Here is a 57,671-nt window from a genome sequence, read left to right on the forward strand (position 1 = left end):
TTTGGTGCTGGTCAGGGCGTTGTCGTAGATCTGCTTTATAGTTGCAGAATCGGAAGGTGCAACGGGGTTGTTTGCCATGGCGGGCACAGCTGCTATAGTTGCAGCAGCCAACAGCCAGTGACGTAGTCTGTTCTTAAATAACATTATGTAGGTGAGTTGTTTAGTTAGGTTGTTTTGTTTGTGCCTATAAGTTAGAAAAATGTTTTCGGAGTTATAACATATAGATAAGGCTATACTTTTACTTTCCTGCAGATTTTATAGTTTGTCGGGGTTAGGTGTAGTTTTATGCAACTGCTGTTTCGGACATCCTTGTCCGAAACCCATCTGCTCCAGACGTCCACGTTATTCGTAAAGCGGGGACAAGGATGTCCCCAGCAGGTTTATTTCCGGACAAGGATGTCCGGAAGAGCAGCGATAGTATTCTAAATTAAAGGTCTATGTATGCTGTTATTCTTAAGTATACTTTTGATCTAAATATTAATGGAAATCAATAAAGAAGGGCTTTCACCAACATCAATTTTGCGATAATTGATAAATGCCGCTCGTTCAAGTAATGCTTCAAGTATTTCAGGAGCTATTTCTTTTAGAAGTTTACCATTTTCAATATGAATTAGAATTTGCTCCTCAGCAGATAATTCATCCAAACAGTCTATCCATGCATTCATATTTTCTCCATAATATTCTGGAAATCCCAAAACTCTTTTAAATTCTTTATGGAATGAAAGCCAGTCTGTTAGGTTCTCAGCTTTAAGAATAAACTTCTTCATAATCAAAAATTCAGCGTAAGGAACACTCTCCTACTTCACTTCCATAATCTTTTTCAAATCCTGCGGCTTTAAGGTGAGTAAGCCAACTTCCGGTAAGCGGGTGGTGAGTTCTTTCCAGTTATCGTCTTTCTTGTAAACTTCGCGGAGCAGTTTGGCTGCACCGTTAATATCTCCGTTGTTGGCTAAGGTAATGGCGTGCCAGTATTTCATCTCGAGGTTGTTCGGGAACATGGTTTCGGCTTTACCATACTCTTCCATGGCTTTGTCCATCTGACCTTTTTCTACGGCAAGGTCGCCGTTGTTCATGTGTTCGTAAGCACGGTATACTTTCAGAAGTCTTGCTAATTCATCCAGCGGCTTTTCATGATCGTCTACGCGCAGATCTATCGTTACATCATCCCAGGGCTGGTCTGTTTTTTTACCTTTTACCACCATTAGAACTGCTGATTGCTTGCCCCGGATATCACCTCCTTCGCGTTCGGCTGCCTGCATGCCCAGCAACACACGCTCAGCCAGTGGCTTGCCCGTACTTTGCTCGAATGCTTTTGCCATGGCCGGCCACACTTTGTCGGTCAGCATCATGTTGGCCTGCACCGAGAAGTTTTTGCCCGTAATATGCCCGGCATAGCGGATGCAGTTTTTACCGGTATGCGTCGCCACGCGGCCCTGCGCATCCAAAATGGAAACCTGGCGCACTTCACGCCCCTCATCATCTTTTAAAAGGATAGCCAGGGCTTCTTCCGGGGTTTTGCCTTGTTTTAAAAGCTCCAGTCCGCGCAAACCAAACGACTTGTTTGTGAAAGATTGTGTAGCCACCACACCAACCCCGGCCTCTACCCAAGGCACAGCCGTACCCACCGAAAACCAATGACTCTGTACGCCCACAGCCATCTCGCCGGTCTCAGGGTCGCGGGCAACTATAGAATAGGTGTGGGCCAGTGGCTCTTCGGCTTTAAACACCTGTGCACGCGCAGCAGGCATTGCCAGGCAGCAAACCGATGCCACCGTATAAAGCGTCTTTTTCATGAAGTTCAGGTTCATAAGAGAAGTATAAATGCTTTAACTATACCTTAACTAAGGCAAGGATGTTGAGCAAACAAACTATAACTTCCTGAGCAGCAGCACCCGGAATTTTACAGCCACAACTTCGCTCCAACGTATAAGTATACTATAAAAATCAAACAGCTACAATACAGGCCGCAAACAGCCGCCAACTAATACCCTATACATGAGAAACCCTTATCCTGAAAAAAAGAAACACCGCCTGGCTATACTGATAGATGGCGATAATGCACAACCCAGCCTTATAGTTAAGTTAATGGCCGAAGCCGGAAAATACGGCCAGATAACCATCCGTAGAATATACGGCGACTGGACCACCCCACAAATGAACGGCTGGAAAGAATGCCTGAACAATCACGCCATACAACCCATCCAGCAGTTCCGCTACACCATCGGAAAAAACGCCACCGACTCAGCTCTAATTATTGATGCCATGGACCTGCTGCACAGCGGGCTGGTAGACGGTTTCTGTATCGTTTCGTCGGACTCTGACTATACCCGACTGGCAACCAGAATAAGAGAAGCCGGCATTTTTGTAATGGGCATCGGGCAGCGCAAAACACCGAAGCCGTTCGTGAATGCCTGCAATATTTTCATCTTCACCGAAAACCTGGTGGATAATATTGAAGAAAAACAGATCGCGGAAGCTGAGAAATCACCGGAAAATGGTAACGGACACGCAAGGCCAAACCCGATACCGTTGCTAAAAGAAGCCTTTAGTATGGCTGCCGACGAAGATGGCTGGGCACACCTGGGAGCCATAGGTGTAAACCTGCGCCAGCTCGACCCCAGCTTCGACCCGCGCACCTTTGGCTATGGACAATTGCTTCAACTTATAAAAGCCCATAAAGACCTGTTCACGATCCGGAAAGAAGACGACAAAGGGCCTTCGGCGGTGTATGTAAAGCGGGCCAGCAGAAAACGTAACAGCCGGAAACAGGAGGTTGAGTAATCTGTAATGAGTAGCGGGTAATGAATTATGAGTAATCACTAAACTATAAACCTATGGAAAAGCTATTCTTCGTTTTTGTTATTTTACTGCTGAGCATGCCTGTGGCTTTTGCCCAGCAAAAAATGAGCTGCTGCGCAAAACCAGCCTCCGATGCTACCACACAGTTTGCCATGCTGGGCAGCGATAAAAACTTTCAGGCGAAGCACGACAACCCGCTACCCTTTACCCTGCAGAACCAGAAAGGCAAAATGGTGACCTTTAAAACACCTGATGGCAAAACCGGCAGTGCCTACGAAATAAAAGCACCTAAAAAGACCGATGATTACCTGCTTGTTTTCCATGAGTGGTGGGGCCTGAACGATTATATAAAACAGGAAGCCGAGCGACTGGCAAAAGAACTCGGTAACGTAAACGTGCTGGCCCTGGACCTGTATGATGGCCGTGTGGCTGCAGAACGCGAGAAAGCCGTGGAATACATGCAGTCGGTTACGCCGGAGCGCGGCAAAGCCATTATAAACGGAGCGATTGCCTACGCCGGTAAAGACCCGGACATAGCAACTATAGGCTGGTGCTTTGGTGGTAGCTGGTCGTTGCAGGCAGCCATAGAGGCCGGCGATAAAGCCGAGGCTGCTGTTATTTACTATGGCATGCCGGAGCGCGACGTGGAACGACTCAAAAAACTGGACGCCCCTGTACTGGGCATCTTCGCAAAACAGGATGGCTCCATTACCCCGGAAGTTGTGGCTGATTTTGAGCAGAAAATGAAGCAGGCGGATAAAAAGGTAACTATAAAAATGTATGATGCCGTACACGCCTTCGCCAACCCCAGCAACCCGAAGTATGACAAACAGGCCGCAGAAGATGCACATAAATTAGCTATCGAGTTTCTGAAGAAACATCTGGATTAGCTAAAACCCTAACAAACTATAGTTAACTATACGAAAGTGGCAGCCAGTATATGGCTGCCACTTTTATTTTAAACCCCTCAGCATCCTCGCTAACTATCCGGCAACTATAGCCTTTACTCCTTTCAGTTATTGCATTTCAACTCCGTAAAACCTATCTCTTTAATTTAAAAATGCTAATTAATAATATAACTATTTTTGTTTAACATAAAAACTATAGTTTGCCTCTATTGCTGCTTCAGTTCATATTTGGCAATTGCCCCATCCTGTAATATTTACATCCCTACAACCTTCCTAAAAATCTAATTAACAGCATTTTAATTACCATTCAGCATTTTTTATCTCTTATTTCTCAACGATGTTTAAACAAGCATAGTACAAGTCTACTTTAAGCGCAACCTTAAACAATACAACACTAATAAACCCTAATTTTATAATTATTTCAATATTATGTAACACTTTTAACTCACCTTACCTATGACTAAAATTTTAAGTCTTATTATGTTATGCTTCTTTCTGACGGGTAACATAAGCGCACAAAATAAACTGGATAGCGAGCTGAAGAGCTTGCTGCAAACCACTACCGGCTCTGTCGGGGTTATCGTGACCTTCCACGGTAATACTGCTCCTACTCCTACTCACCTGCAACTGCTTAACACACTTGGCATTACCAAAGGCGTAACATTCAAGTCGTTACCTATTGCAGGCGTACTGGCCACTGCTTCGCAAATTGCAGCCCTGGAGCAAAACCCTGCAGTACGCTCCGTCTACCTCAACAAAAAACTTACTTACTTCAACTATAACGGCACACACTTAACCGGCGTGCGGAAAATACGCACCGATAAGGAAATGACTGCACGCAATAATGGCATGCCCGTTTCAGGTAAAGGTGTAGGCGTGATGATCAACGACAGTGGTGTGGATGGTACACACGACGACCTTAAATTCGGGACGCACCTGGTGCAGAACGTGTTAGGTGCCACTAACCTTAACTCACTGGACGCTATGCTACCGGTAACATGGCTGGAAAACGTACCAAACACTGACAATAACTCTGGTCACGGCACACATTGCGCCGGCTCTGTTGGCGGCACAGGTGCAAAATCCGGTGGTTTATATGAGGGCGCTGCTCCCGGTGCACACCTGATCGGCTATGGTTCAGGCGCTGCCTTGTTTGTACTGGATGCGATTGGAGGTTTCGATTATGCCCTTACGCACCAGTACCAGTACGGCATCCGCGTTATCTCTAACTCATGGGGTACAAGCGGCGATTTTGACCCGAACAACCCGGTAAACGTGGCTTCTAAAATTGCTTACGACCGTGGCATTGTGTCGCTTTTTGCAGCCGGTAACGATGGTCCGAGCTCTGATACGCACAACCCGTATGCTATTGCGCCCTGGGTAATTTCGGTTGGCGCCGGTGATAAAGACGGTCGTCTGGCTGATTTCTCATCGAGAGGTGTGAAAGGCGAAGGCGGCACATTTACTATAGATGGCGAAACCTGGACTTTTGAAAACAGACCAACTATAGTTGCACCTGGTGTAGACATTGTTTCTACGAGAGTTATCGGCCCAGTTGCCTCCCTGGAAGTGCAGCAGGATGTAGAGAAATTAGACCCGGCGCACGTACCATTCTACACCCACATGAGCGGTACCTCCATGGCTACCCCACATGCCGCCGGTATAGTTGCCCTGATGCTGGAGGCCAATCCATCGTTATCGCCAGCGCAGGTGAAAGAGATATTGCAGAAAACAGCTACCAATATGCCAGGCCATGAGTCGTGGGAAGTGGGTGCAGGTTATGTAAATGCCTATGCCGCCGTAGATCATATTTTCCGCAACAGTACTTATGGAACTTACGCCAACTATACCCGCAACTTCAGCAGCAAGGTAAACACCAGCTCCGAAACCACACCGTTTACAATAGATTATAACCCGCTGCTTACGGCTACAAACCAGATCACTTTTACTGTTGCAGAAGGCACCAACAGCATAGAAGCCAAGATTGATGCCGGCGGTTTATTAGGCCAGACCGGTAACCCGGTTAACCTTATCCTGTTGGGCCCCGACGGCAGTGAATACCGCGCAGGCATACCTGTTGCCTTTGCCTTGTATTATGACAGAGGCGTTGCTGTAGCCGCTCCGGCACCCGGCACCTGGACCCTGAAAGTAGAAGGACTGAATGGCATAGCCTTACCTGAAACTATAAACGGCACCCTGAATGTGCAGCGCGTAACCGGTACCAGCGGCCTGAACGATATTGCCGGCCACCCGGCAGAAGCATCTATTAAAATGGCTGTGGGCGCACGCCTAGTAGATGGCCTTAACGGAAGCTATAAACCAGACGAGTATTTAAAACGCATCCAGTTAGCCGATTACCTGCTGATGGGCCAGGGCATCCGCCAGTTCCTGCCAACCAACGGCGCTGTTACCTTCTCCGACCTGAAAGGTAGTGAAGTACTGTTAGGCGAATCGGTGGCGGCCAAAGGCGCTGCACTGAGAGACCGACTTTATGCTTACAACGGCGTAATGCTGCCAACCAGCACAGGTAAGTTCTCGCCGACAGGCAACGTGAACAGGGTCAGTCTGGCTTACTCGCTGGTGCAGGCATTGGGCTTGCAGGAGTTTGCCCTCGAACGCAACGGAAAAACCGTAACGGTTACCGTAGATGGTAAACAGATCCCGATCGAGGATGCCAAACAGATACCAGCTGGTTTGGAAGGATATGTAAGCGTAGCCCTGGAGTTAGGCTTGATAAATGCTTACTATAGTGTAACGCAGGGCCCGCTGGATCTTTTCCCGAAACTGCATGCCACCTTTAAGCCACTTCAGAATGTTACCCGCGCCGAATTTGCCGTTATAGTTACCCGAACCCACGCCAGCTGGAACAACGTTACGCAGCCACTGGCCACTACCTCTTCATCAGCACTGCAGACGGCAGGCATGCAATGGGAAGAGAGCTATGCTTACCCGAACCCAAGTACCGGCCTGAGTACTATTACTTATTCTGTTACTGCAGAAGGCCCGGTATCGGTAGAGGTGTTTGATGTGATGGGCCGCAAAATACAGACATTACTTACCGAAAAGCATCCTGCCGGCCGTCACGCGCTGCAGTTTGATGGCAGCCGCCTGCCAAGCGGCACCTACCTGTACCGCATCACCGAGAATGGTAGAACTACAGCCAACAGAATGATGATTACGCGTTAAAGCTTACAAAATGGTTTTATGGTTTAGGAAGAGCTCCCCTGCTGGGGGAGCTTTTTTTTATATCTATAGTTTCCGCACAAACTATAGCACAGGTCCGGCCTTTTCATCTGCCGCTAAAACTTAGTACATTTAAAGCAGCCAACTATAAACCCGATGCCTTTGCTGCCACAGGAAAACCGCACCCGCACTTCCATCATTTTCTTACTGATCTGTTCAAGTGTGTACACACTGCTGCCTTTCCTGTTGCTGTCCATGTACACGCACCCTGCCGCCGACGATTTCAGTTTTGCCGTGCGCGACAAGCGCCTGGATTACCTCACCGTGCTGGAGCAGTTTTACATGACCTGGACGGGGCGGTACTTCAGCACCATCACCCTGTTTCGCATCAACCCGATGATCTATGACTCGGTGGTAGCTTATAAAGGATATGTTCTGGTGCTATTGCTCCTGTTCAGTGCTGCTGTTTACTATATAGTTCGGGTAGTAAGTAGGCAGGTTTTCAGTATAAACTATAGCCTGGCGCTGGCCGCTATGCTGGTGGTGCTGTACTTGCTGCAGTTGCCCAGCCCCTCCGAAGGCTTTTACTTTTTCTCGACGTACGCTACCTACCAGTTGCCCAACATCTTGCTTATAGGCATGCTAGGGCTGCTTCTTAAATTCTTCCGCACACAGCAAGTGGCGGCCAGGAAACTTTACACAGGCCTAATAGCTATCCTTATAGTTGCCATAGTGGGCTCTAATGAAATGGCATTGGTCATAACATGCACAACCATAGGCTTTGTAACTATAATTAACCTTAAAAACACGGAGTTGCGGCCCTATTTGTTGGTGCTGTTTATAGTTTGCGTTAGCAGCTGTTTGGTAGCAGTGCTGGCGCCGGGCAACTTTAACCGCATGCACGAACACCCGAACGGCGGCAAATTGATCTGGTCTGTAGTATATGGCGGGTTTATGACAGTGCTAACTTTTTACCGCTGGCTGCTGCCGGTGCTGGCTGCTTCAATTATTTACCTGCTATACTTTGGGTTGCCGCTGGCCCACAACTATAAACACAGCCGTGTATTCGCAGCAAACCTGTGGCTGACAATCGTATTCTACCTGGCTACTATTTTCCTGATGAACTTTGCTTTTGCCTGGTCTACGGGCGAGCGGCCTACCCCGCGCCTGGAGAATGTGATCTATTTTTTCTTCCTGTTCGGGTGGTTTTATGTGCTGCAGACCGGCATTCAAAAGTATAGTTCCCGGCTCACTTCCCTGCGCCACACTTCTCCCGTAATTCCAACTATAGCTTTACTCATGTTCCTGTTAAGTGTGGTGAGCATCGATAGCAACATCAGCACAGCGTATGTAGACCTGCTTTCGGGCAAAGCAAAGGCTTACGACAAAGCACTTACCCAACGCTATAGTTTGTTACAGGATGCTGACTGCCGGGTGTGTGACGTACCGCCACTGCCAGCCATTCCCAAAACCATTTTCTTTCACGACATCATCGCCCGCTCCGACAGGCAAAACCCCGGCATCGACATGGAGTGGATCAACCGTGGCCTGGCAGCTTATTTTCAGAAAGATTCCGTATTTCTATCTGTGCCAAACCCGCCTGTGCAGGATAATCTGAGCACTTTACGCACTGCCGGCAAAAGCTCGCTGCACCTCAGCCCGGCTAACTAATATTTTTTTTCAGGGGCTTGCAACCCTTTTGCACCTATAGGTACTCTTGTAAATGAAAGCATCCTTCAGCCTGCTTCCGGTGCAGGTTTTAAGGGCACCAATGCTTTCACACGAATGTGTTTTAGGTGTTAAAGTGAACATTAGCTCTTGTTACTTGTCGTAACGGAGCTTTTGTTTTTTATACCCTCCCCAATTCCATCTGGCCAACTATAGCACTATAGCAGGTAAATATGTCGCAGGCAGGTTTGTCAGCCACAACTATAGTCAGCCAATTCTGTGGCTATCGTTATGCTTCGTGACAGAATGACATAAAAAACCTCCGTTTCCGGGCTTGGCATATTGGTTGATAGAATGCTATCAACTGAATAGAATTTTTTAAGTTTAGAAACTATAAATAAAACTATAGAATGGGAAAAATAATAGGTATTGACTTGGGTACAACCAACTCCTGCGTTGCCGTAATGGAAGGTAACGAGCCGGTGGTTATACCTAACAGCGAAGGCCGCAGAACAACTCCGTCTATCGTTGCATTCTTGGATAACGGTAACGGCGAGCGCAAAGTAGGTGATCCTGCCAAGCGCCAGGCAATCACAAACCCGCAGAACACGATCGCTTCGATCAAGCGTTTTATGGGCCACAGCTACAACGAGGTTAGCGAAGAAGCAAAACAGGTATCTTACAAGGTAGTACAGGGTGCCAACAACACCATCCGCGTGGAGATCGGCGACCGCCAGTACACACCACAGGAGATCTCGGCAATGGTACTTCAGAAAATGAAGGCTACAGCTGAAGATTACTTAGGCACAACTATAACCGAAGCGGTTATTACAGTACCAGCTTACTTTAACGATGCACAGCGCCAGGCAACCAAAGAAGCCGGCCAGATTGCAGGTCTTGAAGTAAAGCGTATCATTAACGAGCCTACTGCTGCTGCCCTTGCTTACGGCCTGGACAAGAAGCACAAAGATCAGAAGATCGCGGTATTCGACTTAGGTGGCGGTACGTTTGATATTTCGATCCTGGAGCTGGGTGATGGCGTGTTTGAAGTACTTTCTACCAACGGTGATACACACCTGGGTGGCGACGACTTTGACCAGGTGATCATTAACTGGCTGGCCGACGAATTCAAGAACGACGAAGGCATTGACCTGCGCAAGGACCCAATGGCCCTGCAGCGTCTGAAAGAAGCAGCTGAAAAAGCAAAGATCGAGCTTTCTTCTTCTAACGAAACTGAGATCAACCTGCCATACATTATGCCGGTTGACGGTGTGCCAAAGCACCTTGTTCGTAAGTTAACAAGAGCTAAATTCGAGCAGCTGGCTGATGATCTGATCCGCCGTTCGATGGAGCCTTGCAAGCGTGCATTACAGGATGCAGGCCTTTCTACTTCCGACATTGATGAAGTGATCCTGGTAGGTGGTTCTACCCGTATCCCGAAAGTACAGGAAGAGGTTGAGAAGTTCTTCGGTAAGAAGCCATCGAAAGGTGTGAACCCGGATGAGGTAGTTGCCATTGGTGCTGCCATTCAGGGTGGTGTACTGACAGGTGAAGTAAAAGATGTACTGCTGCTGGACGTAACGCCGCTTTCACTGGGTATCGAGACGATGGGTGGTGTAATGACCAAACTGATCGAGTCAAACACAACTATACCAACCAAGAAATCGGAGACATTCTCTACGGCATCTGATAACCAGCCGTCAGTAGAGATCCACGTACTGCAGGGTGAGCGCCCGATGGCCCGCGACAACCGCACCATTGGTAGATTCCACCTGGATGGTATTCCACCAGCACCACGTGGTGTTCCGCAGATCGAGGTAACATTTGATATTGATGCCAACGGTATCCTGCACGTAACGGCTAAAGATAAAGCTACTGGCAAAGAACAGAAGATCCGCATCGAGGCTTCTTCTGGTCTGAGCGAAGAAGAGATCGAGCGTATGCGTAAGGAAGCCGAAGCCAACGCCGAAGCTGATAAAAAAGCGAAGGAAGAGATCGAGAAGCTGAACGCAGCCGACTCTATGATCTTCCAGACCGAAAAACAGCTGAAAGAGTATGGTGATAAGCTGTCGGCCGGCAACAAATCAGCCATTGAAGATGCACTGGGCAAACTGAGAACAGCCCACGGCGCGAAGGATGTAGCTGGTATTGATGCTGCCATGGAAGCCCTGAATAACGCCTGGAGCGCTGCATCGCAGGAGATGTACGCAGCCGGAGCCGGACAGGAAGGCGCTGCCGGTGCACAGGCTGGTGGCAATGGCCAGGCTGGCGGTCCGCAAGGCGCAGCCAACGATGGCGGCGTAACCGATGTGGATTACGAAGAAGTAGACGGCAACAAGTAAGAAAACCGAATACGCAACTATAGATTTAAACGCCCCGCTGACTTCAGCGGGGCGTTTTTGTTTTAGGACATAAGTTTTTGCTTATTGTACCATATTCAGATATCTTCACTGCAAAAACACATTCATTACTTCCAATTTATAACCAACCACTTCCTCCTTTTTATGAAACAACTCTACATTACCCTCCTACTGGCATTGGTAGGCACAGCTGGCTTTGCCCAGAAAGACTTCAGGCCGGGCTACCTGGTGCAGAACGGCGATACTCTGACCGGCCTGGTAGATTACCGGGGAGCGAAGCAAAGCTCCAATGTGGTGATCTTTAAAGCTAACCAGAATGCCTCAGAACAGGCTTTCGGGCCGGAACACGTACAAGGATTTGGATTTGATAAGGAGCAGAAACTGTTTCAGTCGAAGCTGATACCTGCTTTTGACAGCCTGAACACACCGCAGACCCTTTTTGCCGAAGTACTGGTAAAAGGGCAGGCCAACCTTTATTTCCTGCGCGACCCCATGCAGCAGGACCGCTTTTACATTTCTAAAGGCTCTGCAGCGCTGCAGGAACTGCGTGTAGAAGACTTTAAACAGAAAAACATGAAACAGGGCCATAAGTACGGAAATACCATGCTCATGCGCCGCGAACTATACAAACCTGTGCTGTTCCATAATTTTATGGATTGCAACACCATAAAGGAAGCAGATATCGACAAAGTAGTACTTGGCTATAACTCGCTGACAGCTATAGTTAAAAAATACAACCAATGCGTTGGCCAGGAAGAATACAGCAAGCCGCAACAGAAGATAAAGGTAGGCATTGGTGCTGTAGCCGGTGTTAGCAGCTCGTCTCTTTCCTTTACAGTAGATGGCGAAGAACATCTGTTCAAAGACAATTCTGTCAAGCCGATAGCAGGTTTCTTCTTCCACTTCTCCAAGCCTACGTTCAGCGAAAAAATATCGCTGCAGGCGGAAATGTTGTTTACATCTCTCTATTATGAGGGCAACACCGGTGATAACCCGACCATACCAGGCACCACCACCACAGAGAACTGGCTGGACGTTAAACACCTGAAAATACCGGTGATGCTACGCTATTCTTACCCGCGCGGCACCCTGCGTCCGTACCTGCACTTCGGTCCGGTAGTAAACGTGATCATAGCGAAAGATTCGGAGACCAAAACAACTACTTCCCTGGGTGGAACAAGCCGCACCAGCTCTAAAAAACTGCTGGAAGATGATGATTACCGTAATTTTGCGCTGGGCCTGATTGGCGGTGCCGGTCTGTCCTACCCGGTTTTTGGCAAGCCACTCTCCCTGGAAGCACGCTACGAAAGAAACAACGGTATATCGCACTTCAACATGCACTCTACCCGTATTACGAGCTACTCGCTGCTGCTGTCTTACAAACTATAGCCGGTTAATAGCCTGCAACACAGAGCGCCCTGCTGCAACCAGCGGGGCGCTTTTTTCTTTTCAGCAGTATTGCACCAAACCTGTTGTATCCGTACATTTAGCTATGCTTGCAAACTTTTATACCAGCCATTACCACACGCCCCTCGGGTACCTTAACCTGACGGCTACCGACACGCACCTGGTATCGTGCCTGTTCTCGGATATCGCTTATCCGGCCACACCCGAACAGCCAGCGGTACTGGAGCAAACTATAGCGCAGCTGCGCGAGTATTTTGCAGGCACCCGCAGGCACTTTGAACTACCGCTACAGCCCAAAGGCACCGAATTTCAGCAGAAAGTATGGATGCAGCTACGTGCTATTCCCTTCGGGAAAACCTGCTCTTATATGGATGTGGCAAGAATTGTATCCGGGGAGAAGGCCATACGTGCGGTGGGCGCGGCCAATGGTAAAAACCCGCTGTGCCTGATCGTGCCCTGCCACCGCGTTATCGGCAGCGATGGCAGCCTGACAGGCTACGCCGGCGGTTTGTGGCGCAAAGAGTGGCTGCTGCAACACGAGGGCATCCGGCAACCGGCCCGTCAGCTTACATTTTTTTAAGCGTAACTACCTACATTACAACCTGTTTGCGTATTTATAGTATAAGCAACCTTAAACCGGTAACCAACTATAAACTTATGCAGGCACTACATCTACAACCGGGCACACGTGTAAAATCATCGTCGCTGGTGCTTCGCGCCATTGCATTGTTTATTGACGTGATGCTGCTGCTGGCCATTGCCGCCATAGCCGATTATTATACCATCAGCAGCAACGAAGCCACCTTTTTATGGAAACCCGAAAGCCTGTTATACATTTTACTGGGCTGGCTATACTTTGCCGGTGCCGAATCGAGCCTGGTGCAGTCCACGCTGGGCAAATACCTGCTGCACATAAAAGTGATCGACAACCATAACCAGCGCCTAAGCTTTAAGGCGGCCAGCATCCGGTATTTTGCCAAGCCGGTTTCTGTTCTGATCCTGTTGCTACGTTTTGTCCGCGGACTGCCTGTTGCCCGCCACCGCTACTTTCATAACCGAATTACCAATGCGTATGTCGTAAAACAACAGCCACAGGCCTATTCTCCTGAACAGTAAAATCTATTTTTATCGCAAACAAAAAAGCCCGCCTGTTTAAACCGGCGGGCTTCTCTTATTTTGTTCAGCTATAGTTTAGTTGGTGGCTGCACCATACGTATCGGCTTCTATGGTTGCAGTGCCATCGGCTTGTATGGTTACTTTAAAGATGTGGTCGTATTTACTGTCCGGCACTTCGGCAACAGGCTTTTTGGCTCCAAAGGCCTCCACTATAGGCAGAATTGTATTTGAGTGACCTACCACCACTATAGTTTTGCCAGCATTATGGGTTAGTATCTGTTTTTTGAGCCCTTCAAAATCGTGCGCTTCGTAGGTATTTACAGGCAAATTTCGGGCATCAGCCAATGGTTTTATAGTTAGTGTGTTGCGCTTGTATTTGGTACTGTACAAGGCATCAACCGGCTTTCCATCTAAATAAGTTAACAGGGCTTTTGCACGGGCTTCTCCTTCCGGAGTAAGCACGGGGTCTTCGGCTTTAGGGTCTGTGGCAACTTTTTCGGCATGGCGCACTACGTAAACAGTGGTCACGGCTTTGTCTTTGTCGCCGTTGGCAGCTGCTACAGAGTCTGTTGACTGGTTGCACGACCAGGCCAGGCCGATCAGCAAGGCAAGTACAAACCTGAAGTAGTAAGGTATTTTTTTCATAAAGTATAAGTAGGTTATAGTTTGATTAGATTTCTGAAATGCGTGTTTCGGCCATTACTTTGTCGGCCTGTTTGTTTTTACCCCGTTCTCTTAAAAGTTTTGCCAACAGCACGCGGGCCTCAAGCTGGTAAGGATTGTCTGCCAATGCAGCTTTGTACGATTTCTCTGCTTTACCTGCCTGGTCTAATGCCTCCCATAGTATCCCTACGGCTGTTAAACGCTCGGCCATTTCAGCCGCCGATTCGGGGCGTGGCTGCTGGCGCAGTAACATGGTAGCTTCTTCTACGTCGCCGAGTTGTGCCATTAACGCCACCAGTTTATAGTTATCGCTGCGCAGTTTAACCTTACCGGATAGCAATGGCTCTGCGGTAACTATAGCCGAATCTTTCTGGCCCGACATAAGCTGATAAGCCGCCATCCGCACGGTATAGGACGGGCGGGGCGTATTGCTGGCAGTTAAAATACGCTGAGCTTCTTCTAACGTAGCATACGCTTTTTTATAGTTTCCCTGGGCGGCCAGTACATCGGCATACTGCTGGCGCAGCTCATAGTTCTGCGGTTTTAACGACACCAGTCTTGCCAGTTCCGTTTCGCTTTCAGGAGCTTTGCCGGTAGTGCCTTTCAGCCAGTGGGCGTAAGCAAGTGCTTCGTCGCGGCGGTCGCGCAGGTATGTTGATACGGTCGGGGCTGTTTTTACATAACTTTCTGCCAAGATCATTGCTTCCGGAACCCTGCTGTAAGAGGCGTATAGTCTGGCGAAGGCCATCGTGTTGGCAGCTCTTGTCATCAGGTCGTCTTCCAGTTCCAGGGCTTTGCGGTATAGTTCGGCTTGTTGTTTCAGGGCATCGGTGTCTTCCAGTTTGCCATCGCGGCGCATGGCTTCAAGCAATTCGGCACGGGCCACGTACACAGGCGCATAGTTCGGGTTTATCTTTTCAGCTTTTTCCAGCCACTTTTCAGCCTGGTTATATTTGTTCTGCTCGCGCTCCACACTGGCATACGCTATCAGGGCAGGCTGGTAACTGGCATCCCAGGTAAGGGCGGTATCCAGCAGGGCTTCGGCCTGGCTATAGTTGCGCCGTGCCAGTTCCCGCTCCGACAGGTTCAAATACACTTCAGCCCAGTTGCTGGCCATCGCCTGTTTATCGCCGGCCAGATAAGCGCGCTGCCTTTTTACCAATCCATCCAGGAAACTATAGAGCTCCGGGTCTTTGGCTTTCAGGTCGGCGGTGGTGTTGATGGATTTATGGTTGAGCGGATGCACTTTTACAGGCTCGAAGTAGGCTGGATAGGTTTGGGCCAGGTACTCGTGTTCGTTGTTGGCAGAATAATAATCGAGTGTGCGGTTTTCCTTCATGGCATTCTGGTACAGGCGGCGCACTTCACGGTTCTCGGCATCGGTAAACACCCGGCCATGAAACTGGTGCACATACTCGTGCAATACCACATTGCGCTCCAGGTACGAGCCGCGCACCACATACTCAATAGCCGCAGCGCCGCTTCCCACACCGCGTATATCCATCCACTGGCGGTTATCAAAGGTAGTGGCCTGCCGGAAGAAGGGAGAGTTCATAGCGATAGCTAAATCAATGTGCAGCGGCGGAATCACAAACTTTTCGTTTTGCCTGCTCAGGAACGGGAAATACACAATGCTCTCGTATAGTTGCGACCATACCATTTTCTGCACTTCGTTGCCGGGGTAATAGGTCACATCCGGGAACACGCGGGCAAAGTTTACCGGGTCTTTTATAGTTGTGCTTTGGATGACCTGCTGCAGCGAATCGTAGTTGTGCAAATAAGGTAACTGCTTTTGTTTGATGACCGCCGCCAGGGCATTGTGTGCCGGGCCATAGTGCTTTTTGCGTTTCAGGATGTTTTGGAAAATAGCCTGGGCAGAATCCAGCCGTTGGGAGCGATCCAAATCGAAAGCCATATAATACACCGAGCCGCGCAGCATAGCCGGCAACACTGATTGCGGGTAATCTTTCTGCACGTTTGCGGCTATAGTTAAGGCTTCCTGTAGTTTGTTTTGAGCGATCAGCTTTTCGGCCTGCTGTAGTTCCTGGCGTACTTTCTCATCTTCAGGTTGGGCGTAATCTGCGTAGGTCAGGTTGGTGTGGCCGTTGCCCCAGTGCCAGTGCGTTACATAGTGCAGCGGGTTCAGTTCCAGCGCCAGTTCCCATTGTGCCGCCATGTCGTTCAGCTGGGTGGCATCCACGCGTCGCCAGATAGCATAGCCATAGTTGAAGCGGGCATCAGCGTTAAACGGGTTTAGTGTCAGGCTGGTGATGAGTGGTTTTTCGGCCAACTCCGGCTTCTGGTTCCAGAAATGCACATCCGACTCCAGCAAATACGCATCGGCATTCTTAGGATTGAGCTGCTGTACCTGCTTCGCCTTCTGCAGTGCCTGGTCATACTTTTTCTGCAGCATCAGAATACGGCCGATCTGTATAGTTGCTGCTTCGTTGTTCGGGGCTTTGGCTAAGATCTGGTTGGCTGTGGCTTTTGCTTTTTCCAGTTCCCAGGCCTGCACCTGTAGTTTGCTTTTCAGCAGTAGTGCGTCTGCAGATTCGGGTTGTAACTTCAGGGCCTGTGTTACCAGCTTTTCGGCCTGTTCAAACTCGTTGTTCAGGATAGCCAGTTTTGCTTTGGCAACTATAGTTTGTGCCGTTGGTTTTGCCTTGGCTATAGTTTGTTCCGCTTCCTGCCACAACCCTAATTCCAGTAGCTTTTCTGCTTTTTCGGCGGGTGCTATAGTTGCTGTTCTCGCCTGTTGCCGCTCCTGCTGCAGCTTCTCCCTGATGGCTTTTATATTGTCAGGGTGTTGGGCCAGGGCGGGGAGTGCAAAGGTGAGTGTAGTAATTAATAGTACTAAAGAAGTATAGATTTTATGCATTGATCCTATTTTAAACTTAGTATCTTCTTTTGATTTACTTTAACAGTATCTTCTAAGTCAATCATACCAACCTTTACTTTAATAAGCCAGGTAAGCGGATTAATTCTTGTCCCTTGTATTTCACCCTCACTAATTTTCAAGGGTTTGTTCGAGTGTGCTTCCGCACAAAAACAACTTTCTTCATAAAGTACATTGTAATTATTAAGAGCCTTTCCTTTAGCTTCAAAAGCTGTTGTAAAACTATCTACTTCAAAAACTAAAATATCACTCACTCCACTATCAGTAGAAACACTGTCGCCCCTTGAGTAAGTTAGGGTAAATACGGTATTATTACCATCTTCAATTTTATAGTCAAAGTATCTCAAGATGCTATCTGCAGAAACTTGCGGATCTAACTTTAATTGAGAAGCTGGCTCCAATTGTATAGAATAAAATTGATAGGTATGATCTGTATTCCTTTCGACGCCATCACAAGACAGTAACAACAAGAACATAAATACAAGCAAGCACCTTTTAGCCAGTAATATCATGTAGAATATTTATTAGACTATACATTAAATCTACACACTTCTCCCGGCTAATAAAACTTTATATCGAGTTTATAACATATAAGTTTACGCCTGCTTCCGCTCCACCTTCCTGAGATAAATCACTTCCAGTTTTCGCATGAAGTAGATAGAAATAAGCAGCCAGAGAATTCCGGCGGAGAAACCGGCCAGCACGTCGGTGGCGTAATGCACGTTCAGGTACACGCGGCTATAGCCAATGAGCAAAAGCAGCAGGGTTAAAACTATAGTTAGCAGCCAGCGCAAAATAGGGTTTGGCACCGTACGCCATACAATATAGATCAGCAGACCATAAAAAGAGCCACCGATCATGGCGTGGCCGCTTGGAAAGCTGAGACCGGATTGCTCTAACATGGCGGTTTCTGGGCGGGGGCGCTCGAACACGCGTTTCAGAACCTGGTTAAGGATGGAACTGGTAAGGGAAATGACCAGCACTTTCAGGGCAAACCACTGCAGGTGCCGGAACCAGGCAAATACCAGCACCACCAGGGGCGGCACTACTATTAAATAATCGGCAGAAGCAAAAAAGGAAATGAAGCGCATGAAACGCGTGGTTTCGGGAGAAGTGTGGGCCGCCGCGAACCGGAACATGGCCTGATCCAGCCCGGTGCTTTGCTGTACAAAAACAAGCTGGGCCATGTATACAAACAGCAGCATGCAGGCAAAAAAGGCCAGCCATACCAACACCGCCTCTACCGAGAGCAGCGCCAGCGCACTCATAAACCGTTTAAACCGGGCTTTCATGCCTTAGCTTACGAGCCTGGGGCGCAAGGCGGTGCAGCTATAGTTAGCAAATACAACTATAGTTAGCAAACTACAGGGCATAAAAAAAGCGAAAGCCGGTCCTGTAAAAAGAACCGGCTTTCGCCTGATTTAAAGTAGTGTGCGCAAGAAAGGACTCGAACCTTCACACCTTACGGAACTGCCGCCTGAAGACAGCGCGTCTACCAATTTCGCCACTTGCGCAAATTCACTAAATCAAATAAACATCCCCAAAACCCTTTAACCCTCGTTCATTGGGATTACAAAGGTACGAACAAATTTGATTAGCGCAATATCTGCATTAAAAAATATTTAACTTTTTTCTACCGGGTCGTCCAGCAGCACCGGGGTTATCTCTTTACGCGAGTAGCGTTCCAGGCGGTTCAGGATCCAGATGCCGATCACAACCCACATAAAACCAGCAGCAAAGCCTGCCAGCACATCGGTAGCATAATGCACCCGCAGATATATACGACTAAACCCGATGAAGATCACAAAAACCGACAGAAAAATTATGAGCACATTGCGCAGCCACACCTGTTTTACGTTGTGCCATACCAGGTAGATCAGCAACCCATAAAACGACGCCGCCACCATGGTATGCCCGCTCGGGAAGCTAAGCCCGTGTGCTTCCACCATCGGTACCAGCGGACGGGGCCTGTCGAAAAAGTATTTCAGCACCACGTTCAGGGTAATGCTGCCCAGCGCCACAACCGGCACTTTTAAGGAATACCAGCGGTGCTTGCGCACAAACACAAAGTAGGCCACCAACAGCAGTGCCGCCGGCGTCAGGAATTGCCGCGATGCAAAAAACGTGATGCCCTCTATAAAATTGCTGAAGCCGGGGCTGGCAATGCTGGCTGCAAAATTGAAGGCGGCCTGGTCTACGCCCAGTTCGTCGCCCTGCACAATCTGGCTGCTGATGTAAAAGAACACTACCACGCAGGCAATGAACAGGAGCCACACAAACACCAGCTCCACCGTAAAAAGGGCTATACTTGCCGCCAGCTTTTTATAAAAATTCCGGATCATAGCTTATAGTTTCACAAAAAGCGCAGGCGCTGGTTTTGCGGCCTGCGTATAGTTGTTAACGTAATTACAGCATTTAATGCTACCTTATACTTATGCAGAACACGATCAGGTTATTTATTGCGGCTGCTTTACCCGATGCGCTGGTACCGTACCTGCAGCAAAAACTGCTTCCTTTTTCAGATGATACCGTACGATTTATTCCGCTGCAAAACCTGCACCTCACGCTGTTCTTCATCGGCAATGTGCCTGCTGCGCAGCTCGACACTATACGGCAGCAGGTAAAACAGATAGCCAGCCAATGTGCCCCTTTTACATTGTACCTCGAAGCCATAGAGCAGGGACCGAAACCAAGATCGCCGCGGCTGGTGTGGGCCCGTTTTAAAGATGACCCCGCATTTACCAGGCTCAGCCGGATGCTTTCTGAAACCTTAGCGCCCGACGAACCCAACAAACTGAAACCAACGCCTCACATTACACTGGCCCGCTATAAAAAGAATATTGCCCGCCCAACCACAAAACCACCTGTGCTCCCCGAGGAAACTATAGTTTTACCGGTAAATGCCATTGGCCTCTGGCAATCCGAACTGGCCTCGCCGCACCCGGTATACAGCATTCTGGAGAGCTACCACCTGGGGCAAAACCAAAGCGCCACCTAAGCAGTAAGTATAGCTCTGAAACTATAGGATATGACGCAAACCGAATTGACCGAACTTGTAACCACACTGCGCGATAAGAAACTGACCCTTGCCTTTGCCGAGAGCTGCACCGCCGGACTGGTGGCCTCAGAACTGGTAAAAGCAAAAGGCAGCAGCGACGTACTGAAGGGCAGCGTGGTAGTGTACCAGCCCGAGGTGAAAATAAAACTGCTGAACGTGCGCAAACAAACCCTGGACCTGTATACCGCCGAAAGTCAGCAGGTAACCAACGAAATGGTAATGGGCCTGAAAAAGCTGCTGGATGCCGATATTAATGTAGCCGTAACTGGCCTGGCCGGTGGTGGCGGCTCCGAAACCGAAGAAAAACCGGTGGGCACTGTGTTTGTGTCGATGCTGTATGATGGCAAAGCCGAAGAATTCCGGGAAGTGTTTGACGGCAACACGCAGGCTATTCGCAAAAAAACGGTAGATTACATTTTCGAGAAACTGAAAGGCGTGCTGGAGCAGCACTACGACCGTTAACCTATCGCGTTTACACCTTGCCCCCAACCCCGGATAGCGGCTTCGACCGCGTAGCCTCTTTTTACGACCCGCTGGCCCGGCTGGTATATGGGTCTGCCCTGCAGGATGCCCAGCAATGGCTTCTCCCCCACATTCCGGCTGGCGCTTCTGTGCTGCTGATCGGTGGTGGCAGCGGCTGGCTGCTGCAACAGGTGCTGCAAAAAACTTCTCCTAAGCACATTCTGTACCTGGAGGCCTCCGAAAAAATGCTTCAAAAGGCAAAACAACTGAACCCTGGCACCCCTGTAGTTTCGTTCCGGCACGGCACCGAGGCTGATTTATTACCTCATGAGCAGTTTGATGTGATCATCACCCCTTTCCTGCTGGACCTGTTCCCTGATGCCCGCCTGGCAGAACTTATGCAGCGATTATGCTATAGTTTGGCACCCAATGGGCGCTGGCTCTTCGCAGATTTCTGGCCTGTGCAGCACAACCCACCCTTCTGGCAAAAACTATTAGCTAAAAGCATGTACCTGTTCTTCGGTTTTTTGAGCAATGTGCGGGGCCGCCTGCTACCCGATTACAGCAGGCATTTCACCAGCTTAGGCCTGCAGGAACAGCACAGCGCCGCTTTTTACAAAGGTTTTGTACAGGCAAAGATTTTTGAGAAGGGGTAGGGTTGGTTTTGAGCTATAGTTTGTCTGAATCTTTAAATAGGGCCCCTACCCCAAGGATTTACAGGATTAAAGGATTTTCAGGATTTAGGCTGCGGCTTTAGTTGGGCTATAGTTCTATAGCTGCAGTGGTTTAAACCACCCCTGCCCCTCCTTATCTAAGGAGGGGAACTCTGTCTCTGCCATTTTACAAACTATAGCTCTATAGTTACAGACTACGAACAGGGCAGGTTTACCTGTCCCTACGGAATTACAACCACGAGAAAGTAGCCGATCTGCTTCAACCAAGAATGAAAAAAGAAACTATAGCTATAGTTTAGCTATCGAATGTGTTATCAGTCTTTGGGTTGAGCGCCTTGTAGATTTCCGGTGCTGAAAGCATTGCGAGGAACGAGCAAAGGAAATGTACACCGCGCGATGCCCGAAGGCGGGGCCTCCCGGCCTCAGAGGGAGCCAAACTAACTATAAAACGATAGGCTCTTTGAGCTCCCAGGAATAGAGGTAACTATAGAACAACAGCTTGGTTCCAGTAGTAGGCAAAGTGAACTATAGCACCAGACGCTAGCAGGAGCTACGCACGCTGCTAGGTCTTAACCAACTATAGGCTGAGATAGATTTCTCGCTCCACTCGAAAGGACAAGGAATGGACACATAAGATGTCTCGGCTGCGCTCGGCATGACAAATAGAGAAACTATAGTTTATCAAACCATAGAACTACAACCCTGATTTGTGTCCCTACATCCTTCTTGCTATATTTCAAAACCAAAATAAAACCACCAACATGCTACCAAAGATCTGCACCTTACTCACCACCTTACTATGCTTAACCTCACCGCTGCTGGCACAACAGAAAGTGACTTACCAGTTGTCTTTCCCGAATGCGGTGCACCACGAAGCGGAAATAAAAGTTACTTTTTCGGGCATAAATTCCGATACGCTGGAAGTACTGATGAGCCGGAGCTCGCCGGGGCGCTATGCCGTGCACGAGTTTGCCAAGAACGTGTACAATGTAAAAGCCACTGATGCGCAGGGCAGACAACTGAAGATCTGGAAAGCGACTCCACACCAATGGAACGTAACCGGTCACAACGGCACAGCAACTATAACTTACACCTTATTTGGCGACCATGCCGATGGCACGTACGCAGGTATCGACGAAACACATGCCCACCTGAACATGCCGGCTACCTTAATGCATGCCACAACGTTCGACAAAGCCCCGGCACAGGTTACCTTCATCACACCCGAAAACAGCAACTGGAAAATAGCTACACAACTAAAGCACGAACAGGGCAACACCTACGCAGCGCCAAATTTCCAGTACCTGATGGACAGCCCGACAGAGCTGAGCAATTTTGACTTTGAGGAATGGACAGTAGATGGTAAAAAGATGCAGGTAGCCCTGCACCACACCGGCACCAAAGAGCAGTTCAACGAGTATGTGCAGAAAACAAAACAGATCGTGGCAGCACAGCGCACGGTTTTTGGCGAGTTGCCGGATTTTGATTTCGGGCGGTACACGTTTATTGGCTGCTACATGCCACAGGCAAACGGCGATGGAATGGAGCACCGTAATTCAACCATACTGACCAGCTCTCAGCCACTTGCCAGAGCCATGACAGGCCTGCTGAATACGGTATCGCATGAGTTTTTCCATGCCTGGAACGTGGAACGCCTGCGTCCGAAGAGCCTGGAGCCGTTTAACTTTCAGGAAGCCAATATGAGTGAAGCGCTGTGGCTGGCCGAAGGGTTTACCAGCTACTACGGCGACCTGACCATGCCGCGCAGTGGCCTCTACAACGCCAAAACCTATGCCGATAACCTGACCGGAGACCTGAATTACGTTCTGCTTTCGCCGGGCCGCCGGTACCATAGTTTGGTGGAGATGAGCCAGCAGGCACCTTTTGTAGATGCCGCCCGCTCCGTTGACGCCGTAAACCGCCAGAATACCTTTATCTCGTACTACACCTATGGCAGTATGCTGGGCATGGCCCTGGACCTGAGGCTACGCCAGAACTATAACAAGACCCTGGACGATTACATGCAGGCGCTGTGGCGCAAGTATGGGAAACCCGAAAAACCGTACACCCTAACCGACCTGCAGGCAACTTTGGCAGAAGTGAGCGGCGACAAAGCCTGGGCCGAAAAAGTGTTCCGGGAGTATGTGAACGGCAGCGAACTGCCAGCTTTTGAGCCGCTACTGGCGCAGGCGGGCTTCGAGATGCGCAAAGCAAAACCGGGCGTGGCAACTATAGGTGTGGGTGGCCTGGATTTCACGAAGAACGGAGCAGTACTAAACTATGGCACCATAGTCACTTCGCCAGCCTACAAAGCCGGCCTCGACCGTGCCGATATTATCCTGACACTGGATGGCCGAAAGATCCGCAGCGAAAAAGACCTGAAAAAAGTACTGAGCAGCCACAAGCCCGGCGATACTGTGCCAATCACTTTTAGCAGCCGCGGGAAAGAGCAGACCACAACGATAACCCTGGCCGAAGACCCGACACTGGAAGTAGTGCTGTATGAGAACATCGGCAAAGAACTGACGCCAACCATGCAGCAGTTCAGAGCGCGCTGGATAGGCAGCCAAAACTAAGTTATGTTGTCTGAACCGGGGAAGAGATACAGAAGATCGGTAGGAACTATAGTTTTTCAGCAGGATAACTACCGCGGGTTTCACGAGAGAAATCCGTAACATATTCCGCTTTCTCTGTATTAATCCCGGTTCGGATGTACTTGTATTTAACGCACTTTCGTTCTATCTTAGTAGAATTAATTCTGAAGATCGATCTTACGTGAAAATAATAACCAATTTACTACTGGTTTGCCTGCTGTGCTTTGCCGGAAACGCCATGGCCCAGACAGTAATGAAACCAACTATAGTTCCGGCGCCGCGCGTGGACTATAACCTGGAACTGGGAGCCAGCTACAACAGCTACTTCGGGGCCAGCACCTATGTTAAGCCAACGGCACGCTACCAGATAACCGACCGTTTCAGGGGATATGCCAGCTTTACATATGTGCATAACATGCCGCAAAACTATGTGGCAGGGACATCCGAAGGCGGAACCATTATGCGCCGTACCAACGGGCAGCAGCAGTACATTGTAAGCGTAGGCGGCGATTACCTGGTAAACGACAGGCTGATCCTGACCGGAAACGTTTGGAAAGATTTCTCGGCGATGCCAAAAGACCTGGGAGCCTACAACAACTATAACTACCTGGGTCGCCAGGGTGCCGATTTCAGTGCTACCTACAAGATAACCGACAACTTTTCGGTGACCGGTGCGGTGCGTTATTCAGAAGGCGGTTCGCCTTACTATAGCCCGTACTACAACACTGGTTTTGGCCGCGGTCCGTTCGGGTACTAACAAAAAAACGATAGTTACAAAAGCGCTTTCCCGGCAACAGGAGAGCGTTTTTTATTGTCCCTGCTTAACCCTTCTGCCCCGTTTATAGTTTATATATCACCACCAACGTTTTACATTTTGCAGCAGCGTACCCCTAAAATCCGGCACATCAACAATCCAAAGCTCGAAACTATAAAGCCCGGCTACAAAGGCAACAAACTGATAGGCGACCGCTTTGCTAACGGCGACGAACCATACGAACCCGATTTCAGCAATGTGTTGCGCTGGAAACTCTCCGGAAACCCGCAGAAGGCGGAGAAAAAAGCAGACCAGTACGTGCCGCACGTTATCCATAATACCGATTTTCTGCATACTACCGATGATGTGATCGTGTGGCTGGGACATGCCTCGTTTTTTGTGCGACTGCAGGGCGTTACATTTCTTATCGACCCCGTGCTGTATGACCTGCCGATGCTCCCGCGTAAGGTGGGTTTACCCTGCGCACCCGAAGATCTGAAGAACATTGATTTCCTGCTGCTCTCCCACGCCCACCGCGACCACCTGGACCTCAAATCCATCAGAGCCATCTGCAAGAACAACCCGGAGCTGAAGGCGCTGGTACCGTTGCGGGCTGGCAGTTTAATACGCAATGCCAGCAAACACCTGCCTTACCAGGAAGCCGGCTGGTACCAGCGCTACGACCTGGTGCCCGGCCACCTGGAACTATATTTTGCGCCGGCATCGCACTGGTACCGCCGCGGCCTTTTTGATATGAACAAAGTATTGTGGGGCAGCTTTGTGATCAGAACAAAAGAGCAGACCATTTACTTTGCCGGCGATACGGGCCTGAACGGCCATTTTGAGGACATTGCCGAAGTGTTTGGCCCGATGGATGTGTGCATGATGCCGGTTGGGGCCTACAAGCCATCCTTTATGATGCAGAAAAGCCACCTGAACCCGCACGAGGCGGTGAAAGCCTATAACCAGTTGCGCGGCGGCACTTTTATACCGATGCACTATGGCACATTCGACCTGTCGGATGAGCCGGCAAGTGAGCCGGTGCGCCTGCTGGAACAGATTGCTGCGGCTGGTTTAATGAACGGTTTAAAGTTACCGGCCATTGGCGAACAACTGCTGCTCCGCGACCTGCTATAGTTAACCGTGCCACAGCACCATACTTTTGCTATATTTGTAGCCGTATTTAACCAACAGACAGCCCTATGTCTTCAACCCTGATCATCAGCCTGATTATCGGCTACTTCTGCATACTTATTCTGATCTCCTGGTTCACCAGCAAAAACACCGATTCCGAAACTTTCTTCCTGGCTAACAGGCAGTCGCCGTGGTACGTGGTGGCTTTTGGTATGATCGGGACATCGCTTTCGGGCGTAACATTTGTGTCGATACCGGGCATGGTGGAAAAGGCGCAGTTCTCGTACCTGCAGCTGGTGCTGGGTTATTTGCTGGGCTATTTTGTGATTGCCACCGTACTGATGCCGCTGTACTACAGACTGAATTTAGTATCCATCTATACTTACCTGGAGCAGCGTTTCGGCTACTGGTCTTATAAAACCGGGGCTGCTTTTTTCCTGCTTTCGCGCACGTTGGGGGCTTCCATCCGTCTGTTTTTAGTGGCTGGCGTGCTGCAACTGGCCGTGTTCAACGACCTGGGCATTCCGTTTGCCGTTTCAGTGATCATTACTATTCTGCTGATCTGGGTCTATACGTTCCGGGGCGGCATGAAAACCATTATCTGGACCGATACTTTCCAGACCACGGCTATGCTGATAGCGGTAGTTACCACCATCTGGCTGATCTCGGACGAACTGAACATGAGCTTCCAGGGCATGATCGACCGCGTGCAGGCCAGTGAGTACTCGCAGGTATTTTTCTGGGATGTGAAAGACAGCAAATACTTTCTGAAGCAGTTCTTCTCCGGTGCCTTTATAGCTATAGTTATGACGGGCCTGGATCAGGACATGATGCAGAAAAACCTGAGCTGCAAGAACATCGGCGAAGCCCAGAAGAATATGTTCTGGTTCAGCATTATCCTTGTGTTTGTAAACATGCTGTTCCTGACACTGGGAGCCCTGCTTTACATTTACGCCAACACCAAAGGGATTGACCTGCCTGCCAAAGGCGACGATGTGTTCCCGTTCCTGGCGCTGAACCACTTCACGCCGTTCCTGGGCATCGTGTTTATCCTTGGTATCATCGCCATTACCTATGCTTCCGCCGACTCAGCCCTGACAGCCCTCACTACTTCGTTCTGCGTCGATTTCCTGAATTTCAGCGAGCGTCCCGAGCAGGAGCGCGTGCGCCTGCGCTACATTGTGCACTTTGGCGTTTCGTTAGTGATGGTACTCGTTATCATTGCGTTCGATATCCTGAATTCTGAAAGTGTGATTACGGCTGTATTTAAAGTAGCTGGTTACACCTACGGGCCATTACTGGGCCTTTACACCTTCGGCCTTTACACCAAACGCACCGTCCGCGACAAGTACGTACCGGCTATCTGCGTCATTGCTCCAATTTTAACTTACATTATCAGTGCTAACTCTGTAGAGTGGCTCTACGGGTACGAGTTCGGTTTTGAAGTTCTGATCCTGAACGGATTACTTACACTGATCGGCCTGTTTGCCATCTCTTCTGGCAAAATAGATGACCTGGAACTGGCGCAGGATAACAGGTAAGAAGTTTAGGAGTTATTGAGTTAGTGAGTTTAGGAGTTAAAGAAGTGGTTGGCGCGGGCAGCTTCGCTTGTGATGAACTATAGGCCGGCTACGATCTATGCCGCAAGTTTAGCGTTAGCGTAACTTGTGGCTCTGCATGGTGCCAGTTTGTAACTGGCGTTCTGCGCAAGCAGAAAACTATAGTTTGCAGTAGTCTAAAGTAGAGCTATAGTTGGAATAATGACTATGGCGCGAGCGTCCTCGCTCGTGTCGAACTATAGTTGGGCGTCCCGCCCAGTCGGATCACAGATCCAACTTTATAGGCAAGTCACGGATCACAGAACCGCGCCAGCGGAGTCGAGTGAGAAACAAACTATAGTTCGGAATAAGCCTGCCTGACTGCCACATCAAACTTTCTAACTTTTTAACTTCCCAACTTTCTAACTTTCCAACTCCTTTTAACTCTCAACTCTTAACTCAATATTGCTTACCTTTGCAGGATTGTAAACGGGAAACTTTATACTTGTACTATAGTATCGGGTTAAACCTTTCCGGCTACCTAACAAAAGGAGCTGTTCTAAATTAAGTAACGCACTGTACATTAATGGCAAAACGCGGATTCGGGCAAACAGGGGCACAGGACGGCGAAGAACGAAAGAAAATTACCAAAGAAAGCTTTCGACGCGGGCTCCGCATTTTCAGCTACGTATTACCCTACAAGTATAAATTTATAGTTGGCCTGGCATTTCTGGTATTTTCCAGCATCACGTTCATGGCTTTTCCTTACCTGGTAGGCCAGCTCTTCGACTCTACCTCAGCCGACAACGCCGGCGCTCTCTCCGACATCAACGTGATCGCAATGGGCTTGTTTGGTGTGATTCTGCTGCAGGGTGTTTTCTCTTTTTTCCGGGTATACTTTTTTGCGCAGGTAAGCGAGAATGCCGTGGCTGATATCCGCCGCGACCTGTACAGCAAGTTCATGCAGCTGCCGATCTCTTTTTATGAAAAACGCCGCGTGGGCGAAATTACCAGCCGCATTACTACCGATGTAGCACAGGTGCAGGATGCCATGTCTATCACGCTGGCCGAGCTTTTCCGCCAATCCACCACGCTTATAGTTGGGGTCATCATCATCATGTGGACCTCTATCAAGCTGTCGTTGTTTATGCTGGCTACGTTTCCGGTGCTGGTAGCGCTGGCGCTGGTCTTTGGCCGCAGAATTAAAACACTGGCCAAGAAAACCCAGGACGAGCTTGCCAATACCAACGTGATTGTAGAAGAAACGCTGCAGGCCATAAATACGGTAAAAGCCTTCACTAACGAGATGTTTGAGGTGGCCCGTTACCGCACCACCCTGAGTAAAGCCGTACGCACCGCCATCACCACAGCCAATTACCGCGGGGCATTCATCTCCTTCATTATAGTTGGCCTTTTCGGTGGTATTATTCTGGTTATCTGGTACGGAGCCACACTGGTTGCCAACGGCGATATTCAGCAAGGCGACCTGGTTTCGTTTGTGCTGTACACGGCCTTTATTGGTGCTTCGGTTGGTGGTTTGGGCGAACTATACGGCAAGGTGCAATCTGCCCTAGGAGCCACCGAACGCATTTTAGAGATACTGCAGGAACAGGAAGAACCAACTGATAAAAGCCTGCGTGCCCTGAGCCAGGTACCACGTGTACAAGGCAACATCAACTATAGAAATGTAGCCTTCTCCTACCCTACCCGTCCGGATATACAGGTACTGAAGAACATTAGCTTTGATGCACAGGCCGGCGAGAAAGTAGCTATAGTTGGACCGAGCGGCGCCGGTAAATCTACCATCATCCAACTGCTGATGCGCTTTTATGACGTGCATGGCGGCAGCATAAGCGTAGATGGCAAAGACCTGCGCGACATGGACCTGAGTACCCTGCGTGGCAACATTGGTATAGTGCCGCAGGAAGTGCTGCTGTTTGGCGGAACGATACGCGAGAACATTGCCTATGGCCGGCCGGAAGCCACAGAAGCCGAAATTATTGAAGCTGCTAAAAAAGCCAACGCCTATAACTTTATCGAATCTTTCCCGGAAGGGCTGGAGACACTGGTGGGCGAACGCGGCATAAAACTATCGGGTGGGCAGCGCCAGCGCATTGCCATTGCCCGTGCCATCCTTAAAAACCCTGCTATCCTTATCCTCGATGAAGCCACCAGCTCACTGGATTCAGAGTCGGAACAGCTGGTGCAACAGGCCATGGATGTGCTGATGAAAGACAGAACGACCATTATTATTGCGCACCGACTGGCAACTATCAGAAAAGCAGACAAGATATTGGTGATAGATGGTGGCGAGATCGTAGAAGAAGGCTCGCATGAGCAGCTTTCTGCAAACGAAGACGGCATTTACGCCAACCTGCTCAGGCTACAGTTTGAGCTCAGCTAAAAGTATACTTATTGATTTTCCTGAAAACCTGCCGGAGCTTCCCCGGCAGGTTTTTTATTGCCCGCAATTCATACTTAATCTTATATTTTTCGTAAGTTCGGTGCAAATTTCAACTTCGCCAGCTGCATGCGCCTTAACTTTTTCTGCACCCTTATCTTCTTACTTGTCTTGCTTTTACCTGCCACGGTGCTGGCCCAGGAATTTACCCAAAACATTCGGTCGCTAACTACAGTTTACGTCGAAGTGGGCGGTAACTCCGATGCTTACGCCCTGAACCTGGACCGCATTATGTACCAACGCGACCAATGGAAAGGCGGCATACGGGCCGGTGTGGGCACCAACCTGTTCTTTATGAAAGAAGAGCCGGGCGTGTACCCGGTAGTGCCCGTAGAAGTGTACGCCATGGTAGGCAAATCGCGGAATAACCTGGAAATGGGCCTGGGCTACACACGGCGGTTTACGGATGCACCGGAACTGTTGCAGAACATGTACTTTGCCCGTTTGGGGGTGCGTTACCAGGTACCAAAGGGCGGTTTGCTGGTACGTTTCGGGTTAACGCCGTTTATCTCGCCGGAAGGCAAGGATAAGAAGACTGGCGAGACCGGTATTGTGCCGCGGTTTGGATTGAGCGTTGGCTATAGTTTATAGTTTAACGGCCTGTTAGCAGGCTGCCATACACGATCATTGACTTAAATTTCGTAATATTACATACCTAAGTATACACCCAACTTATACCAGAACGAATGAAAAAACAACTTCTTGGCCTTGCTATAGTTGCTGCCACCCTGCTTGGCACAGGCACCGCTAATGCCCAGATAGCTATTCCGGCTGCCAGCCCTGCCGCTACGGTTACCCAGAAAGTAGGCTTAACCGATGTATCTGTTTCCTATTCGCGACCGTCGTTGCGTGGCCGTACCATTGGCAAAGATGTGGTGCCTTACGGCGAAATGTGGCGCACCGGTGCCAACAGCCCAACCCTGATCAAATTTGCAGATGAAGTAACGATACAGGGTAACAAAGTACCAGCCGGTGAATACGTGCTGATGTCTATTCCGGCGCAAAACGAGTGGACCATCATCCTGCACAAGAACAAGGACCTGTGGGGCAATAACGATGCAAAGTACGACGCAGCAAACGACCAGCTTCGCTTTAAAGTAAAGCCACAGACCAACCCAAGAACAATAGAAAGCTTCACCATCAACTTCGCAAACCTGAAAAACAACAGCGCCGATGTAGAGCTACTATGGGGCAAAGAGATCGCCAGCTTTACCATTACTGTGGATGTGGACAGCAAAGTAATGGCCCAGATACAGGAGAAAGTGATAAACGGTACTAACGTGTCGCCGGGCATGTATGCAGCGGCGGCCTCTTACTACCTGAGCGCGAACAAGGACATGAAACAGGCGCTGGAGTGGATGAAAAAAGCCAACGCCAACGATCCTAAATTCTGGAACCTGCATGCCCAGGCCAAGATACAGGCACAGCTGAAAGACTACAAAGGCGCTATAAAAACCGCAGAACAGTCTATAGAGCTGGCTAAAAAGGAAAACAACCCCGAGTATGTACGTATGAATGAGCAGGCCATTGCAGAGTGGAAAAAAGCAAAGTAATACCTGTTTAGTTTATCCCAAACTATACTGTAAGCCTCTGCTCTGGCAGGGGCTTATTTTTTATATTTTAACCTGATTTATAGTTGAGCGAACAAACCGAAAAACTACATTCCGAAGAGCACTTGGGCCCGGCCCGCGAATACTGGTGGAACGAAGATTACCTGGAGCTACTGGCTAAACGCCTGTACGTAGATTATTGTCAGACCCTGGTAGACATTGGCTGCGGCAAAGGCATGATGGGCTTTAAATTCTCGAAATACATGCCCGACGGCAGCCAGGTATTTGGCGTAGACTACGAGCCTGGCTACATTGCCGAAGCAAAGCAGCGCGCCCATACCCAGTTTGGCCACAACCAGATCGATTATACCTTTAAAGTTGGCAACGCCACTGATATTCCGCTACCCGACAACATTGCCGACATCACCCTCTGCCAGACCCTGCTGATTCATGTAAAGAACCCGCAGCGCGTAATTCAGGAAATGATACGCGTAACCAAACCCGGTGCGTGGGTAGTTGCCCTGGAACCCAACAACCTGGTTCCTAACCTGATGTTCGACCGCTACGGCGAGACCGATTTTAACGTGGAGAGCATGCTGGATGTACTGGAAATAAAACTACGGATAGAGAAGGGCAAAAAGAACCTGGGCGAAGGCTTTAACTCCCTTGGCGACGTTGTACCCGATCTGTTTCTGAAAGCCGGACTGGAGAATATTAAAGTCTGGATCTCGGATAAAGCACTTTCCATCATTCCGCCTTACGACACCCAGGAAAAAATACTGCGCGTGGAGCAGATGCTGCAATGGATAGAGACCGAGGCCATGGGCTACGACTACCAGGACAACCTGAACTACTACATGGCCGGCGGCGGCCAAAAAGACAAATTCGACGCTTACTGGGAGCAACTGCTTTATAACAAGATCATGCTGAAACAAAAACTGCTGAAGGAAGAGTACGTATCGGCGGGGGGCAGCCTGGTGTATATAGTGGCAGCACAAAAACCAAGGTGAGGTTAAGTTAGGGTAACTATAGTTAAACCAAAATATTTACAGGAACTATAAAAAATCGTAACCCTTTACCCGGCGCTCCGTAAGGACATATTCCCGTTTTAGCCAAAATCAATCAAACCTATGTTGCTTCACCCGATCTTTTACCATCATCACACACTTTCTGCACACCGTTTTTCAGGTATTTTTCCTGTAAATAGTTAAGCTATAGTTTTATATTTGTTCAGTAGGGCTTTGCTGTACCTGTAACCAAAGCACCCTGCTACGCCTTTTGCAGAAAGAAAATCCCTTTGCATGAAATTATCAGTAAAGCTGTTTGTCGGATTTCTACTGATATCCGCCTTGTTTACAGCCGTAGCTATAGTTAACTTCCAGCTCTCCGAGGATGTGATCGAGAACACCGTGTGGGTGGAGCGTTCGCAGTCGGTGGTACGTTCGTCGGCGGCCCTGCAGCGTAACATCATCGACCTGGAGACCGGTATCCGTGGTTTTTTGCTGAATGGCAACGAAACCTTCCTGCTACCCTATGTGCAGGCCAAAGAGCCGCTGCCCCGGTTGTTTGCCGAGATAAAAGAGGTTACCAAATACTCGCCGGAGCAGGTCAGGAGGCTTGAAATTATAAAAGCGATGCAGGAAAGGTGGCAGCGCCAGTATGCAGAACCGCTTATCAACATTACGCGTGCCGATATGGCCAACAGCACCAACCTGCTTTCGACCCAGATCGACAGCCTGGTATTAGGCGAGAAAGTGCTGATGGACTCGATCCGGGTTGCCTTCCGGGACTTTAATGCCTACGAATACCAGATCCGAAAGGAACGCACCGACCGCCTGAGCCAGAGTATTGAGACCACCCGGCAGGTATCTACCATTCTAACCATCTTATCCGTTATACTTGGGTTGGGCTGGGCCTACTATATTACCCGCCTGATTACGGGGCGTATCATAAAAATGGTGAACCTGGCCGACCGTATCTCGAAGGGAGAATATAAGACACAGATTGTAGACACGGCAAATGATGAGCTGAGCATGCTTTCGAGCTCACTGAACATGATGGCCACTACCATTGATGAGACCTTTACTGAGCTGGACCGCAAGAACAAAGAGCTCGACCAGTTTGCCTACGTAGTATCGCATGACCTGAAAGCGCCGCTGCGGGGCATAGAAGTAGCCTCGAGGTGGGTGGAAGAAGACATGGGACGCGAGCTGCCGGATAACGTGAGACAGTACCTGAGCATGATGCGCACCCGCGTGCACCGCATGGAGAACCTGATAAACGGGATACTGGCCCTGGCCCGTATTGGCCGTACCACCCCTATCGAGGAACGGGTGGATATACGGGCGCTGCTGATGGAAATTACAGAGCTGCTGGACATCCCCGAGAAGTTTAAGATCGTGCTGCCACCTGACCTGCCGGTGCTTTACACAGCCAAGGTTCAGCTGCAGCAGGTATTCTCCAACCTCATCAGCAATGCTGTTAAGTACCACGATAAAGTGGCCGGCCGCATCACCATCGGGTACCAGGAATATGAGAACCATTACGCTTTTTCAATTTCTGACGACGGCCCAGGCATCGACGAAGAATATCATGACCGTATTTTCGTTATCTTCCAGACATTGCAGGAACGCGACGCCTTTGAGAGTACCGGAGTAGGCCTGGCCATCGTTAAGAAAATAGTGGAGTGGCAGGGCGGTACCATACAGGTTACTTCTGAACAGGATAAGGGATCTACTTTTACCTTTACCTGGCCTAAGAGTAGTAAAAAAGATTAGTTTAGTTATTTTTGTACCTGAGCACCTTTATATATTTTTATAGATGAGTGAAAAAATCAACAATATCCTGCTTGTAGAAGACGACTACCTGGATATTATGAATGTAGAGCGAGAGCTTAAGAAGATAGGACTGACACAACCGCTGCATGTGGCACGCAACGGGCGCGAAGGTCTGAAAATGCTTCGTGGCGACGGAATGCCCCGTATTTCGCCGGCGCCAAGCGTTATTTTACTGGATATTAATATGCCGAAGATGAACGGCATCGAATTTTTAACGGAACTACGCCACGACCCGGAGTTCAGCCACATTCCGGTGTTTATCATGACCACTTCTAACGAGGAGACGGACCGCCTGGCCACCCAGAAACTGCAGGTAGCCGGCTATATCCTGAAACCGCTTAGCTTTGATGATTTTAACAACAACCAATCGTCGCTGGATAGCTTCAGCCTGTTCTTGGATCTGATAAAACTGAAGTAAACTATAGTTCGGCAGGCGCGTCAGAAAGCAGCTGCGGGCTCGGCAGCAAGGTGAACGAGTGCCTGTGATAGGGAGTAGCCCCATGCAATGCAATGGCCTGCCTGTGCTCAGGGGTAGGGTAACCGGCGTTGCGCTCCCAGCCAAATACAGCGTACTCCTCTGCCAGCCGCTGCATCACATCGTCGCGGTGCGTTTTAGCCAGCACCGATGCCGCCGCAATAGACAGGTACTTTCCATCTCCTTTTACAATACATGTATGCGGCACCTGCCCATAGGGCTTAAAACGGTTGCCATCAATTAGCAGGTAGCCGGCTGTTTGTGCTAACCCGGCAATGGCGCGGTGCATGGCCAGGAAGGTTGCCTGCAAAATATTTATCTCATCTATCTCGGCTGGAGTGGCCTCGCCTATGGCCCAGGCCACGGCATCGCGCAGCACATCTTCCCGTATCTGCTCCCGCTGCTTTCTGTTCAGTTGCTTCGAGTCGTTCAGCAGGTGGTGTTTATAGTCGGGCGGAAGGATAACGGCAGCAGCTACTACTGGCCCGGCCAGGCAGCCACGACCGGCCTCGTCTACTCCTGCTTCTAAAAGCTCTCCGCTGAAAGTTGATAGTAACATAAACTATAGTTCTGCGCTTATACTTGCCTGTAACACAAAACTACACAAAAAAACTCCGGAAATGCACGCTTATAGTTGGGGCTATAGTTTACCAGAAATCGGGCTGCACGGTGGTGCTCTTGGAGAGTACGCGGCAGTCATCCGGCATCACGTACGGCGATACAGGTATACCTAACTCTTCGCGCTGGATAAACATAGTGCGTGTGGCAACCGCCGATGCCCCGAAAAAGCCAAGTGCGCGCTGTCCCGGGTTAGTCTCGCTGGTTATGTTGCCGATGATGATGGCAGGTGGTGGGTCCTGTATGCTTCCGCCGGTCTCTATCTGTGCTTTCAGCAAGCTCCAGTAATCAAAAGCAGCCTCCGAAACAGAAAGTTGTTTTACCTCGATGTGGTATTTAAAGCCGAAGGTCTGCGGGATAACAGGTATCTGGGTAACAAGGTAATGTGTCAGGTTTCCGCCGTTCAGCAGCCGGTCGTCTTTTACATTTACACGGTCGGTCGGGGCTGTAACCCAGCAGATCTCGCAGCAGTCTTTTGGCATGGGCACACGTACACCGCGCACTTTTTCCGAGTAATCCCAGGGCTGTGTACTCACCTTAAACGTGCCTTGCCATTTCCACATGTAATAATTCTTCTGCCCGGCGGGGTCTTTGGTATCCAGCAGCACATTGGCTACATACACGGTTTGTTCCACATCTTCTTCATTCAATACCTGCTGCGACCGCACTTCAAAATACAGGTCATCTATAGTTGGTACCGGAACTATAGTTTCGGGAGCAGAAGTGTAGCGTTCGCTGTTTTTGGTGACGATGGAAAGGGTATATGTATTTCCTACCTGGCCTCTGATGCCGTCGGGGTTTGTCTGGTACACTCCAGGCGCGATTTCCTGCAGAGTTTCCTGGTTGCCTTTGTCGTCAGCTATCGTTACCTGCGCGCCTGTTTCGGCTGCGTTCTTCCTGTCGTGGTAGCTGGCGTAGGGTTTGCTCCGGCTCAGGCGTACGGTGTAAGGTCCCGGCTCATCTGTAATCATGCCATCCACCACCAGTTGCCGGGCCTCATCCCCTATTTTCAGGTCCAGGGGATCCACACAACTATAGAGCAGCAACAGAAGTAAGATACAGGGCTTCAGCAGGTTTTTCATAGCGCATTATCTGAATGTAAAGTCGTAGGAAATGGATGGAAGCGGCACACCAACTACAGCTAACTGGTAAGCCCGCGGCGGGGCACCATACACCTGTTTAAAAAATACCGAGTACGGGTTTTTGCGGCCATACAGGTTGTAAACAGCAATATTCCAGGTACCGGTCCAGCGCCTGTTCCTGTCTTTGTTGGGGAGTATGGCCAGCGAAATATCCAGCCGGTGGTAGTCTGGTATGCGGTAAGCGTTGCGGGCGCCATAGTTGGGCACTATGTAATCACCGATCACGTAATGCGACACCGGCGCTGTGATGGGGCGGCCTGTACTATAGGTAAAGTTAAGCGAGGCAACCAGGCGTTTATTCAACTCATAACTACTCACCAGGTTCAGGGTATGCGGTTTGTCGTAGCTGGCAGGGTAGTAATCTCCGTTGTTTATGGTTTCTTCTTCGGTAGGGCCCGCCACTGAGAGCTCTGTACGTGAATAGGTATAGTTCACAAAGCCAGTCAGGCGGCCGCTTGTTTTGCTGATGCTGGTCTCAACGCCATAGGCCCGGCCTTTGCCTGCCAGCAGGTCGGCTTCCAGCGTTCTGTTCAGGTACAACACCGCCCCGTTCTTATAGTCCGGCATATTTTCGATACGCTTGTAATAGCCTTCTATGCCCGTTTCGAACTGGTTTTTACGGAAGTTGCGAAAGTAGCCCACCGATACCTGGTCCCCGATCTGTGGTTTAATGTAGGTGTTGCTTGTCTTCCAGATATCTGTTGGCGATACGGTGGTGGTGTTGGAGATGAGGTGCAGGTATTGCCGGCTGCGGTTGTAGCCCACTTTAACAGCACTATGCTGCCCCAGCCGCACATTTGCCGAAACTCTTGGCTCCGCTCCATGGTAAGTTTCAATCACATCGCCGCGGCTATAGTTCACTGTGTCCGTAATAGTGCGCTCTTTCTTAGGTTCGCCAGTCTGGTATTTATACACATCGGCTGGGCCATACACGGTATAAAACGAATACCGAAGCCCGTACATTACCGTAAGCCAGTCCGTAAACCGCACCTCATCGTTCCAGTACACGGCGCTTTCCAGGGTGCGGTCATCTGGCAGCACCACCGGCTGCACTTCCGACTGTGAGGTGGCAGGTTGTAGTTCCCCCGGCGAGAACCTATAGTTGATGGCAGATGCTCCAAAGTTTACCTGGTGTTTTCCTTTGGTCAGGTAAAAGTCGGTTTTCAGGTTACCCAGCGCAATACCATTGCTGTATTCCGAGGCGTTCACTGCTTCATCGGCCGAAACTATAAACTTATAGTTGGTGAAAGTTCCGGTTATAGTAGCATAAAAGTCGCTGCTGAAAAGATGGGTGTATTTTATAGTTGCCGCATTGGTATGCCAGGTGTAAATGGTATCGCCCGAAAAACCGAAACGGTCCTTGCTGCGGTAGCCGGTTAAGGTCAGCCGGTTCTTCTCATTCAGGGTATAGCCAATTTTTGCGGTTACATCATAAAAAGAGGCGCGGCTGTTGCGTATATCCGCATCGGGTATCTTTTTCAGGATCCAGTCAGAGTAAGAACTGCGGCCCGCAACTATAAACGAGCTTTTATCCGGTATAATCGGGCCTTCGGCCGTTAGCCTGGCTGCAATAATGCCCACGCCCCCACTCAGCATAAAATCACTCCGGTTACCTTCGCGCTGCCGCACATCCAGCACCGACGAGATACGCCCTCCGAGCTGCGCCGGCACGTTGCCCCGGTACAGGGTGATGCCTTCCAGCACATCCGGGTTAAACACCGAAAAAAAACCGAATAAGTGCGACGTGTTAAAGATCGGTACATCATCCAGCAGCACCAGGTTCTGGTCTGTGCTTCCGCCCCGTACATTAAAGCCGGTTGCGGCCTCCCCGACAGAGCTTACGCCGGGTAATAGTTTCACGCTCCGCACCACATCGGCCTCTCCTAACAAAGCAGGCGTTGTTTTAATGGTGTTGATGTCGAGCGAAGAGATGCCGCTCATCACGCTTCTTACATTGTCGTGCTTGTCTCTGCCGGCCACTACCTTTACTTCATCCAGCAGCAAATCTCCGCGGCGCAAGGGCACATTCAGTTCTATGTCTGATTGGCTGGTGAAGGTGATGCTGTCTTTTTCGTAGCCCAGGAAAGAGACCAGTAAGGTGGAAGTGCCTGCCGGCAGCTGCAAACTATAGTTGCCATTAGTGTCGGTGGTGGTGCCTGTTTTGTTCCGGATGGCGAACACAGTGGCCCCGGCAATGGCTTCGCCGGTGCGGGCGTCGCGGATGGTGCCACTTACTTTTATGCTTTTCTGCTGCCAACTACAGCAACTATAAGCAGCATACACCCGTGCCACTGGCAGGCACAGAAATACTAGCACAACAAGGTTGTATACATGCTGCTTCATGGAGGTAGCACCCAAAAGTTATAGTTTATAGTTGTGTTAAAAAAAGACAGGCCTGCTACAGCCTGTCTTTTTCATGTAAATAACCGGTAGTTTTATTCGAAGCCGGTACTTCTGTGGCCATACACATGGTAAATCGTTCCGAAGGGCTCTTCATCGTCACTGAATGAGACCTGGAAATAGATGCTGTCGCGTTTTATACCATTTACCGTTACCGCATCCAGAAAAACCTGGCCGTTGGCGATGTTCACTACGGCATCATGCTGCACATCCTGCAGGCCTTCGCCTCCAAAGGTGCGGGCATTGGCATCGGCCGGAGATTTTGTTTTAAAATCCCAGAAGTTGCCCTGGTCGTCCACCCAGATCTCTGTCGGTACGTTTTCAGATGTATTGTAAATAAGCACTTCCCCGTGCTCTACCAGCGGCTCAAACTGCCCAGGAGCGGTCTCTATGCTATAGTTTACTGTCCAGTCGCCGGATAAGGGGTATGTGGCGGTAAATTCAATTTCATCGTCATCGTCATCATCGCAGGAGGCCAGGAAGCCAACAGAAAGCAACATGATGAGCAAATAAGAATATTTCAGTTTCATATTTTTCAATGTTTATAGTTCATCAAATTCATTTCCGGCTACTGTTTGGTCCATACCCGCGTGCTGGTGATGCCAAAGGCTGGTAACGTAACCTGCAACGACATTACCCCGCCCTGCAGCGTGCCGGAGCCTTCTACCGGTCCGAATCCGCTCAGCGCATTGCCCGGAAGTGTCAGGTTAACCCCATCTGTTGTCAGGATGTACGAAGGGATCAGGTTTGGCCCCCAAACGTTTGGCATCAGGTAAAAACCCGGTGCCAACTTTGTAACGGTAGAGGTTACCCCGCTTCTCACATAAGTTCCCGAAATATCGACTCCTGCCTGTTCCGGTGCCGGCAAAACAGCTACGGTTCGTGTAACAGATCCCGGAAAATTATCAGAGTTGATGGCAGTGTAAGTAATATCGTAAACGCCGGGAGTTGTCAGGTCCAGGTTGCTGGTTGTGGTTACAGGTAGTTCCGTCTCTCCTTCCCTGGCTACAACGCCGGGGTCGTTAAACTCACCGCCCACTACAACCGACACATACTGGTCCCCATTTATCTCGAACTGCGCATACGTGGTCACACCGGATACATGGGCTGTTTCATCGTCCTTCTCGCAGGCGGCTAAGGTGAATGCCATCAGTATTGTAATGGCTAACCCGATGATTTTATTTCTATTTTTCATCTTTCAAAAAATTAAGGTTCATACTAATCCTTAACATCCCACCAAACCGGTACATCAACCTCTTTCAGGCCCGGGTAGTTGGCATTTCGGACAGATTCTGTGTTTGGATAGAGCAGTCGGCGAGGGATGATGCTGGCGCCGAGCGTAGAGGCAGCAGATGGTTCTATAAAGCTTGGGTAGCCTGTTCTGCGCAGTTCTGTCCAGGCCTCAAAACCCTGCACACCGCTGAACGACACCCATTTCTGAGTAATGATTCGTTCTACCTGTGCTTCCACGGAACCGCCTGTAGGGTAAGCAACGCGTGGTTGCTGCAAGAGTGCTGTCACACCACCTACGTTTTCGCCTACATAGTCAAAAGATGCCCGGATGCCCTGTGCGTATAGTTCGCTGGCAGTTCCTACACCACCAGTCCAGCCACGCGCCACGGCTTCGGCCTGCAAAAAGTAGCTTTCGGCAGCAGTAATAAAAGGCACCGCTGTAGCAGGGCTTGCCACTGCCGGGCCAGGCTTCGATACAGTATTAGACTGATTACCAGTACGTTGCGGCGTACATTCTATCCCCTGGTCTACACCCACAAAAGAGCCCTGGTTAGAACCTGTTTCTGCTGGTGCAAAATACTCATCTATGCGGGGGTCTTCGGTATCTTGTAAGTACTCCAGTATGGTATTACTGGCTACTACGTCCACCCCACCTCTAAACACCACCTGGGTCTGGTAGAAAGGGTTTCGGTTCTGGGTCTGGTCAGCAAACTCCACATCGCCGGTCTCGCCCATTTCCAGAAACTCGGCACCCTCGCTATACATTTCCTGAATGCCGCTTTGCGCCACATCTGGTCTTACATAGGCCTGGCGCAGGTAAATTTTCAGTTTCAGGGTATTGGCGAATTTTGTCCACAGGTTCATGTTGCCGCCGTAAACCAGGTCATCGTCGCCGGGTGTTTCACCGCTCGGGTCAATCAGGGCAATGGCTGAGTCCAGTCGGGCTATCAGGTCGGTGTAGATCTGTTCCTGCGGCTCATATTCCGGGTTCAGGTTACTCAGGCCTTCCAGCGAAGCGCTGTAGGGTACATCGCCCCAGGCATCTGTAATTACCTGCATGGTATACACTTCCATTATCTGGCCAATAGCGGCATAGTTTGGCTGTTCATCGGCAAGCGCCTGCTGGCTCACAAAACGGAAGTCGTTCAGGGCACCGGCATACAGCTCTCCCCATACCCTGGCATCGTAAGCCGACGAAGTGATCTCGTACTCATCGAGGCTGCAATACTGGTTGGCCGCGCCGGCCTGGGTCCAGTGCTGGGCAAAGAAGTTTCCTAAAAACTGGAACTGGTTACCTAACACATAGGCCAGCTCTCCCTGGCCGGCAGGTAAGGTAAGCTCCGGCGAAGAAGTAGGCGGGTTGTTAGGGTCATCATTCACGTCCAGGAAATCGTCGCAGGCAGTTAGCCCCGCTAAAGTGGCTATCACCCCTGCAAGCAAGTATTTATATATTCTTTTCATGGTCTTGGTCTTCCGTTATCTTAAAAAGTGACTCTGATGTTAGCACCCCACGATCTGGTACTTGGCGTACTGCTGAAATCGTATCCCTGCAGGTTACCGTTACCGAAGCTGTTCATTTCAGGGTCGATGTAGGTGTTTTCGTCTGGTGTCCAGAGGATCAGGTTACGGCCGGACACGCCCACTTCTATGTTACCGAAGAAGGTTTTCTCAACTATAGATTCAGGCAGCTTGTAGCTCAGGCTTACCTCGCGCAGTTTGGTAAAAGACGCATCTATGATGTTGCTGCCTTCGGGCAGGTTACCCCAGTAGCTGTAAAGGTTGTCGTTGGTCAGCGGCACGGTGTTCTCTTCATACTCGCCTGTGTTGCCTATTTCCACCACCGAGTTAGGGATGATGTATGGCTGGCGGTCGTTGTAGAGTGTTTCAGGAGCGGTACCGGCAAAGCGCTGTGTACTTCTTGTTCTGGAATACATCTTGCCACCCTGGCGGGTATCGAACACAAACGAGAAGCGCAATCCTTTATAGGTCAGTGTGTTTACAAGACCACCTGACCAGTCAGGCTGGATAGTACCCTGGTAGGTCTGTTCATCAGCTGTACGTGGGCGACCTGTGGAAGCGTTGACAACAATACGGCCTTGTGGGTCGCGCAGGAAGTCTTCTGCCTTAAAGGTACCATACGGTCTGCCTTCTGTGATCACAAGCGCGGCAGAGCTTAAGCCACCCAGCGAGATCTCGTTCCCGCCGAATACTTCTTCTACCTCGTTCTTATTCTTGGTATAGTTCACGCTGATGTCCCAGGTCAGGTCATTGTTCTCGAACGGGATACCGCCTACCAGCAGCTCAACTCCCTTATTTCTTACAGTGGCCGCGTTCAGGTTAGCAGAACCAAAACCAGTTGCAAACGAGATTGGTACGGGGATGATCTGGTCAACAGATTTGGAGTCGTAATAGGCTGCATCAAAGCGCAGGCGCTCCTGGAACAATCTTACGTCTGCTCCTATTTCCCACGAATTGGTTTTTTCAGGTTTTAACAGGTTGTTACCGATCACGTTGCTCACCTCAAAGCCTGGTATACCGGCAAACGGGAAATTCAGGTCGGTGCCGGCAAAACCATCGGCTATGTTACCTGACACGAAAACCGAACGGGTATAATATTCCGGCGCATCGTTACCTACTTCAGCATAGTTGGCTCTGATCTTCGCAAAATTTATCGGTGAGTTATCCGCTAACCCAAAAGCTGTGGCAGCATCAAACGCGAGGTTCACAGATGGGTAGAAGAAGCGGTTGTCGTCTAACGGAAGTGTTGATGACCAGTCGTTACGGCCGGTGAGCTCTAACCATAAGAAATCTCTGAAGCCCAGTTTAGCCGAACCATACAGGCCAACCAACCTTCTGACACTTCGGAAACTGCTTGCCAGCGGTGTACCCACAATGTTGCTCAGCGATTTGAACTGGTTGTTGGCTAACGCATCGGCCTGTGCAAACAGGTTATCGCTTCGGCGTTGGTTTATGTTATGTCCTAGCAGTACTTCCAGGTCCAGTTGCTCTGTCAGGTCGCGGCTGTAGGTCAGCATCAGGTCGGAGTTTATTTCGCGGTAGTACAGCTGCGTTTCAGAATACATACCGTCGTCGTTGTTGGCTTCGTTCTGTCCTTCCACGTCACGGATGGCTGTAAACTGCTTGCGTCGGTCGTTGTAAAAGTCTGTACCAATGCGGTAGGTAACGGTCAGGTTCTCGATTATATCGTAACCGATGGTGATATTACCAAACAGGCGGTCCACGTCGTTCTCGAATGTCTGGTTGGCCAGTGTCCAGTAGGGGTTTACAGTATAAGGAGAGTAAAAGCCTGCTTCGTCGTTAAACGGATTCGACAGGTCCTCCAGCTCACGAACCGGAATATCGCGCGGGGTCTGGATCAGTTGGTTGAACGGAGAGTTACCCTGCCCGGTCAGCGCAAAGTCGCCACCAGATTTGGTATAGGTTATCGAAGCCGAAGAGTTAAACTTGTTCAGGAGTTTGGTGCTTCCTTTCAGTGCCAGGGAGTTACGGCTATAGTCTGTGGTAGGTACTATACCGTTCTGGCTTGTATTGGAGTAAGAGGCATAGTAGGTTGCATTCTCCGCAGCTCCTGAAAGCGACACCGTGTTGATCCAGGTAGAGCCATAGTCGAAGAACTCTTTAATGTTATCTTCCAGGGCCACATATGGCTTGTAGCGTTGCTGTCCGTTTATGATCTGTCCCCATGGCCGTACCTCCCCGGTAAACACCGGTCCCCAGCTGGTATTCTCCAGCAGGTCGGGGCTACCGAAGAATCCCTGTCCATAACGGTTCTGGAATTCAGGATAACGCAATACATCCTCCACGGTATAGGACGAAACATAAGACATCTCGGCTTTTTTGGTAGCGCCCCTGCCAGACTTGGTTGTGATCATGATCACCCCGTTGGCAGCTCTGGAACCGTACAAAGCTGCAGCTGCAGGGCCTTTCAGAATGTTTATAGATTCAATATCGTCAGGGTTTATATCGTTGGCGCGGTTACCCACGTCCACACCGTTGTTCAGGTTATCGCCGGTGCCGGCGCTGCTGTTATCCACAGGTATACCATCTATCACAAACAAGGCCTGGTTACCCTGTATAATGGATTTGGCACCCCGGATAACCACCCGGGTAGAAGCGCCCGGACCACCGCCCTGGCTTTGTATATTTACACCTGCTACCTTGCCCTGCAGGGCATTGGCTACGCTACGCTCACGGCCCTGGGTAAGCTGTTCTGCGCCAACCTGCTGGGTAGCATATCCCAGGGTGCGTTCTTCTTCCTCACGGCCAAGTGCTGTAACCACTACTTCCTGCAGTTGCTGCGCGTCAGTAGACATTGTTACATTTATAGTAGTGGCATTGCCAATAGTCCGGGTTACGGTTTCGTAGCCCAGATACCGGAACTCGAGGGTATTGCGACCTTCTGGTACCGTAATAGTATAAGCACCGTCTACGTTTGTGGATGTACCCACCGTAGTGCCTTGTACTATTACAGCCACACCAGGTAGGGCTTGTCCGGATGCCTGGTCCGTTACATTACCAGACACCGTCCTGCCTTGTGCAAACGCCTGCTGAAAGAGGGTGAACATCAAGACAAAACTGAGAAGTAATAGTTTTTTCATTTGCTCTCATAGATAAGATGAATTAAAGAGGGTTAAGCAGATTACACGAGCCAAACAACATCCCATGCCTGCGCATGCCGGGTAGTGTTTACAGTAGAGTAAATTGCTGATGGAACCTGCCAGTCCGGGGGCGGAAAAGGCTATAGTTTACACTCCGAACTGGTTTTCGGGGTTCTGCATGTAGAGGGAGAGCAATACGTTTTAATTAGTACTTATACGATGTAATTCAAATTTAATCTTACTATAAGCGTATTTTAGATAAGAAACTCGACGAAAAAGATACAGCAGAAGACAAAAGAACAGGAATTGGTGATACAGCCAGCGCTCCGGGGTAAACTATAGTCCATAAAAAACCGGCACCTTCCCTAACATTATAGTTTGTCGGGGAAGGTGCCGGTCAGGTAACTATAGTTCCTGATGGGGTTACTGCTGCATCAGGTAGGCTTTAATGTATTCGTCCAGGTCGCCGTCCAGTACGTTCTGCACATCGGTACGCTCTACGCCTGTCCGTACGTCTTTCACCAGCTTATAAGGGTGCAGCACATAGTTACGTATCTGCGAGCCGAAGTCGATCTTCTTCTTGGTGCTTTCGATGCGGTCACGTTCTTCGTTGCGCTTTTCCACTTCGATCTGGTATAACCGCGATTTCAGCATCCGGATGGCGTGCTCCTTATTCATGAGCTGCGAACGCTCGATCTGGCACTCTATAACTATACCGGTTGGTTTGTGCTTCAGGCGTACAGCGGTCTCTACTTTGTTCACGTTCTGGCCACCGGCACCACCCGAGCGGAAGGTATCCCACTCAATATCGCCCATGTTCACTTCAATGTTAATGGTATCATCTACCACGGGGTAAGCAAAGATGGAGGCAAACGAGGTATGGCGGCGCCCACCCGAATCGAAAGGCGAAATGCGCACCAGGCGGTGTACTCCTATTTCAGATTTCAGGTAACCATAGGCAAAATCACCGGTAATTTCCAGCGTAGCCGATTTTATACCTGCTCCGTCGCCGGCCTGGTAGTTGAGCTGCTTTACACTATAGTCGTGCGATTCAGCCCACATAATGTACATGCGCATCAGCATTTCGGCCCAGTCCTGGCTTTCGGTACCGCCTGCGCCCGGGTTTATTTCCAGAATAGCGCTTAGCTGGTCTTCTTCGCCGCTCAGCATGCGCTTAAACTCCAGCCCTTCTATAGCCTCCTGGGTAGCTTTAAGCTCCTGCTGTATCTCTTCCTCGCTGACGTCGCCTTCTTTGTAAAACTCAAACAGGGTCTCAAAGTCGCTGTACTTCTTTTCTACTTCGTTGTAGTGGTCGGTCCAGACCTTAATGCTTTTTACTTCTTTCAGCACCTTTTCGGCCTCTTTGGGGTTATCCCAAAAATCGGGCGCTGTGGTCCGGGCTTCTATAGTTTCTACTTCTGCTTTCTTGTTATCGTAGTCAAAGGTACCTCCTCAAGGCTTCTACGCGCGCCTTTAAATCTTTTACCTGCTCTGCGGTCATGGTGTTATCGTTTATTGTTTGGCTTTATACTCAGTTTAAAACAAGAAGATGCTGAAGTATACACCTGCAGGCTATACTTCAGCATCTCATACTATAGGTAACTGTTACAGGCGGATCCTGTAAATCCAGTTATGGGTGTCAGGGGCCTGGCCTGTTTTGATCTTATCGAGCTGTGTAGCAACGTTGTTTGATATTTCGCGGCCTTCAACAGCAGGCAGGTCCATGTCTTCGCCGTTATAGTTTATAGTTGCGATCTGTGCTATAGTTGCGGCAGTGCCTGTTCCGAATGCTTCCTGTAGTTTACCTGCTTTATGAGCCTCTACAATCTCGCTTATGGCAACACGGCGCTCTTCTACTTTGTATCCTAAGTCACGGGCCACCTGCAATACGCTGTCGCGGGTAATGCCAGCCAGTATAGTTGAGCTTACCGCCGGCGTTACAAGCACGCCATCAATCACAAACATTACGTTCATGGTACCCGATTCTTCTATGTACTTATGCTCTTTGTGGTCGGTCCAGATAAGTTGCTGATAGCCTTTTTCCTGCATTTTTTTAGCCGGGTACATGGCCGCGCCATAGTTACCGGCAGCTTTTGCAAAACCGGCACCACCTTCGGCAGAGCGTACATAGTTTGTCTCGATGGCTACACGCACCGGCGAACTATAGTAAGAGGCCACCGGGCAGGTAAAAATGGTAAATCTATAGTTGGATGACGGCCTTACACCTATAAAATCGTCGGTAGCGAACATAAACGGACGGATATACAGGGCGCTTCCTTCGGTTGGCGGTACCCAGGCGGCATCCAGTCTCAGAAGTTGCTCCAGGCCCTGCATAAAAATATCTTCGGGCAGCTGCGGAATGCACATGCGCTCTGCCGAAATGTTCAGGCGCTTGTAGTTGTCGTATGGTCTGAACAGCAGGATATCGCCATCTACGCTGCGGTAGGCCTTCATGCCTTCAAAAATAGCCTGGCCATAGTGTATAGCCGATGTAGCAGGACTCAGCGACATATTGCCATAAGGCACGATCTGCGGGGTTTGCCAGGCACCGTCAATAAAATCCGCCACCAGCATGTGGTCCGAAAAGATCTTACCAAACTGAATATTGTTGAAATCCAGCTCTGAAATGCGTGATGTTGCGACAGGCTGGGTTGCTATAGTTAGGGTATCTGTAGACATAGGTAAAAGGTTAAGGGTAAAAAAGGAATCAGACTCTCGCTTTCCAGGTGATCTCTTCGGCCTGTAGTTCGTGTGTCATACGTCGACAAAGAGCAAACAGGTAATCTGACAAACGGTTCAGATAAATGATCACTAAATCCTCTACCGGCGATTCTTCCTGCAACCGGATGGCCAGGCGCTCGGCACGGCGGCACACGCAACGCGCTATGTGGCAGAACGATACCGACTGATGCCCGCCCGGCAGTACAAAAGCACGCAGCGGCGGTACGTCTTCGCTCATGGCATCAATTTCCTGCTCCAGCAGCGTCACATCTTCGGCGTGCAGGTCCGGGGTAACCATCTTCACATTTTTGTCCGGGTCAGTCGCCAGCACCGATCCAATCGTGAACAGCCTGTCCTGTATTTCTTTCAGGATGTCAGCCCGCTTATAGTTTACTTCCTGGTCGCGTACCAGCCCGATGTAGGAGTTCAGTTCGTCTATAGTTCCGTAGGCCTCGATGCGCAGGTGCGATTTAGCCACACGGGTTCCCCCGATAAGCGCTGTCGTTCCTTTATCGCCGGTCTTAGTGTATATTTTCATTGATGTTGTGCTCTTCGCGCATCAAAGCGGCTGTCGCTACGTTCTCGTTCACTGTATCCGACTCTATCAAACCATCGCGCAGGCGCACAATGCGGTGTGCATACCGGGCTATGTCCTCTTCGTGCGTTACCATAATAATGGTATTTCCTTTGGCATGCAGGTTCTCAAACAGCTCCATGATCTCGTAAGAGGTTTTGGTATCGAGGTTACCGGTCGGCTCATCGGCCAGTATGATGCTTGGGTTATTGATAAGGGCGCGGGCAATGGCTACACGCTGGCGCTGCCCTCCTGATAATTCGTTTGGTTTGTGCTTGCCCCGGTTGCCCAGGCCTACACTTTCAAGCGCCTGCTGGGCACGCTCTTCACGCTGCGTTTTGTTATACCCGGCATAGATCAGAGGCAGGGCCACATTCTCCAGCGACGATTGGCGGGGCAGCAGGTTAAAGGTCTGGAACACGAACCCGATCTCTTTGTTGCGCACTTCGGCCAGCTCGTTATCGGTCATGTTGCTTACATCGTTTCCGTTCAGGATGTACTGCCCGCCGGTGGGTGTATCCAGGCAGCCGATGATGTTCATGAGCGTTGACTTGCCGGAACCCGACGGCCCCATAAACGCCACATATTCTCCTTTTTCTATCGTGATGGATACATCCTGCAGCGCATTGATGACCTCGGCGCCCATGCGGTATACTTTAGAGATATGATGTGTTTCGATGATGATGCTCATACAGGCTGTTTTTATAGTTGCCAGTTATCCAATCTTTGCTGCACAGCCTGGCGCTGCGCTTCGTACTGCTTTATAAATGTACTGTATTCCTGCGCAGGAAGCAAGCCCTGCAGGGCTTCGAGTGCCTGCTGGGCATAGCTTTCGAGGCCTTTGTTCAGGCTTTCCAGGGCGTAGGCTTTCTGCAGCTCCGCCGAGAACGGATTATAGGTTACGCCTGCCAGCAGTATCTCGTAGCCTGTCATCTGGTCGGGCTCTTTTGCTGAAAAATAACTTGCTGCAGCCTTTACCACTTCCTCATCATACAACAGGATTTTTACAGCCTGCCTGTACTTTTCTGCGGCTTCGCGGTCGCGGCCTTTTGCGGCAGCTATACTTGCCTTAAAGTATAGTTTGTACTTTTTATCGTGGGGGGTGAAGTACAGGTTATCCATGCGGTCGAGCAGGGCATCGTAGTTTTTGGTGTTGTGCCACAGTCGCAGTTGCTGCAGGTTAAGCCTGCTGCGTTGTTCGCCTTCGGGCTGTAGCTGGCCTGCAGCTTCTTTTATCGCTTTGTTGGCTAACCGCCACCGGTGCTGCTGCATCAGGTAATCGACGCGGGTAAGCAGGGCCTCCCGGCGCAGCTCTTTTTCAGTTACGGCATGTACCAGGGCATCTACCTGCTGTAGTTTAAGTTGTGGCAGATACGTTTGCAGATACTGTACTTTGGTAGCATCAGGCGCATCTTTCAGTATCGTACCAAAATCCTGCTGCAGTGCTCCGGCCAGCTGACCAGCCACTTCTTTGGCGCTTTCCATTTCGGTATAGCCTACTTCCTGCAGCGCATTTACTGCCTGCTGTGGCTGGTGCGCCATAGCCAGTGCATACCCCTGCGACAGAAATGCCTCGTTAAATCCATAGTCTTTGGCCAGGCCGAAGTAATGGGCAGCGGCTTTATAGTTCTGCTCTTCCATCATCCAGATCGCCAGGGCATTATAATAATACCCACTGCGTCCCGATACCGACATGGCCAGGTTCTCTACTATACTTCTCGCTTCCTTTGGGCGGCCATTATAATGGTGGATCAGGGCCTTGCCATAGAGCAGGTCTTCGTGGAAGATCTCGTTGCCCGGGGAGTTCAGGTAGCGGTCTATGGCTTTTAAGCGTGTCGTGTCGCCGTCGTTCAGGCTGCTGATGGTCTGGTTATAAAACAGGGTAAGATCTTCAATAGCCTCCAGAGAATCGGGGGCAAAGGCCTCTCTGCGCTGTGCTGTATTTGCACCAAGCAACTGCCGCAGCACAGCCACATTGCTTCTGAGAGGTTTGTAGTCTGCATTTCCGGCATCAGCGAGCAGGGCGCGGGCGGGCTCCAGCATGGCCTGGCGGGTGTAAAACGCCAGCCTGTTGCTCCGGATAGCTTCTTTGTTGCTGCTATGCTGTTCGGCCAGGTTAAAGTAATATTCCACCGAATCGGTTACGCTGGTTTGCATGTACAGCAGGGCCAGGTTGTTGTATAATTCGGCACTCTCCGGAAACCTGTCAATGCCCTCGTGCAGCACGTACAGCTTTTCGAAAAAGTATTGTTTCTGATCGTAGAGGTTGGCCATGCGCACGTAAAGCTTCGGGTTAGGCCGTTTGCCTGCCGCGCCTTTCAGGTGCACTATCTCGTTATTACGGTCGGACTCGGTACGGTAAATGGATGCCAGGCTATAGTTGGCTTTCACGTTATTCAGGTCAAACACGTCGCTTTCTTCGTAAAACCGCTTGGCCAGCACCGTATTCCCCGATTCCGAATAAATATCGCCGATATAGTTGTAATAGCCTGCTTTGGCATTAAAATAAGGACGGTACTGCGCCCGGATGACCAGGATAGCCAGTATCACGGTGCTCATTAAAAAGAAGGAGAACAGGGTGAACATCTGCGGCTCGTATACCACCTTGTACACCGCTTTCCGTTCTTTCAGCAGCCTGCCAAAATTCAGCAACAGGTACATAAAAAATACGGCGCCATACACCAGGTGTGTGTAAATGATCATCTCGTTGAACAGCACAGTAACCGGGTCGTTGGCTGTGGCAAAAGCATAACCTATGCTCAGGAAAGCCACCGCAGCAAACAGCACATATAGCACAGCGCCTGTCGGCCTGAATGGGAAAAGCTTACCATAGATAGCTTCGCGCTGGCGCATACCCCAGAAGCCGGCAATTACCGAAAGCAGCAGAATAAAATATGCGTTTATATAAATAAGGTCGGTTTGAATATAGCCAACCTGGCGGAGGTACAGCAACAGCAGGTTGAGCAGGTACAGCCCGGCAATAAGAATGAACTGCCACAAACTGAAGCGGCGCTCGGGCGTTTTAGCCTGTGTATTTATCCAGAGCAGGGCATTCACGTTCTCAAACGACACCCAGATTATGAACAGCAGCGCGGCAACAAGTGTAGCCAGCGAACTATAGTTTACCAGATGCAGCGTGGTAAGCGCCGGCGTAAACTCTGATTTCGCAAAGATGATGACACCCAGCAGCAACACGGCCAGCAGCATGGCTACTACCCGCAGCCCAAACGACACATGCTTCCAGAATGCCTGAAATGCAAAGCTAAGGCCCGCCAGCACAACGATCGCGATCAGCAGCATGCCCTGCCCGGCCTCAGAACCAAATATCTGTAGTTGATCTATGTTAAACGATGCCAGAAAAAGCATCAGCAGCAACACACCAGCAAAATACGGGATCTGCCGCATGGTACTGATCGCTGCCGTATAAAAGGCAAGACAGCCCGCCAGTATGGCCAGAAAAACAGCTGCCGGCCAGGTTTGCACAGCCATAGGCGCTACATCGTACTGTTCCAGCACCAGGTAGCCGTCGGCAAAAAGCGTAAAGGGTTCGAGTAATCGCGTAACTTCGTGCACCGGCACCGGCACTACCTGCAGGTCTGTTATTTTATCCCAGGTGTAGGCGGCGGTGTAACCGGCTATGTAATGGTAGGCGCCCAGCAGCAATGCGGCAACGGCCAGTACCAATAAAAAAAGATAGGGATACCTGGTGGCAGTATCCCAGTTCTTCCAAAAGTTAGCTTTACTCATAAGCAGGCTTGCCTTTTACTCCAGTACCTTGGGTACTCTAAAGTAATCGGAGTCTTTTTTAGGAGCGTTCAACAATGCTTCTTCGTGGGTAATGGTGTTTTGAGCCACGTCTTCGCGCATCACGTTCACTTCGGCAGTCATGTGCGTCAGGGGCTCTATGTTTTCGGTGTCCAGCTCACGCAGCTTGTCTACCCAGTTCAGGATCTTGTTCAGGTCGCCCAGTACTTCCTGCTCTTTCTCTTCGTTAAACTCCAGCCTGGCCAGGTGCGCTAATTTTCTGATGGTTTGAATATCTGTTGACATCCTTGTTATAGTTGTGTTTGATTAACTCTTGTTGAATAATTTGGTATACACGCTCCTTTAAGGCAGGCAGGTCCCCGAGGGTCATGCCCCTGGTCTCAATCGGTTCGTGCAGGATCAGCTTGAGCGGATGACGGCGCAGGCGCAAGCCTACTTCTTCCACATCAGGCATAAAATACTGGTTATACGGCATGGTTACCGGCACAACCGGCACCTGCTTCTCAATGGCTATTTTAAATGGTCCGTCCTTAAAGGCCAGCAGCTCTTCACCAGCATTCGGCCCGATTGTACCTTCCGGGAAAATTACCAGGTTCCGGCCCTCATCCAGCGTTTTCTTGGACTGAATGTAGCTTTTGGCACTGCTCATGGCACTTCTGCGGTCTACGCTGATGTACAGCGCCCCGTACACCTTGCCCCACAGCGGCACTTTTGTAAGCGCGCTCTTCCCTACAAAGTTAAGAAAACCGGGGATAGACCGCAGCATCATAGGTATATCGAGGTAGGAACTATGGTTAGGCGTAAAAATGTAGCGCTGGTTCGGGTCTAAGGTAAAGCGCCACTCTACCTGCAGCGGCGTTAAAAACATACGCAGAAACGTAGCCGACCACAGCCGGTTTATGTTGTGCACATGCCTGTGCCACTGCTGCTTACGGATAAGAAACGCCTGCAACGGATACGACACCACAAACGGTACAATAAACCAGGTACAGCACCAGGTGGTATAAATGCGTTGCGACAGGTATTTCAGCACTTTCATGAGGTCAAATGTAAGAATATTCCGGCATTGTTCAACGCTCCCAAAACTACTCCTGCTGCAGAATAATTCAATAACGGCAGGAGTTGGTTGATGGTATGTTTATTTCGCTTTTGTCATTTTCGGTAAGGCTGATGTTTCGTCTGTGTTCTGTAATTCATTTCAACAATTGTCATTTCGAACAGAGTGAGAAATCTATTTCAAACTTGTATTTGATGCTCAAGAGCTATCTTTCTATAGTTTTCTTTGCCTACTACTTGAACCAAGCCGTTGTTCTATAGTTAACTCCAATCCTGGGAGCTCTATAAGCCTATAGTTCTATAGTTTCGTTGGCTCCCTCCTGGGCCGGGAGGCCCCGTCTTCGGGCATCGCGCTTCTTTCGCTTCCTTGGCTCCTGCGTCGCCATGCCTGACGGCACCGGAACCTCTCGAGGCGCTCAACCCAAAGACTGAAATCAGTTCGATAGCTAAACTATGGCTATAGTTTCCTTGTTCATTCTTGGTTAAGGCAGATCTGTTTTTTTCGTGGTTATAGTTCCTTGGGGACAGGTAAACCTGTCCTGATCGCGGTTTGTAACTATAGAACTATAGTTTGAACTATAGATAAAGGCAGAGATTGTCCCCTTGAGGAAACTACAGGCGTGTTAAAGCAGCAACTATAAAACTATAGTTATCAACTATAGCAAAAAGCATGAATCCTGAAAATCCTCTCATCACCATTAATCCCAGTTCAGACATTTCTGTCTCTACCGAGCCAGTTGAGTTACAAACTCAACACCATAATCAGGCACGGGTTACAAACCCGCGCCAGCAAAAACGGTCAACTATAAAACTATAGCCTCAACTACACCAAAGCCCAAATCCTAAAAATCCTTTAATCCTGAGAATCCTGATTCAGACAAGAAGGCCGGGATAGGACACTCTAACTATAGCCCAAACTACAGCTACAACATAATCCTAAAAATCAGTAAAATCCCTTTAATCACTGGTCTTGTTCAGGCCAATACCGAGCAGGATAGCAGCTTTCAGGATACCGGCTACACTGATGGCATCGGTGATCTGGTTATTCAGGGCCATGTGCACGGCTTCGGAGAAAGGCAGTCGTTTGATTTGCAGGTCTTCGGTTTCTTCGAAGGCGGTGTCGCCGGGCGTTAGCTCTTGGGCCAGGAAAACAAAACCTTCTTCGTCGGTAACGGAGTTGGACGTGTGTAGGCGACAGATGTTGGTCCATTTGGCAGCGGTAAAGCCAGTTTCTTCCTGCAATTCACGCTTTGCAGATTCCAGAATATCGTTCTCTATCAGTCCGCCGCCCATCGGTATTTCCCAACTATATTCGTTCAAGGCATAACGATACTGGCCGATCAGGTAGGTATAGCCTTCATAATCAATCGGGATAATGCCGATGGCTTTGTTTTTAAAGCTGACGACGCCATAAATACCTTCGCCCCCTTTTGGGTTCAGCACCTGGTCTTCGCGCAGTTTTATCCAGGGGTTCTGGTAAATATCTCTCGATGAAAGGGTAGTCCAGGGGTTATGCTGCTCGTCTGTCATGGCTATAGTTTGTGTAGAGCAAAGGTAAGCAGATTACACTTCTGCAGATACCTGATGCCCGATCGTTATCAGTTGTAAGAGTACATCCTCAGACAGATTCTTTTCTGTGCGCACTATCCCAACCTTTCGGTTTATCTCAATTTGTAATCCCTTTAACTTGCCAAGCAGTTTCATCAGACTAGCGGGCAGGTGTAGTTTTACCATGTCCGGGTTATCACCTGTAACATAGTAATTACTGCTGAACTGCGGATACGCTTCAAAATCTATATCCTGCTTCGTTAGCAGGTCAGTAACCTTATCGCCCAGCGTCTCTTCTTTTATGAAAACATGCCCGATATCCTGTGGAAGGCTGAAAATCAATACCGGTTCTACTTCTTCTATTTCCACCGGATAGCGCATACCACTGCTAAGGTTTTTTGCTATCATCTGGTGCTTTTCGAGTAGCAAAATGATAAAGGGAGCCCCGGCTCCAGTAAACTCAGTTACCTGGTGCACATACAAGCGCTTATAGTGGTCCAATCCACTAAACATCGATAGAAGGCGGATTCCTAACTCATTCTCTTTGTCCACTATCCTGAACTTGGTTGCTGCCTGGTGCAGTACAGCTGCAAACAGGCTTTCAGCACCTGGGTGGAGCTGTCGGTTTTCTACCACTTGGCCAGTTAATTTAGGTGGTAATTTACTTTCTGGCAGCTATCATTTCGATCTCAACCTGCGCACCCAATGGCAACGCGGCCACCCCTATAGTTGTGCGGGCCGGGTAAGGCTCCGAAAACTGCGTTTTGTACACTTCATTCATCGCGCTGAAGTTGGCCATGTCCGTCAGAAATACATTTACTTTTACCACATCGTCCGGAGTAAGACCTGCAGCTTTTAGTACGGCAAAAAGGTTTACAAAACACTGCTTGGTTTGTGCTGAAATGTCACCTGCTACCAGTTTGCCGGTTGCAGCATCAATCGGTGTCTGACCGGATAAGTATAGCAGGTTACCCGTTTCTACGGCATGTGAGTAAGGGCCAACGGAAACGGCTCCTTCGGCGGTGAAAGCTTTTCTGGGCATGGGTTATAGTTTGAGAGACTTGTTCTAAATCAGGAAATTGGAGAATAATTATAATACTTTTCTTCAACTGGAAACTCCAGCTCTTTTAAGAATTTATTACGGTATTCTTCATTATTAACTAGCTTAATAATTCGGTCTTTTAACTTGGTTCTATGTAGAGTCTGATGCGTATTAAACTCTATTAATCCAGTCTGAGATTTGCTATCTGTCCAGAAAAAAATCCTCTGGAGATATTGCCCTTCATGATATCCGTGCCAAACTTTAAAATTCCAGCGCTCTCCTGATTTATCTGTTAGTACCTTTTCAAACCCTGCATCTTGCCACCACATAATTATTACTATTAAGTAGTTTTCAAAAACTACAATATTAAGGTAGATAAAATTAAGGTTATCCGCTGAAATTAACAGACAACCTTAACTCTTCTTAGCTATACTTTTCTATAACGCCCCAGCCTTTATCTCATCCACTACATCCGGATCGAGCAGAGTTGAGGTGTCACCGAGGTTAGACGTATCTCCTTCGGCTACTTTGCGCAGGATGCGGCGCATGATTTTGCCGGAACGGGTTTTAGGCAGGCCGCTCACGATCTGAATTTTATCTGGCTTGGCAATTTTACCGATCTTTTCCACTACGGTTTCGATGATCTCGGCACGCAGGTAATCTTCACGCTCCGGCTTGTCTTTGCAGATCACGAAGGCATAAATGCCCTGCCCTTTTACATCGTGTGGAAAACCTACTACCGCGGACTCTACTACATGCTCATTATGGTTAATGGCATCTTCGATCTCGGCTGTGCCAAAGCGGTGCCCTGATACGTTGATCACATCATCTACACGGCCAATGATACGGTATAATCCGTTCTCGTCGCGTTTGGCGCCGTCGCCGGTAAAGTACAAGCCTTTGTAGGTCGAGAAGTAGCTCAGGCGGCAGCGCTCATGGTCGCCATAGGTGGTGCGCAGCATGCCCGGCCACGGAAACTTCATGCACAGGTAGCCTTCCACTTCGTTGTCGGTAATTTCGTTGCCTTCGGCATCTACCAGTATGGGTTGTATGCCTGGTAGCGGGAAAGCGGCGTGGGCTGGTTTGGTAGGTGTAACATTTGCCAGCGAGGAGATCATGATGCCGCCGGTTTCGGTCTGCCACCAGGTATCAACCACCGGGCAGCGCTCTTTGCCTACGTGGGTGTGGTACCAGTGCCAGGCTTCCTCGTTTATCGGCTCCCCTACCGAGCCAAGTACTTTCAGCGAGTCCAGACTATAGGAAAGTACATCGTCAATATCGCCGCCCATCAGTGCACGGATGGCAGTTGGCGCCGTGTAGAAAATGCTTACGCCAAACTTATCGCAGACCTGCCAGAAACGACCGTTATCCGGGTATGTCGGTACACCTTCGAACATTAGTGTGGTAGCACCAGACAGCAGCGGCCCATAAAGCAGATAGGTATGCCCCGTTACCCAGCCAATATCAGCGGTGCACCAGAACACGTCGCTTTCCTGGTACTGGAACACGTTCATGAAACTATACTGCGCATACACCATGTAGCCGCCGCAGGTATGTACTACGCCTTTTGGTTTGCCTGTTGAGCCCGATGTATAAAGGATAAACAGCATGTCTTCGGCATCCATTTCTTCGGCAGGGCAATCTTTCGGCACACCCTGAACTTCGTCATGGAACCACACATCGCGGCCTTCAACCATGTTTACGGCCCAGCCCAGGCGCTCTACAACTATAACTTTCTCAACACTCGGGCAGTTTTCCAAAGCTTCGTCTACTACACGTTTTACCGGAATCTGCTTGGCACCGCGGTTCAGGCCATCAGAGGTCAGTACCATTTTAGCGCCGGCATCGTTAATTCTGTCAGCCATGGCAACTGCCGAGAAGCCGGCAAAGATCACTGAATGCACTGCTCCTATCCGGGCGCAGGCCAGCACCGCAAAAGCCAGTTCCGGAATCATGGGCATGTAAATGCACACACGGTCGCCTTTCTGCACACCGTTCTTTTTCAGCACGTTGGCAAACTGGCACACCTTCTCGTATAGTTCGCGGTAGGTGTAGCGCACAAAGCGCTCTTTAGGATCGTTGGGTTCCCAGATCAGGGCCAGCTTGTTGCCGCGCGTTTTCAGGTGACGGTCCAGGCAGTTTTCGGTGATGTTCAGTTTGCCACCTTTAAACCACTTTATGTTCGGCTCTTCGAAGTTCCACTCCAGGGTTGTGTTCCATTTTTTGCGCCAGGTAAAAGTACCGGCTATATCGGCCCAGAAGCCTTCGGGGTCGGTGATGCTGCGCTGGTAAGCCTGCTGGTATTCTTCAAAGGTTTTGATCTGCTGGTTCTGCATGGGTTGGGCGTTTTAAAGTCAGTTGAAAAGTACAAGTTGCCTGCAATACCTTAAACGAGCGTACTTATACTTTGTAGGTA

At 49.7% G+C, this 57,671-nt stretch carries 48 protein-coding genes and 1 tRNA gene (1 of these 49 only partly in view); 21 read left to right on the forward strand and 28 right to left on the reverse strand.

The features are described from left to right. From H7F15_RS14270 to H7F15_RS14280, 3 genes are all read right to left on the reverse strand, one after another. A protein-coding gene (locus H7F15_RS14270) for a M20/M25/M40 family metallo-hydrolase (protein ID WP_185197666.1) crosses the window boundary here: on the reverse strand, window positions 1-144 show its 5' end (the start). It extends 1,257 nt beyond the left edge of the window; the window shows 144 of its 1,401 coding nt (coding positions 1-144); it begins with the start codon at window positions 142-144; its stop codon lies off the left edge, out of view. A 326-nt stretch (window positions 145-470) separates the two neighbouring features. Continuing rightward, window positions 471-767, reverse strand: coding sequence for a barstar family protein (locus H7F15_RS14275; RefSeq protein ID WP_185197667.1), 297 nt, complete (start codon window positions 765-767; stop codon window positions 471-473). 30 nt (window positions 768-797) lie between these two features. Continuing rightward, window positions 798-1,793 (reverse strand): DUF1028 domain-containing protein, encoded by a 996-nt coding sequence (locus H7F15_RS14280; protein ID WP_185197668.1) that lies wholly within the window; start codon window positions 1,791-1,793, stop codon window positions 798-800. Between the two features lie 202 nt (window positions 1,794-1,995). Here H7F15_RS14280 and H7F15_RS14285 point away from each other — a divergent pair, with 202 nt between their 5' ends. From H7F15_RS14285 to H7F15_RS14320, 8 genes are all read left to right on the forward strand, one after another. Then, window positions 1,996-2,781, forward strand: a complete 786-nt coding sequence (locus tag H7F15_RS14285; protein ID WP_185197669.1) for an NYN domain-containing protein — start codon at window positions 1,996-1,998, stop codon at window positions 2,779-2,781. Window positions 2,782-2,834: 53 nt separating this feature from the next. Next, window positions 2,835-3,689 carry a dienelactone hydrolase family protein gene (locus H7F15_RS14290; protein ID WP_185197670.1) on the forward strand — a complete coding sequence of 285 codons (855 nt, stop codon included), beginning with the start codon at window positions 2,835-2,837 and terminating at the stop codon, window positions 3,687-3,689. A gap of 474 nt (window positions 3,690-4,163) precedes the next feature. Beyond that, complete coding sequence (locus tag H7F15_RS14295) at window positions 4,164-6,893, forward strand: S8/S53 family peptidase (RefSeq protein WP_185197671.1); 2,730 nt, start codon at window positions 4,164-4,166, stop codon at window positions 6,891-6,893. Window positions 6,894-7,046: 153 nt separating this feature from the next. After that, window positions 7,047-8,561, forward strand: coding sequence for a DUF6056 family protein (locus tag H7F15_RS14300; RefSeq protein ID WP_185197672.1), 1,515 nt, complete (start codon window positions 7,047-7,049; stop codon window positions 8,559-8,561). A 407-nt stretch (window positions 8,562-8,968) separates the two neighbouring features. After that, window positions 8,969-10,900 carry a molecular chaperone DnaK gene (gene dnaK / locus H7F15_RS14305; protein WP_185197673.1) on the forward strand — a complete coding sequence of 644 codons (1,932 nt, stop codon included), beginning with the start codon at window positions 8,969-8,971 and terminating at the stop codon, window positions 10,898-10,900. A gap of 162 nt (window positions 10,901-11,062) precedes the next feature. Further along, the gene (locus H7F15_RS14310; protein WP_185197674.1) at window positions 11,063-12,307 is read left to right on the forward strand and encodes a porin family protein; all 1,245 of its coding nucleotides are present in this window, start codon (window positions 11,063-11,065) and stop codon (window positions 12,305-12,307) included. Between the two features lie 103 nt (window positions 12,308-12,410). Continuing rightward, the gene (locus tag H7F15_RS14315) at window positions 12,411-12,905 is read left to right on the forward strand and encodes a methylated-DNA--[protein]-cysteine S-methyltransferase (RefSeq protein WP_185197675.1); all 495 of its coding nucleotides are present in this window, start codon (window positions 12,411-12,413) and stop codon (window positions 12,903-12,905) included. Window positions 12,906-12,982: 77 nt separating this feature from the next. Then, window positions 12,983-13,441: an RDD family protein gene (locus H7F15_RS14320; RefSeq protein WP_185197676.1), complete on the forward strand. Its 459-nt coding sequence runs from the start codon at window positions 12,983-12,985 to the stop codon at window positions 13,439-13,441. A 75-nt stretch (window positions 13,442-13,516) separates the two neighbouring features. Here H7F15_RS14320 and H7F15_RS14325 read toward each other — a convergent pair whose 3' ends face one another. From H7F15_RS14325 to H7F15_RS14350, 6 genes are all read right to left on the reverse strand, one after another. Continuing rightward, a complete protein-coding gene (locus H7F15_RS14325; RefSeq protein ID WP_185197677.1) occupies window positions 13,517-14,086 on the reverse strand; it encodes a histidine phosphatase family protein in 570 nt (189 codons plus the stop codon). Window positions 14,087-14,111: 25 nt separating this feature from the next. Further along, window positions 14,112-16,982 carry a tetratricopeptide repeat protein gene (locus tag H7F15_RS14330; RefSeq protein ID WP_185197678.1) on the reverse strand — a complete coding sequence of 957 codons (2,871 nt, stop codon included), beginning with the start codon at window positions 16,980-16,982 and terminating at the stop codon, window positions 14,112-14,114. Window positions 16,983-16,987: 5 nt separating this feature from the next. Continuing rightward, entirely contained in the window at window positions 16,988-17,512 is a 525-nt protein-coding gene (locus H7F15_RS14335) for a hypothetical protein (protein WP_185197679.1), read from the reverse strand. A gap of 84 nt (window positions 17,513-17,596) precedes the next feature. Further along, entirely contained in the window at window positions 17,597-18,292 is a 696-nt protein-coding gene (locus tag H7F15_RS14340; RefSeq protein WP_185197680.1) for a phosphatase PAP2 family protein, read from the reverse strand. A gap of 140 nt (window positions 18,293-18,432) precedes the next feature. Then, a tRNA-Leu gene (locus H7F15_RS14345) sits at window positions 18,433-18,514 on the reverse strand. Between the two features lie 108 nt (window positions 18,515-18,622). Then, entirely contained in the window at window positions 18,623-19,342 is a 720-nt protein-coding gene (locus H7F15_RS14350) for a phosphatase PAP2 family protein (RefSeq protein WP_185197681.1), read from the reverse strand. A gap of 92 nt (window positions 19,343-19,434) precedes the next feature. Here H7F15_RS14350 and thpR point away from each other — a divergent pair, with 92 nt between their 5' ends. From thpR to H7F15_RS14415, 13 genes are all read left to right on the forward strand, one after another. Continuing rightward, the gene (thpR, locus tag H7F15_RS14355) at window positions 19,435-19,998 is read left to right on the forward strand and encodes an RNA 2',3'-cyclic phosphodiesterase (RefSeq protein ID WP_185197682.1); all 564 of its coding nucleotides are present in this window, start codon (window positions 19,435-19,437) and stop codon (window positions 19,996-19,998) included. Window positions 19,999-20,028: 30 nt separating this feature from the next. Beyond that, on the forward strand, window positions 20,029-20,520 hold the full coding sequence (locus tag H7F15_RS14360; RefSeq protein ID WP_185197683.1) for a CinA family protein: 492 nt from the start codon (window positions 20,029-20,031) through the stop codon (window positions 20,518-20,520). A gap of 17 nt (window positions 20,521-20,537) precedes the next feature. Next, window positions 20,538-21,176 carry a class I SAM-dependent methyltransferase gene (locus tag H7F15_RS14365; protein WP_185197684.1) on the forward strand — a complete coding sequence of 213 codons (639 nt, stop codon included), beginning with the start codon at window positions 20,538-20,540 and terminating at the stop codon, window positions 21,174-21,176. Between the two features lie 779 nt (window positions 21,177-21,955). Then, window positions 21,956-23,770: a M61 family metallopeptidase gene (locus H7F15_RS14370; protein WP_185197685.1), complete on the forward strand. Its 1,815-nt coding sequence runs from the start codon at window positions 21,956-21,958 to the stop codon at window positions 23,768-23,770. 199 nt (window positions 23,771-23,969) lie between these two features. Further along, window positions 23,970-24,545: a hypothetical protein gene (locus H7F15_RS14375; protein ID WP_185197686.1), complete on the forward strand. Its 576-nt coding sequence runs from the start codon at window positions 23,970-23,972 to the stop codon at window positions 24,543-24,545. Between the two features lie 117 nt (window positions 24,546-24,662). Next, on the forward strand, window positions 24,663-25,679 hold the full coding sequence (locus tag H7F15_RS14380; protein WP_185197687.1) for an MBL fold metallo-hydrolase: 1,017 nt from the start codon (window positions 24,663-24,665) through the stop codon (window positions 25,677-25,679). Window positions 25,680-25,744: 65 nt separating this feature from the next. Further along, window positions 25,745-27,217, forward strand: coding sequence for a sodium:solute symporter (locus H7F15_RS14385; RefSeq protein ID WP_185197688.1), 1,473 nt, complete (start codon window positions 25,745-25,747; stop codon window positions 27,215-27,217). A 583-nt stretch (window positions 27,218-27,800) separates the two neighbouring features. Continuing rightward, window positions 27,801-29,618 carry an ABC transporter ATP-binding protein gene (locus tag H7F15_RS14390; RefSeq protein WP_185197689.1) on the forward strand — a complete coding sequence of 606 codons (1,818 nt, stop codon included), beginning with the start codon at window positions 27,801-27,803 and terminating at the stop codon, window positions 29,616-29,618. Between the two features lie 126 nt (window positions 29,619-29,744). Continuing rightward, window positions 29,745-30,266 carry a hypothetical protein gene (locus H7F15_RS14395; RefSeq protein ID WP_255481259.1) on the forward strand — a complete coding sequence of 174 codons (522 nt, stop codon included), beginning with the start codon at window positions 29,745-29,747 and terminating at the stop codon, window positions 30,264-30,266. A 95-nt stretch (window positions 30,267-30,361) separates the two neighbouring features. After that, the gene (locus H7F15_RS14400) at window positions 30,362-31,228 is read left to right on the forward strand and encodes a DUF2911 domain-containing protein (protein ID WP_185197690.1); all 867 of its coding nucleotides are present in this window, start codon (window positions 30,362-30,364) and stop codon (window positions 31,226-31,228) included. Between the two features lie 83 nt (window positions 31,229-31,311). Further along, window positions 31,312-32,235: a bifunctional 2-polyprenyl-6-hydroxyphenol methylase/3-demethylubiquinol 3-O-methyltransferase UbiG gene (locus H7F15_RS14405; protein ID WP_185197691.1), complete on the forward strand. Its 924-nt coding sequence runs from the start codon at window positions 31,312-31,314 to the stop codon at window positions 32,233-32,235. Window positions 32,236-32,526: 291 nt separating this feature from the next. Then, a complete protein-coding gene (locus H7F15_RS14410) occupies window positions 32,527-34,002 on the forward strand; it encodes an ATP-binding protein (protein ID WP_185197692.1) in 1,476 nt (491 codons plus the stop codon). A gap of 43 nt (window positions 34,003-34,045) precedes the next feature. Further along, window positions 34,046-34,480 (forward strand): response regulator, encoded by a 435-nt coding sequence (locus tag H7F15_RS14415; protein ID WP_185197693.1) that lies wholly within the window; start codon window positions 34,046-34,048, stop codon window positions 34,478-34,480. Between the two features lies 1 nt (window position 34,481). On the opposite strand, the gene H7F15_RS14420 is transcribed toward H7F15_RS14415, so the two are convergent. The 19 genes from H7F15_RS14420 to acs form a co-directional block, all read right to left on the reverse strand. Beyond that, a complete protein-coding gene (locus tag H7F15_RS14420; protein WP_185197694.1) occupies window positions 34,482-35,096 on the reverse strand; it encodes a ribonuclease HII in 615 nt (204 codons plus the stop codon). Window positions 35,097-35,184: 88 nt separating this feature from the next. Continuing rightward, window positions 35,185-36,237, reverse strand: coding sequence for a DUF4249 domain-containing protein (locus H7F15_RS14425; protein ID WP_185197695.1), 1,053 nt, complete (start codon window positions 36,235-36,237; stop codon window positions 35,185-35,187). Between the two features lie 6 nt (window positions 36,238-36,243). Further along, window positions 36,244-38,640 carry a carboxypeptidase-like regulatory domain-containing protein gene (locus H7F15_RS14430; protein ID WP_185197696.1) on the reverse strand — a complete coding sequence of 799 codons (2,397 nt, stop codon included), beginning with the start codon at window positions 38,638-38,640 and terminating at the stop codon, window positions 36,244-36,246. A gap of 92 nt (window positions 38,641-38,732) precedes the next feature. Continuing rightward, entirely contained in the window at window positions 38,733-39,227 is a 495-nt protein-coding gene (locus H7F15_RS14435; protein WP_185197697.1) for a lipid-binding protein, read from the reverse strand. Window positions 39,228-39,265: 38 nt separating this feature from the next. Continuing rightward, a complete protein-coding gene (locus tag H7F15_RS14440) occupies window positions 39,266-39,892 on the reverse strand; it encodes an immunoglobulin-like domain-containing protein (protein WP_185197698.1) in 627 nt (208 codons plus the stop codon). Between the two features lie 23 nt (window positions 39,893-39,915). Beyond that, complete coding sequence (locus tag H7F15_RS14445; protein WP_185197699.1) at window positions 39,916-41,391, reverse strand: SusD/RagB family nutrient-binding outer membrane lipoprotein; 1,476 nt, start codon at window positions 41,389-41,391, stop codon at window positions 39,916-39,918. Between the two features lie 20 nt (window positions 41,392-41,411). Further along, the gene (locus H7F15_RS14450; RefSeq protein WP_185197700.1) at window positions 41,412-44,516 is read right to left on the reverse strand and encodes a SusC/RagA family TonB-linked outer membrane protein; all 3,105 of its coding nucleotides are present in this window, start codon (window positions 44,514-44,516) and stop codon (window positions 41,412-41,414) included. Between the two features lie 456 nt (window positions 44,517-44,972). After that, window positions 44,973-46,050 (reverse strand): peptide chain release factor 2 gene (gene prfB, locus H7F15_RS14455; protein WP_185197701.1). Its coding sequence is split into 2 segments (ribosomal slippage): window positions 44,973-45,989 and window positions 45,991-46,050, totalling 1,077 coding nucleotides; the frame shifts between segments, so codons are not numbered across the junction. Window positions 46,051-46,154: 104 nt separating this feature from the next. Continuing rightward, window positions 46,155-47,228 (reverse strand): branched-chain amino acid aminotransferase, encoded by a 1,074-nt coding sequence (locus tag H7F15_RS14460; RefSeq protein WP_185197702.1) that lies wholly within the window; start codon window positions 47,226-47,228, stop codon window positions 46,155-46,157. A gap of 28 nt (window positions 47,229-47,256) precedes the next feature. After that, a complete protein-coding gene (locus H7F15_RS14465) occupies window positions 47,257-47,808 on the reverse strand; it encodes a cob(I)yrinic acid a,c-diamide adenosyltransferase (protein WP_185197703.1) in 552 nt (183 codons plus the stop codon). Next, entirely contained in the window at window positions 47,792-48,535 is a 744-nt protein-coding gene (locus H7F15_RS14470; RefSeq protein WP_185197704.1) for an ABC transporter ATP-binding protein, read from the reverse strand. The genes H7F15_RS14465 and H7F15_RS14470 overlap by 17 nt, the downstream gene beginning before the upstream one ends. A gap of 11 nt (window positions 48,536-48,546) precedes the next feature. Then, on the reverse strand, window positions 48,547-51,591 hold the full coding sequence (locus tag H7F15_RS14475) for a tetratricopeptide repeat protein (protein ID WP_185197705.1): 3,045 nt from the start codon (window positions 51,589-51,591) through the stop codon (window positions 48,547-48,549). Window positions 51,592-51,606: 15 nt separating this feature from the next. Next, window positions 51,607-51,894 (reverse strand): Asp-tRNA(Asn)/Glu-tRNA(Gln) amidotransferase subunit GatC, encoded by a 288-nt coding sequence (gene gatC / locus H7F15_RS14480; protein WP_185197706.1) that lies wholly within the window; start codon window positions 51,892-51,894, stop codon window positions 51,607-51,609. Further along, window positions 51,836-52,648, reverse strand: coding sequence for a 1-acyl-sn-glycerol-3-phosphate acyltransferase (locus tag H7F15_RS14485; protein WP_185197707.1), 813 nt, complete (start codon window positions 52,646-52,648; stop codon window positions 51,836-51,838). Before H7F15_RS14485 ends, gatC begins: the two co-directional genes overlap by 59 nt. Before the next feature lie 974 nt (window positions 52,649-53,622). Continuing rightward, window positions 53,623-54,195 carry an NUDIX hydrolase gene (locus H7F15_RS14490; protein WP_185197708.1) on the reverse strand — a complete coding sequence of 191 codons (573 nt, stop codon included), beginning with the start codon at window positions 54,193-54,195 and terminating at the stop codon, window positions 53,623-53,625. A 33-nt stretch (window positions 54,196-54,228) separates the two neighbouring features. After that, window positions 54,229-54,849: a hypothetical protein gene (locus H7F15_RS14495; RefSeq protein ID WP_185197709.1), complete on the reverse strand. Its 621-nt coding sequence runs from the start codon at window positions 54,847-54,849 to the stop codon at window positions 54,229-54,231. A 25-nt stretch (window positions 54,850-54,874) separates the two neighbouring features. After that, on the reverse strand, window positions 54,875-55,255 hold the full coding sequence (locus H7F15_RS14500) for a RidA family protein (RefSeq protein ID WP_185197710.1): 381 nt from the start codon (window positions 55,253-55,255) through the stop codon (window positions 54,875-54,877). 29 nt (window positions 55,256-55,284) lie between these two features. After that, complete coding sequence (locus tag H7F15_RS14505) at window positions 55,285-55,584, reverse strand: hypothetical protein (protein WP_185197711.1); 300 nt, start codon at window positions 55,582-55,584, stop codon at window positions 55,285-55,287. 108 nt (window positions 55,585-55,692) lie between these two features. Beyond that, window positions 55,693-57,591 carry an acetate--CoA ligase gene (gene acs / locus H7F15_RS14510; protein WP_185197712.1) on the reverse strand — a complete coding sequence of 633 codons (1,899 nt, stop codon included), beginning with the start codon at window positions 57,589-57,591 and terminating at the stop codon, window positions 55,693-55,695. Window positions 57,592-57,671 lie beyond the last annotated feature (80 nt).

The sequence above is a fragment of the Pontibacter sp. Tf4 genome (assembly GCF_014212495.1).
In the GTDB taxonomy this organism is placed as follows: Bacteria; Bacteroidota; Bacteroidia; order Cytophagales; family Hymenobacteraceae; genus Pontibacter.

Excerpts from the sequence above, each read along its gene's own strand:
- H7F15_RS14340 (WP_185197680.1), bottom strand. The coding sequence starts at position 18,292 with ATGAAAGCCCGGTTTAAACGGTTTATGAGTGCGCTGGCGCTGCTCTCG.
- H7F15_RS14410 (WP_185197692.1), top strand. The coding sequence starts at position 32,527 with ATGAAATTATCAGTAAAGCTGTTTGTCGGATTTCTACTGATATCCGCC.
- H7F15_RS14460 (WP_185197702.1), bottom strand. The coding sequence starts at position 47,228 with ATGTCTACAGATACCCTAACTATAGCAACCCAGCCTGTCGCAACATCA.
- H7F15_RS14500 (WP_185197710.1), bottom strand. The coding sequence starts at position 55,255 with ATGCCCAGAAAAGCTTTCACCGCCGAAGGAGCCGTTTCCGTTGGCCCT.
- H7F15_RS14285 (WP_185197669.1), top strand. The coding sequence starts at position 1,996 with ATGAGAAACCCTTATCCTGAAAAAAAGAAACACCGCCTGGCTATACTG.
- H7F15_RS14325 (WP_185197677.1), bottom strand. The coding sequence starts at position 14,086 with ATGAAAAAAATACCTTACTACTTCAGGTTTGTACTTGCCTTGCTGATC.
- H7F15_RS14300 (WP_185197672.1), top strand. The coding sequence starts at position 7,047 with ATGCCTTTGCTGCCACAGGAAAACCGCACCCGCACTTCCATCATTTTC.
- H7F15_RS14415 (WP_185197693.1), top strand. The coding sequence starts at position 34,046 with ATGAGTGAAAAAATCAACAATATCCTGCTTGTAGAAGACGACTACCTG.
- H7F15_RS14390 (WP_185197689.1), top strand. The coding sequence starts at position 27,801 with ATGGCAAAACGCGGATTCGGGCAAACAGGGGCACAGGACGGCGAAGAA.
- H7F15_RS14280 (WP_185197668.1), bottom strand. The coding sequence starts at position 1,793 with ATGAAAAAGACGCTTTATACGGTGGCATCGGTTTGCTGCCTGGCAATG.
- H7F15_RS14315 (WP_185197675.1), top strand. The coding sequence starts at position 12,411 with ATGCTTGCAAACTTTTATACCAGCCATTACCACACGCCCCTCGGGTAC.
- H7F15_RS14505 (WP_185197711.1), bottom strand. The coding sequence starts at position 55,584 with ATGTGGTGGCAAGATGCAGGGTTTGAAAAGGTACTAACAGATAAATCA.
- acs (WP_185197712.1), bottom strand. The coding sequence starts at position 57,591 with ATGCAGAACCAGCAGATCAAAACCTTTGAAGAATACCAGCAGGCTTAC.
- H7F15_RS14440 (WP_185197698.1), bottom strand. The coding sequence starts at position 39,892 with ATGAAAAATAGAAATAAAATCATCGGGTTAGCCATTACAATACTGATG.
- H7F15_RS14490 (WP_185197708.1), bottom strand. The coding sequence starts at position 54,195 with ATGACAGACGAGCAGCATAACCCCTGGACTACCCTTTCATCGAGAGAT.
- H7F15_RS14430 (WP_185197696.1), bottom strand. The coding sequence starts at position 38,640 with ATGAAGCAGCATGTATACAACCTTGTTGTGCTAGTATTTCTGTGCCTG.
- H7F15_RS14395 (WP_255481259.1), top strand. The coding sequence starts at position 29,745 with ATGCGCCTTAACTTTTTCTGCACCCTTATCTTCTTACTTGTCTTGCTT.
- H7F15_RS14435 (WP_185197697.1), bottom strand. The coding sequence starts at position 39,227 with ATGAAACTGAAATATTCTTATTTGCTCATCATGTTGCTTTCTGTTGGC.
- H7F15_RS14295 (WP_185197671.1), top strand. The coding sequence starts at position 4,164 with ATGACTAAAATTTTAAGTCTTATTATGTTATGCTTCTTTCTGACGGGT.
- thpR (WP_185197682.1), top strand. The coding sequence starts at position 19,435 with ATGCAGAACACGATCAGGTTATTTATTGCGGCTGCTTTACCCGATGCG.
- H7F15_RS14335 (WP_185197679.1), bottom strand. The coding sequence starts at position 17,512 with ATGATATTACTGGCTAAAAGGTGCTTGCTTGTATTTATGTTCTTGTTG.
- H7F15_RS14465 (WP_185197703.1), bottom strand. The coding sequence starts at position 47,808 with ATGAAAATATACACTAAGACCGGCGATAAAGGAACGACAGCGCTTATC.
- H7F15_RS14370 (WP_185197685.1), top strand. The coding sequence starts at position 21,956 with ATGCTACCAAAGATCTGCACCTTACTCACCACCTTACTATGCTTAACC.
- H7F15_RS14330 (WP_185197678.1), bottom strand. The coding sequence starts at position 16,982 with ATGCATAAAATCTATACTTCTTTAGTACTATTAATTACTACACTCACC.
- H7F15_RS14420 (WP_185197694.1), bottom strand. The coding sequence starts at position 35,096 with ATGTTACTATCAACTTTCAGCGGAGAGCTTTTAGAAGCAGGAGTAGAC.
- H7F15_RS14475 (WP_185197705.1), bottom strand. The coding sequence starts at position 51,591 with ATGAGTAAAGCTAACTTTTGGAAGAACTGGGATACTGCCACCAGGTAT.
- H7F15_RS14360 (WP_185197683.1), top strand. The coding sequence starts at position 20,029 with ATGACGCAAACCGAATTGACCGAACTTGTAACCACACTGCGCGATAAG.
- dnaK (WP_185197673.1), top strand. The coding sequence starts at position 8,969 with ATGGGAAAAATAATAGGTATTGACTTGGGTACAACCAACTCCTGCGTT.
- H7F15_RS14425 (WP_185197695.1), bottom strand. The coding sequence starts at position 36,237 with ATGAAAAACCTGCTGAAGCCCTGTATCTTACTTCTGTTGCTGCTCTAT.
- H7F15_RS14445 (WP_185197699.1), bottom strand. The coding sequence starts at position 41,391 with ATGAAAAGAATATATAAATACTTGCTTGCAGGGGTGATAGCCACTTTA.
- H7F15_RS14275 (WP_185197667.1), bottom strand. The coding sequence starts at position 767 with ATGAAGAAGTTTATTCTTAAAGCTGAGAACCTAACAGACTGGCTTTCA.
- H7F15_RS14450 (WP_185197700.1), bottom strand. The coding sequence starts at position 44,516 with ATGTTCACCCTCTTTCAGCAGGCGTTTGCACAAGGCAGGACGGTGTCT.
- gatC (WP_185197706.1), bottom strand. The coding sequence starts at position 51,894 with ATGTCAACAGATATTCAAACCATCAGAAAATTAGCGCACCTGGCCAGG.
- H7F15_RS14310 (WP_185197674.1), top strand. The coding sequence starts at position 11,063 with ATGAAACAACTCTACATTACCCTCCTACTGGCATTGGTAGGCACAGCT.
- H7F15_RS14470 (WP_185197704.1), bottom strand. The coding sequence starts at position 48,535 with ATGAGCATCATCATCGAAACACATCATATCTCTAAAGTATACCGCATG.
- H7F15_RS14385 (WP_185197688.1), top strand. The coding sequence starts at position 25,745 with ATGTCTTCAACCCTGATCATCAGCCTGATTATCGGCTACTTCTGCATA.
- H7F15_RS14290 (WP_185197670.1), top strand. The coding sequence starts at position 2,835 with ATGGAAAAGCTATTCTTCGTTTTTGTTATTTTACTGCTGAGCATGCCT.
- H7F15_RS14320 (WP_185197676.1), top strand. The coding sequence starts at position 12,983 with ATGCAGGCACTACATCTACAACCGGGCACACGTGTAAAATCATCGTCG.
- H7F15_RS14400 (WP_185197690.1), top strand. The coding sequence starts at position 30,362 with ATGAAAAAACAACTTCTTGGCCTTGCTATAGTTGCTGCCACCCTGCTT.
- H7F15_RS14350 (WP_185197681.1), bottom strand. The coding sequence starts at position 19,342 with ATGATCCGGAATTTTTATAAAAAGCTGGCGGCAAGTATAGCCCTTTTT.
- H7F15_RS14485 (WP_185197707.1), bottom strand. The coding sequence starts at position 52,648 with ATGAAAGTGCTGAAATACCTGTCGCAACGCATTTATACCACCTGGTGC.